This window comes from Maribacter arenosus, assembly GCF_014610845.1.
Taxonomy (GTDB): domain Bacteria; phylum Bacteroidota; class Bacteroidia; order Flavobacteriales; family Flavobacteriaceae; genus Maribacter_A; species Maribacter_A arenosus.
Genome location: NZ_JABTCG010000003.1, coordinates 288,358 through 346,028, shown reverse-complemented (window position 1 = coordinate 346,028; position 57,671 = coordinate 288,358). Strand labels below are relative to the sequence as shown.

Here is a 57,671-nt window from a genome sequence, read left to right as displayed (position 1 = left end):
ATCGGGTATGCACGCCAATTTCTCAAACTCTGTATTAAGAACTTGTGGTTCCAAGGAAACATACGAAAAAATTTGTGAGGCCTTTAGACCTGTTACCGATGAACATATGGCGGTTTATGGCGCTTTCAACGATGAGCGTCTGACTGGTTTACATGAGACAGCTCATGTTTCCGACTTTAGTTATGGCGTATCTGATAGGGGGGCATCGATTAGGATACCGATTATTACTGTAGAAAAAGGTTGGAAAGGTTGGTTGGAAGACAGACGACCAGCTTCTAATGGTGATCCTTATAAGATTGCAGGAAGAATTGTTAAAACGGTTAAGAATGCCAAGATTTAAGTAGCGAGAATTAAATTAGTTGTTTTTATACAAAAGACCCTGACAATACTGTCAGGGTCTTTTTTAATTAGAATATCATAAGATAAATAAAAACCGCGTAGACCAAGAGTAGCACTATTCCGTCTCTCCACCCTAACCGAAGTCCTTTAGGAAAGAATACCAAGGGGAAAATCAGGAAAGAAATCCCCAACATCCAAAAAATATCATTGCTTAACAATCCTTGATCCATGACCCGAATTGGCGTAATAATGGAAGTTATGCCCAATACGGCCATAATGTTAAAGATATTCGATCCGAGCAAATTACCGACAGAAATGGCTTTTTCTTTCTTAATGATGGCTATTATAGAGGCAGCGAGTTCCGGAATGCTCGTGCCTATAGAAACGACGGTTATACCGATAATTCGTTCACTGACACCATAATAATCGGCAAGCCCCACTGCACCATTCACCAATAATTCGGAACCACCCCAAAGTGCGGTCCCTCCAAGTCCCAAATACAATACGGCCTGATATAGGGGTAAAGGAATATCATCTTCATGGGCCTCTTCAACAACCGCTATTTTCTGGTATTTCAAAAGGTAAACCAAAAATAGAAATAGGCCAACGACCATAATGATCCCCTCGTACCTCTGCAATGTCCCGTCAAAGAAAATAAACCCGAAAAAAAGCAAGGTGGCCAGCATCATCATGGGCCAATCGGTAGTATAAAAACTCTTTCGAATTTCAATACTTCCTAATAGCAATATTACGGCCAATACCAACCCTAGATTGGCAATATTCGAACCGACTACATTGCCCAAGGCCAAATCTGGAAAACCATCTGTGGCAGCTTTTATACTTACTATGAGCTCAGGTGCAGAAGTAGCGAAGGACACGACCGTCATACCAATCACTATTTTCGGAATGTTCAATCGTAGGGAAAGTGCCACTGCTGATTTTAGGAGCCAACTACCCCCCGAAATTAAGAGGATGAGTCCAAGAACAATAAAAACAAGGTTCTGCACTGATTTACTTTTAACAAATATAGACCAAGATTTTTGTTTTATGGGTCTTGGGAAAACATTTGAACCAAAGATTAACTACATATTTAGTTAAATAACTATTAATTTAGTTTTTCAACTAAATTAATAGTTTATCTTTGAAAGAACTAAAGATATATCATGATGTTTATTTTCAAGAACACTATTCACTATATAAAAATATCAAGGCAAAAAATGAGGCTCGCTTTGGTCGCAGTATTATGCCTGTTTTTAGCACAATGCAGTAATAAGCAGAAAAACAAACCACAAGACGATCACCGGCACGTTCAATTTATCGACAAGGTTGATGACGTAATCCGATCCTATATTGATCTGGATATATTTTCAGGTGTTGTTCTTATCGCACAAAAAGGAGAGGTTCTCTATCATAAGGCTTTTGGGCTTGCAGATCGGCAAAAAGGTATAAAGAATGAGTTAAATACCTTGTTCGATATTGGTTCAATGAACAAAACGTTCACTTCGATTGTCATCCATCAATTGGCGGCAGAAGGTAAATTGAAATTAACAGATAAACTAACCTCCTATATCAGTGGATTTTCTGATTCGAAAACAGAAAGCATAACCCTGAATCATTTACTTGAGCATAGCTCAGGTTTCGGTGATTACCACTCACAGGACTATTTCAACCTCAACGCTAGTGAGCAAGCCCTTCATGCCATCGTCGAACGAGCTAAATCCGTTACGCTAGATTTTGAACCTGGAACTGATGAACAATACTCAAATTTAGGGTATGTAATTTTAGGAGCGGTAATCGAAAAAGTCTCGGGCAAATCATATTTTGACAATGTACAAATGAGAATTGTAGATCCCTTACAACTGAATGACACATTTCTTAATGATTTTTCAGGCTTGGAACACCGTATTGCAAAAGGATATTACCAAACACCACTGGGTATATTGGAAGAAAATACAGGGCTTCAAGACACTCCTAATCCAGATGGCGGTTTTCTATCAACTACTCTTGATGTTATGAAATTTTACCGATCCTATTATTACGATGAACATTTACTATCCAAAGAAGCCAAAGAAGAACATTCATTTTTTCAATATCTCGCCAGTCTACCAGAAGGTAAGGCTACTGTTGCCGCTGGTGGTTTCGAAGGTTTCAATACAGCTTTGTTTCAAGTGTTAAGTGATGATTTAACGATTATAGTTTTCGCAAATATGGATGAACCGGTAGCTGAACGAATAGGGATGGATATACTAACCTTGTATCGAAATGATACCCCTGCAAAACCACAATTACCCGCAATTCAAAATATAAGGAAGAACTATGAAGAGCATGGTCTTTTATATCTTAAGGAGAATTTTGAGAAATTAACGACCAACTTCCATCCAACAGATCCAAAAGATATTATTTTAAATGATTTGGGTTACGCCTATCTTTATGGCGCGGGTGACAAGGTTAAGGCACTGGAAATTTTAAAGTTAAACACCGAACTTTTTCCCGACGTCGCCAATTGTTGGGATAGTTATGGGGAGGCCTTAGCTGCAAATGGAAATATCTTGGATGCTATAAAGGCATATAATAAGGCCTTAGAAATACAACCCAACTTGGCATCTGCCAAAAAAGCAATAGATGAATTGAGCAAATAAAATTTCTTATGCAAAAACTTACGAACAAAGAAGAACTGGTAATGAAAATTCTATGGAAGTTGGAAAAAGCCTTTGTAAAGGATATTCTTGCTAAAATGAAGGGTGTCAAGCCTCATTACAACACCATGTCGACCATAATAAGGAATTTAGAGGAAAAGAACTATGTTGGACATGAGGCATTTGGAAATACCCACCGTTATTATCCACTAATATCGAAAGAAGACTATCGCAAAAAATATATTAATTCTACTCTTGCAGCGTATTATGACAACTCCTACAAAAGCATGGTCTCATTTTTTGCCAAGGAAGAGAAAATCTCTGCTGATGAATTGAGGGAAATAATCGACCTAATAGAAAAGAAAAAATAATGGATGCACTTTTAATTTATTTATTGAAGGCTTCTGGGGTTCTTGCCATATTTTATTTGGCCTATCAATTATTTCTAAAAAAGGAAACCTTTTACTACGTAAACCGCCATTTTCTAATGGTAGGTATTGTGACTGCATTGACATTGCCTTTTGTTACTATTACCAATTATGTTGAAATCGCGGCTTTGCCTTTGAATTACACCCTTAGCGAATCGTCATTGGTTGGTGTACCGGTTACGACTCCCGATTGGAATATGATTGATATGATCTTTACCATTTATATCTTGGGACTGGGCATTTTCACAACGAAGTTCATTATCCAAATACTATCGCTTTATAAATTGATAAAAAGTAATAAAACAAAAAAGCAAGGTAGGTTTTACCATGTGGAAACCCATAAGAACATTGCCCCGTTTTCTTTTTTCAATTATATTTTTTACAACCCCAACCTTTATTCCCGAAGTGAATTAACGGCCATTCTAAAACATGAAAAAGCCCATAGTTCACAATGGCATTCCTTGGATGTATTACTGTCACATCTCACGGCCATATTCACTTGGATAAATCCGTTTAGTTGGTTGTACCAATCCAACATAAAACAAAACCTCGAATTTTTAGCCGATGCAAAGGCCACCGAAGAAGTGCCATCGATTAAAAATTACCAATATGCCCTATTAAAAGTATCGGCGAATCAATTCTACACCCCAATTGTCAATAATTTTTATAATTCATTAATCAAAAAGCGAATAGTCATGCTAAACAAATCAAAATCGAACAAACGGAATATTTTAAAGGTGGCTTTCATTCTGCCGGCTTTAGCCATTTTTTTAGTCAGTTTTAACACCAAGGAAGTTTATGTTCCTATGAAACCCACATTGGCGACACCATCCAATTCGGTTCAAAATCCACAGCTCATCGAAATTAGGATAGATAAGAACACCACCGACAAGGAATTAATTGACCTAAAAAAAGACCTTGCTAAAAAGGGAATCGATTTCTCTTATACCGTGGTCCATAATTCCAAAAAAGAAATCATTGAGATTTCCGTGGATTTCGCCACAACCAATGATGATGGAAAAATAATTCGTAGCTCCTCTAGTTTCAGTAATGGGGATGAAGGTATTGATCCAGTTCATATTATTTACGATAAAGAAACCAATAGTATATCAATGGGAAGCAAAGTCAACATGCCGAGCAAAAAACGCAAGAAGGTGCTTATAGAGGTTGATGAAGATGATGATAGGATGATATGGGTAGAAGCTGATGGTGATGGCGTCGATGACGTCGAACATAGGAGAATTGAAATAATAGATGAAAACGGAAAGGAAACTATAAAAGTCAATGGTAAAGAAATCAGCCGCAAGGAATTCGACAAAATGAAAAAGGAAGATGGACTTCATGAAAAACACATCAAAATAAAGAAATCGAAAGGGGACAAAGATGAAAATATATTCATAATGAAAATGTCAACCGATGATGAAGATGAAGATATGGATATTATGGAAATAGAGGATGGAGAGAACAAAAAGGTGTTCATAATGAAAAGTGAAGGGGACGAAAAGCCCCTTTTCATAATCAATGATAAAGAAGTGGAAGAAAATGAGATAGAAAAACTCGATCCTTCGAATATCGAGTCGATGAACGTACTTAAAGGCGAGATGGCCGCTAAGAAATATGGTGATAAAGGTAAAAACGGAGTAGTGGAAATTACCATCAAAAAAGAATAATCATATACTAACAAAGTATTTATAAGACCCTGATAATTTCGTTGGGGTTTTTTAATACATTTGAAATAATCGCGATGCCATGGGAACATCATTTTTTAAACTTCTTGCGAAGATCAATAAAGCAATTTTACCCTCATTCACAAAACAAGGATTGGACCTAGCAAAAGCTTCGAAGATCCAATTGGCCCTTATCGGGTGGCGCTATTATGTGACAACGAGGGCACTCAATCAATAATGCAGTAAAGACTTCACCTGATAGTTTAAGAGCTTCTCTTTTCCACCAAGAAAATCCAGTTCCAAAAGAAAATTGCATTGCACAATTTCACCACCCATTTTTTCAATTAACCTACAAGTTGCTTGGGCAGTACCCCCTGTTGCCAAAACATCATCGTGAACCAAGACCTTATCCCCTTTTATAATACTATCAAAATGTATCTCCAAGGCATCTGTACCATATTCCAAGTCATAATATTGTTGAATAGTTTTGCCAGGCAGCTTTCCTGATTTACGAACCGGCACAAAGCCGGCATTTAATTTAGCAGCTAACATAGGTGCGAAAAAGAACCCCCTACTCTCCATACCCACTACTTTATCAATTTTGACATTGCCCAAAAGTTCCAAAAGAGCATTTTCGGTAAATCGCAATGCCTTAGAATTTTTCAAAAGAGGGGTAATATCCCGAAATATGACACCCTTTGTTGGAAAGTCGGGAACATCAAGTATGAAGGTTTTTAAATTCATTTGAATCGGTTTATTCGGAACAACCTAACATAATTATTATTGTTGCCAGCAACCACATACTGTTCCTCATTAATAGTTATGATTTGTAATACTTTTACATCAGTAGGCAAAAATAATCCACTATCATTGGCATTAATGGGTTCTAACTTAAAATCACCATTATTGGATAAGACCATACCATAACCAGCATCATTCCTAGGTGTTTCAATTTCTGAAGCAAATAAGTTACCTGCCAAAATCAAATCTTGGGTTCCATTTTGATCTAAATCTTTGAATAGTATCGCATTAATAGATGACAATTGCGATTCTTGGGGCAAAGGGATAAATTCAAAATCGGCATTTCGATTATTCTTTAGGATCCCACTTTTAAAATTAAAGGCCTTCAAATGTAATGCCCTTTCCAAATTGCGATTACCGTATATATCCAAAAGTGTCGATTTTCCAAATTCATCATAAGTAGGTGTTATTTTCTTAATACTTGGCATTTGTTGTGAGGAACATTCCCTACCGCGTACTGGATATAATTCACCAAAATTATAATATCCCAATACCAAGTCGCGCTTGCCATTTTCGTCAAAATCACCATAATACACCTCAAATGGTTCTGATGAATTGGCCTTATATTTATAATTATCGCCAAGATTTCCTAACACATAATCATCATCCCCGTCCGAATCAAAATCAAAGGATTCAACTGTAAAATACCATCCTGAAAGACTATCCAATATTTTAGGATTTAATTTCTCAAAGAAACCATTTGTATTTTTGAAAAAAGTAGGTTTCATCCATTCCCCAACCAGACATAAATCCATATCCCCATCTACATCAAAATCGGTCCATATTGCATCGGTGACCAAACCTATCTCATTGAGTTCTGGTGCTATTTCATTAGTAACATCCTTGAAAAAACCCTTCTTATTCTGAAGAATATGACTATTGGCAGGAGCAGGATAGTCATGAGGCATATGTCTGCCACCAATAAAAACATCCATAAAACCATCATTATTATAATCCTGGATTTTCACCCTTGAACTGCTACCATTTAACCCTGATGGAAGCAGATCTGGTCTTTTTATGAACTTTCCTTTTCTGTTTTCATATAATCTATCGGTATAATTTGGTGAATTAGATTCAAATTCATTACCTCCGCTTGCAACATATAAATCCAAATCACCATCATTGTCAAAATCAAAAAAACTTGCATCTACATCTTCGAAAATAGCGTCATTCCCAAAAGAAAAATATTCCTTAAATGTGCCATTGTCTTGCTGGGTATAAATAACAGAAGTCTCGCCTGAACTTTGACCAAAGTAAAGATCTTCTTTACCATCAGCATTTACATCCCCTACAGCCAGTGCTGGGCCAAAATGTGACATTTTATGGGGCAACAAAACTTGTTCTAAATAATCATTATAATCATTTTCCTTATGAATAATTGTATTCAATAAAGTACTTTGTATGAATATTTTCTTTTTAATAGTCCTATGACATTCTTCAAGTTCATTGACCACATAGGATATGGTATGCTTTTTATTTGCAGATAAATTCAATTCCTTATGAAAACCACCTTCTGGCCAAAAAACCAACACAGAATCTAATATAGTCTGCTTACCTAAACCTATGTGTATTTCAGGAGGTACTGAGGATTGATAACCTCTTACACTGAAATTCTCAAATACTTGTTTACCATTTTTGCTGAATGCAATTATTTTAACCCCTACACCTTTCGTGTTTTTCGTATTTCCATTAAAAGCTAATTGAATGAAATTTTGATCGTTTACGTTGGTATTGTTTTTTAATATGGACGCTTTTTCGTCAATATTGTTAATTACGAGATCCAAATCCCCATCGTTATCCAAATCTGCGTAGGCAGCCCCATTCGAATAGGTTTTTCGAGGATTTTCTAACCAATTATCAGATTCGTTGGAAAAATTTAATAAACCATTATTTTTATAAAAATAATTTTTGTGTGGCCTTTTAGGTGTTCTTTCAATAAGTGAATTTATCTTTTTTGGATTTGACATTGCATCAGCATTTTCCCTTCTAAAAGCCTGCATACTAGCAAAGAAATCCTTATTTCTGAAATCCCTTTTTATACCATTGGTAATAAACAAATCCTTGAGGCCATCATTGTCAAAATCGGCTAATAAAGGAGCCCAGCTCCAATCAGTATTTGACACCCCTGTGATTTGTGCTACATCAGAAAAAAAAGGAATGCCAACAGAATCTATATAGGTACTATGCTTCAGAAAAGTGTTGTACATATACTGATAATGCTTGCCTGCCATAACATTGTTATTGAATTTTTCCGGATTCATGCTAGCCATACTCGTTTTCATACCATAATTATCTTCCGAAACCATATCTAAAGTCATAATATCGACAAAACCGTCATTATCAAAATCCGCAATATCATTCCCCATTGAAAAATTTGGAATGTGGTTAGTTGCTTTTTTGATTACTTCTTTAAATGTACCGTCCTGTTGATTGATATACATATAATCAGGTTCGTCATAATCATTGGAAATATAAACATCTGGCCAACCATCTTGATTCAAATCACTAACGCCGACACCTAGACCATAAGAAATAGAATTGGAAAAAATACCAACTTGTTTCGTAATATTCTCGTATTTACCGTTGTTATTAATAAAAAACTTATCGCCGAGCGGGGAAAAGGTTTCCGTCGTACCATTACTAAATGTCTGGGGATTATGATTCATTAGAAACATATCCAAATCACCATCACGATCAAAATCCAAAAAGGCAGATTGAATAGAATTACTTGGATCATCCAATCCAAATTCGCGAGCAGACTCCTTAAATGTAGGGATTCCGTTATTATCTTCCCCTTGATTCACATATAGTTCATTTACTAGTAGTTCCCGCTTTTCATAAGGTCCAGATTTACAAACGTATATATCCAATAAGCCATCATTATTGATATCAACCATATTGGTTCCCGTTGTCCAACCATGTTTTCCTTTAGTTCCTGATTCTTTGGTTATATTTTCAAATTGGAGATTACCTTGGTTCAAATACAATGCATTATCGCCTAGGTTTGAAGTAAAATAAATATCGTTAAGACCATCATTATTAACATCTCCGATAGCAACACCACCGCCATTATAAACATATTCATAAACAAAAGAATTCGTCAACTCATTTTCAGGAATAATGTTTTGAAAATCTATATTGGTATGATCGCTATTCAATTCCTCAAAAAGAAAATTGGATTCATTCACTTTGTTTCCACATGATGAAAAGAATAAAATTGAGACTATTATTACTATTGCTCTTTGCATTTGATTACTATTCTAAATTGATCCAATATTAAATAAATGAACCCCTCTGCTTTTTAACTTTATAAGGTCACCTTTATTTTGTGGTAAAGTTAAAAAGAAATATATTTGCAGCCCTATAAAAAGCCTCGTAGCATGATAGAAAATGTATATGATTACGGCTTAGAAGCCTGCCAGTCGGCAGACAGGGTTTCAGGATTCGCCGAGACATCGGTGCTGTAGAAACCTGAACACTTTGTTTTAGTATAAGGTCCTGTGGCGCAACTGGATAGCGCATCTGACTACGAATCAGAAGGTTACAAGTTCGAATCTTGTCAGGATCACAACACTCGGAAAACCACGTCTTCGTTCAGACGTGGTTCTTTATTTTGTGGAAAGGCCAAGCGAATGCTTGAAGCCCTGTAACAACATGAAGAACCAGGACGACAGTCCGTGGATTGCCAATTTCAATTTAGAGGCCGAAAAGAAAACCAAATGTAATCTTGTCAGGGTCTCATAAAAATCAATATTCAAGCTATATCAATTAGCTTGTATTTTTGTTTTGTAACAATATATTATTGCCAATTTGCTAAATATGTAATTGCCACAAATCGTCTCAAATAAATTAATAAAGGAAGGTGACTAACCTTCCTTTACTAACTAAATCAGATTTACAACGTTCTTAGAATATTGTAAAAATGAAAATTATTATTGGGCAAACCATAGTGTAGTACCCTGAACATCTGGTCCTTGCGCATCTAACGCAGCATTGAAATTAGGATTCTCTTGGGCTCCAGATCCATAACGCAAGCGCTGTGGATATAAACCGTTAAGCGTACCAAGTGCAAAAATAGTCTGATTTGAAACGCCAGCAGCCAATTCAGAAGGGTAGCCTGTATCCCGTACCACGGCCCATGCCTCAAACCCATCGGTGTAACTTGCCAACCATCTTTGAATTGCGATTTTTTCCAATTTTTCGTCCATAGTTCCTGTTGAAATGTCAGCAATTGCCTGACTTGTGATATAAGCATCGGCGTCTCCGCCAGAAATTCCCCATATTGCCATTGCTTCCTTTATTCCAGCAGCGAACAGCGTTTGGGCATCTCCTCCGGACATTCCTCTAACCGCAACTTCTGCCTGCAAGAAATATGATTCAGCACTTGTAAGAATTATTTCAGGGTACGTATCTACTTGCTGACCTCTTTTTTTGGTAACAAATTCAGAAGGTAGACTAAACAGGTCATATCGAACATATGGATATGTATCCCCATTTATTCTTGATGGTTGTCCAACATATTGCCCAGCGCCCATCTCAATGGTTGTGTCGGCACCAGATGTGGATATTGTATATTCTGCATTCGCTCTGTCCAAGGCGGCGACTATGAAGTCGAGTCTTTCTTGAAAGTTTACATCAGAACCATCGTCGGTAAAAACGAATGTACCACCTTTTGCCGGTATGGTATAAGCCGTCAGTCGGGGGTCATTATTGTCTTTTAAAATATTCATTAGAGTTGCTCCTATTGTCCAGTTAGCGGCCCCACCAGTCCCGAAATCATGCCAAATATCACCATAAGCGGCAGAACTCCACTCACTAATCACTAAATCTTTCTTCATTACAACACTACCTGAAGCATTGTCCAATAATGGGGCTGCCAAGGCTGCTGCTATGGTACTAGCCGCAAAATCATCACCAGGAGCGTTAAGGGCCCTCATTCCAATTCGGAGTTTCAAAGTGTTGGCCAATCTTTTCCATTGTTGCATGTCACCTCCACAATAAATATCATTCGAGCCAGCATCATCTACACCTACACCGCTGGTTTCAGCGGAGCCTATCAAGGCCATTGCTTCATCCAAATCAGCAATGATACCCTTATAAATATCCTTCTGGGTATCATATTTAGGAGTTAGAATCCCATCTACCCCTGCTTCACTATAGGGTACCATACCAAAAGTTTCAGTATACATTTGATAATACAATCCTTTCATAATCAATGACATGGCATACATATATTGATTTTCAAACTCTCCCCCAGGTTTAGTTAGATCTCCGAAAGATTTAATACTGCCAAATCGCCCAGCTAACCAACCATAAGCTGCATCAGTATAGCCGGCATTATAATCATAACCAAGATTATCTCCCCACCAAGAGGCATTATGGCCGAAAGTAAAATGACCAGCAAACCTATCAGTATGAATTAAATGTGCTCTCCAATATTCAAAACGACCTGGTGCATATAGACCTACTTGTGTACTTGTCAAAAAGAACTTAGCACTTACTTCATCAGCCGTAAAACCTGTTTGACTGGTGTTTATTTCATCAAAATCCTCCGTACAAGAAATGACCAAGAACAAACTAAATAGGCCATATAGCATTAAATTAATTTTTTTCATAATTTCTTTTTTTTTAAAAGTTAACATTTAAACTCAACCCATAACTTTTCGTTGTTGGCAAGGCATAAAATAGAACACCTTGTCCAAAATTGGAAGTAGAGTAACTAGACTCCGGATCAAAGTTATCAACGTTTTTGTATAAAAATAATAAATTCCTTCCTATAGCACTAAAGGATACTCTTCGAACAAATGTGTCCTTCAAGAATTTTTGTGGCAAATTGTATGTTAAACTCAACTCTCTTAATCTAACATTGGTCTGATCATAAACATACTCTGATCCAATATTGCTGACAGCTCCCCAGTAATCCTGTGCACTGATTGTCACAGTATTCGCAGAGAAATTACCACTACCATCATCAATAACACCATCTACCAAAACTCCACCTTCGCGAAATTCCAATGACCTCTTTGAAACACCAGTTGCATCTAGACCAGAATCCGTAAATGAAAATACCTCCCCACCAATTCTACAATCTATCAATGTATTTAACGAAAAGTCCTTATATCTAAAAGTATTGGTCAATCCTCCGGAAAAATCAGGTTGATAATTCCCGAATTTTTCGCGTTCCGATGTGGCCTGTGGGCGACCTTCTGCCGTTAAAATCAATTGCCCAGCATCATTCCGCTTCCATGTGGTGGTGTAGATATCTCCATAACCTCCACCTACTTGTGCGCGTACATCCACGATTCCACCATTACTTGAGCTAAAGTTGAAGTTCTCCTGACCTTCAATTAGACTAACAAGCTTGTTTTCATTTTTAGAAATATTCGCCGAAATGTCCCAAGTGAAGTTATCCGTTTTTACTGGAGTTCCTCCAAGCAACACCTCATAACCTTTGTTCGTAATTTCACCAATGTTCTCCCTAAAATTACTATAACCAGTTCCAGGATCGACAGGCACATCAAAGATTAAATCTTTAGTAGATATATCATAATAAGAGAAGTCCCCGTACAATCTGTTTCCGAATAATTTGAATTCCAAACCAAATTCAGTGGTGTTGATATCCTCAGGACGAAGACTCTCACTAAACTTGATATTTGGCCTACTAACGGATACATTACCTAAGTAACCATTAGCCGCAACACTGAAAAGATTTACAATCTGAAGTGGATCGGTATCATTACCCACGTTTGCTGTGCTACCCCTTAATTTTAACAAGTTTACATTAGGGCCCATATCGAATATATTATTCAACAATACACTTAAGCCTACTGAACTATAAAAATAAGATCTGTTTTCGGCAGCTAATGCAGACGACCAGTCATTTCTACCTGTAACATCCAAGAACAACATGTCATTATAGCCAAAAGAGGCAGAACCATATAACGAGTTTACTCTCTTTTCTATTAAGTCTGATTGACTGGCTTCTATTTGTGTTCCATCTGTATTATTTAAAAAGTATTTTCCTGGAATCTTAAAATCCCTTCCATTTGCTCCAGAACTAATATTAGTCGAATGCCTCATGTTACCACCTACGTTGACACCTACACTAAACTTTTCGCCCAAGTACTTATTGAACATCAATAAAGCATCGTAGTTTGTTTCAGTTCTATCATTTTGGCCAAACCCTATTCTTCCGCCACTAAAAAAGTGATATCCAGTAGCAATAACACTCTTTGTATCTTGACTAATCGCGTCTGTACCAACACGAACAAAAGCTGATAACCAGTCAGTAAATTTATAGTCGAGTTTCGCAAAACCAGAAATACGTTTTCTAGAATCACTATTGCTATTATTATATAGCATCCAATATGGATTTCCCCCAGATGCGGTCGGGGCAATCTCTTTATAGATATTATTTGGATCGATAGGGTTTTCAATATTTTGGTAAACCTTTAAATCGTTTATATCAACATTTCTAGCCAATGGCCATAAATACGCCATAAGACCCTCAGTTCCTTGGTTAGGACGATTGGTTGCATCCTGTAAGAAGTACGTTATTTTTGCATCCAATGTCATCCTGTCGCTTAGATTTGCAAAACCCCTTAAGTTAAAGTTATTTCTTTTAACCTCTGAATTAGGCAGAATAGAACCTATGTCAGTATTGGTATATGAAAAAAGTACTGATGCGTTTTCTGAACCACTATTCAATGAAATGGTATTGACCAAACTAGTACCTGTTTCAAAAAAATCGCTTACGTTATTAGGTTGTGCATTATAAGCCCTTTGCTGTCCATTAAACTCAAGATGTGATGAACCATCAAACTTTGGCCCCCAAGATGAAGTACTTGTAACCGCATTAACCTGAGTTGCTAGGTCATCGCTTGCATTGACTTGAGGAAAATTACCATCGGTACCTCTGCCATATTGGTTTTGATATTCAGGTAAAGCCAAAGGTGTCTCAAAAGTCACACTGGAATTAAAACTAATTCCCAAACCTTTATCAAGTTTTCCTTTTTTGGTTGTGATGATAATCACCCCATTTGCAGCCCTTGAACCATATAAAGCAGCAGCATTAGGCCCCTTAAGAACAGAGATAGATTCAATGTCGTCTGAGTTAATATCCGATATACCATTACCCAAATCAGGAACACTGAATTCACCAGCACCAGCTGTTGCCAAAGTAGTGTTATCAATGGGCACACCATCAACTACATATAAAGGCTGGTTGTTACCATTTAATGAGTTATTACCACGAATAACAACCCTAGTACCACCACCGGCTCCTGAAGTTGATTTGGTAACCACAACTCCAGCCACTTTACCTGCAAGTGAACTGGCCACGTTAGATTCTTTTACCAATGAAACAGATTCCCCTGAGAGCTCAGTAACCGAATATCCTAGCGATTTTTTTTCTCTAGTCAAACCCAAAGAAGTTACCACCACCTCTCCAAGCTGTTCAGCGTCCTCTTCCAAGGAAACATTGATGCTAGATTGACCTGCTATCCCTACTTCTTTTGTTGCGAAGCCTAAGGATGAAAACACCAACGTTGCCGTAGAACTGGAAACGTTTAATTCAAAATTACCGTCAAAGTCACTGGAAGTACCATTAGTAGTACCTTTCTCCACCACGTTGACACTAGGCAACGGCACTCCGGAATTATCGGTTACCGTACCTGAAATGGTTTGTGCTATGGCTCCTTGAATAAAGAGCAAGGCAACAAACAACAATACATACTTAAATTTTTGATTCATGCTAGTTTAGTTTTGTTAGTTTATTGTTTGAATCCATTAAATATTAAAATTACCTTAAAGTTATTAAAATAATGTTAATATACTAAAGTTGGCATTTGCCCCTTGATTTTGAAATGTTTTCGACCAATAACGAAGTTGAAAAGCTAAAGAACAATTCTACCGAAACTTAATTATTTGAAAATTTTAGGAAAGACAGCTTCGATATAGAGAATATTTGCTGGTCTGATTCCTGATTGCTTGTAAATTCCTTATACACCTATTTAATTTTGATTACAAATGCCGTTTTACCTAATAACCTTGATTTTAAATCTTCTGGAAGGTTGATGGTAATTCCGTCATCTCTTCTTGTCCATTTTAATTGGGCGTGCATACCTAAAATCGAAGCTTTTACTTTTTTTCCGACAACGATAGGAACTTCAATTTCGGACGGTAATGCTTTTTGATTCTCCTCTATTAAATAAATAAGGTAAATTGATCCATCGGATTTTGAAGTAATGCAGATATTACCGTATTTATAGGGGGCTATAGATTTAGTACCGTAAATTGCTTCATCGTTTACCTTCATCCAATCACCGATTTCCTCTAAGAGTGCATACGCGCCATCGTCCCAATCCCCTTCAGGACTTGGGGCAATGTTAAGCAATAGGTTCCCCCCTTTGGCCACAATATCGACTAAGGTATGAATGGCTTCCCTCCCGGTCATATAATTCGCATTAAACGAATAAGACCAACCGCCTCCTGCAATAATACAGGATTCCCAAGGGTAAGGCAGTGGCTTCTCAGGAACTCGATTCTCTGGGGTTAGGTAATTTTGGTTCTTTCCATGTACGGCCCTATCCACCACAATGAGCCCTGGTTGCTTGTCCCGTGCCTTTTCTACCAATTCATCCATTCTAATATCCTGGCTCACGTCCCGATGCTTAATAAAGCCATTTCCCGATGTATTTTCCTTAAATTTTTCAGCATAATTCTGTTCTATATTTTCATCCGATCTTTTTTTGACCCAACCCCCATCCAGCCACAAAATATCGACTTTCCCATAATCAGTAAGCAGTTCCAAGATCTGATTGTGTGTAAACTGCACATATTTCTCCCATTTATCAGGATAGTGCATGGGGTCATAGTTCACATTTCGATCAAAAGGCGGAAAGTATGGATCCCAATAATTTTGATGATGCCAATCCGGTTTTGAGAAATACGCCCCAGCCCATAAACCCTGCCCTCTAAAGGCATTGAATATCTCTTTGGTAATATTTGCTTTGGGGTGCGTTGAAAAAGGGGTTTCCGAATCTGTTATTTTATAATCGGTATACTTCGAATCGAACATAGAGAATCCATCGTGGTGCTTTGTAGTAAAAACAACATACTTCATGCCCGCCTTTTTTGCGGCTTTTGCCCATTTTTCGGGATTGAACCCAATAGGATTGAAGGTCTTTCTTAAATCTTCATATTCTTTTTTATAGCTGAAATAATCTTGGGGATTGCTTCCTTTCTTTCTTTCGCACCACCCATAATCCTCCGGGCAGATCGACCAAGACTCCACAATGCCCCATTGACTATAAGGACCCCAGTGCATCAACAATCCGAATTTAAGGTCTTGCCATTCCGCCAATTTGATATTGGTCAAGGAATCTGTCTCGGGAACGTAGCGCTCGTCCTCGTAAATGGCCTGTGCGTTCATATTTTGAACCCATAGAAGGGTACAGACTACCACTGAAAATATAACTTTAATGAATGTGAAGATTTTCATTTATGCATTTTCTAATTAATTAAAATCTCATCGGCAAATATCCAGGATGGTGTACCTGCGGCATGATGCCAATACGGTGGTGTACCCAAATTCCTGGCTATGATTTTTAAGTACCTGAATTCCTGATCTATGCCATTCAGGTTAAAGTATTGAATATCGTTTACCTTGCTGTTCTTGTTCAAAGGATATTTGTTTTCCACAGTGCCTAGTTTCGTGAAATTCAGACTATCCTTTGACCCATAATAAGTGACTTGGGTTGGAAAGAAAACCACATGATTCGTAACTTGTAGAAAAGCAGTATTTACCTCATTGATCTTTTGTAGGTGACCTAAGTCTACGATAGCCTCCAGGTCATTGCCCTCAAAACCCAACCAATTGGCATAAAACCCATTACCCCCGAGTGCGCCATCAGTTAAAACTTGTGGATCCTCATTGGCATATTTCTTAGGCTTGGTCAAAAGCGTTACACTTTTTCTCAAAGCCTTATTCGGTTGCATGGCCACTTGCAAAGCCTTCCTGTACGAATCAAGATACTCTTCGACCGTAAATCCCATTTCATTCATCAATGTAATTTTGTTGGCTTTTGTGGTTTCTTCAAACTTTTTCAATATCCCATTTACTATAGGATTTATCCGCACTTCCTCATCGGCCGACTTTACGACCAAGGTCAGATCTTCTGCGATTCCTTTTCGACAGGCTTCCAAAACGGCATAGTCTATACCTAACCTTGCGGTTTTGACCCGCTGTAGTATTTCTGGTGTGTCGGCCACAGCATTTTCGGCATTATCAAATAACCTGCTATACTCATTTAGTAAGTCTGCCGACAAATAGGAATCAAAGGCCTGCGAAGGGTCACCATATAAAAACAGGAAAAATTCGGGGTCTTGCATTAATTCAGCATGTATTTTGTCAACGTATTGTTTTATATAGGTACCGGCCGCCTTATAATACCCATTCGTGAACTCGGTTAAAAGGGCATCCAGCTCCAAATTGGGATCCCAAAGCAGCTTGGCGGTAATGTAGGATCGCAACTCGAACAGTTCACTAGGGTTATTGCTATGCTGCTCAAAAATCCATTTAGCACCATTATTCTTGAACAGTTCAATATTCGGTTTTAGGGTATGGATATTAGGAAAAGGCGCCAAAAAGTTGGTGAATTGGGTCGTATAGTCCCATATTCTAATATTATTGGTCAATTTTCCCCATCCTTTTAAATCATCGGCAAAATCGGTACATTTTTCATCTATGGGGCCACTTCTGTCACATTCGATAGAGCATAATGTTATGAGTACATTAGCAGCCGGTTTCGTCTTACAGGGTTTTCTGGTATGCTGATAGGCCAAGGTTGAGATGGTCTTGTCGGGAAAAGCCTCGGCTACTTGGTTCACAAATCGAATCATTGTCCCTGAATTACTATCTTCTTCCTGATCGATTCTCGAACAATTTTCACATTGGCAAAATTGTTGGTTATCATCCTGACTGACCGAAATCACTGATGCTTCAGGATATCTATTAAACAAGGCCCTAACAGAATCCTTGACGATTTGTAAAACAGTAGCATTGGTAAGGCACAATTGGGTGGGTAATCGCTTGTCGCCCCGCCAGGCATAATATTCCGGATGTGTTTTATAGTACGTTTCCTCAGGAACAAATCGATGGAAAGTATGCACCCTAGCTATGGGCACATAGTTTGGAAAGGCTTCATAGGTCACTTTATGTTGGTCCGCATAGTCCTTATTTTCATAAAACAGTCTGGAATGTACCGTACGTGTGGTTACCTCGGGAATATATGAATAGTCAAGGGTAAGAGGCAGTGAGATGGAAGTGTTTTGTGGCAATTCCTCAATATGCGGGGCGTACCATTTACAATTCAAATACCGCTCTAAAAACTCATAAACAGCATTTTTCAATGCCTCATCGGATCCCCCATTGATAAAAAGATGGTCATTGGATACACTTATCTTGATCTGATTTTGATCAAGGTCTTCATTATTAATATTTCCAATATAGATCTTTCCTTTCCCCGCACTTTGCGAACTTTCATCTACAATGCTTATTTGGGCCCCACTTATACCTTTTATATAGGATTGCAAGATTCCAGCGGATTCAAATGCACTGTCAGTGGCATCCCCCTTTACAACAATTTCAAAATCAGATTGCCCTTGATGAACGAGTTGGAGCTTTTTATCCCCACAGGAAGCTAATACTAATGAGATACAGAGTAATGTTAAAAATTTTGATTTCATAGGTTACGCTTTTATAAACCCATTATTCTTTATGGGATGCATCGTAGATTGATTTCAAGAGACTATCTTCATCTTTGGTATCGTTGCCCAATTCCCAGAACATAATACCCCCTAATTTCTTTTTAATGGCATAGTTGGTTTTTAACCGAACGGAAACAGTATCGTCATAACTGATAAAAACACTATCCGTTGCACTGTACAAATACGGCGCTTCCGCGATGGGATCCCAGTATCTCTTATAATTCCCATTTGATTCGAATTCCCTACGAATCTGATGATAGGCGCTCCAGCCAATATAGGAACCACCATTTGCCTGATAAAGACCATTATTATCCGGAGGAACCCCTTTCCAAGCCCGACCATAAAAAGCGGCCCCAATGACGATCTGTTGCGGTGAAACCCCATTGTCGATACAAAATTCCACGATACGTTCTACAGACCTAGGTTCATAGGTATATCCTCTTTTTTTCATTTCTTCCCTCCTACTTTCTATAAATACTGCGGCAGGTGTATCCTTAATATCTTCGAGTTCGATCAGACCCAAAGCGGTATGGTGACCGGTATAGGGCGAAGTTGCCCCAATCTGATCATAGGTCATCACATTCATATAATCAACATGTTTCATTACTTCGTTGATCTCAACATGGTCGTAATATCGCTTCCATCCGGCAGAGGCAAAGGTCAAGGTCTGTTCCCTTTCCAGAGTATTCAAGCCTTCGCGTAGTTCTTTCATCAATAAGGTGAAGTTTTGCTTGTCTTCTGGGCGGGCACCCGTGTTGGCTGCAGGTATTCCGGGATATTCCCAATCGATATCCAGACCATCAAGTTGATATTCCGCATTGAAATCCAGAACGCTTTGAACAAATTTCTTACGATTTTCAGCAGTATGTGCCATATCGGAAAACCCATCGGCTCCCCATCCACCACAGGCGATCATCACCTTAAGACCTGGATGATTTTTGCGCTGCGCAACCAGACTTTTAAGTTTCTCCCCATTTTCGGCATCCCTGAATTTCATCTCTCCATCGATGACATTAGTGAACGAATAAATAATATGGGTCAATTGGTGCAAGGGCAGTTTCTCGGGCTGATAATCCTTCTCCGGCACATAATACGCCATTACGACCGGTGCCTTCTTTTGGTTCTTTGTATCATTGTTTTCCTGAAGGATGAAAGAAGAGGCCAAAATCACACCGAGTGAAAGCAAAATGTAAATTCCTAGTTTTTTCATTAGAACGTATTTTAAATTTAAAAACTACTTAAATTATATGAAGCCCCAATATGTATTAGACGTAGAGCGTTTGCCAAAGCATAAACAACGGACTTTGAACACTATAGGTATGCATGAGGCCATCCGATCAACTTCGTAAAAAAGTAGGCCCTTAATCACATGATCATATTTATACCCCCTAATCATAGTTGGTTTTTGCATCAAAATCCGATTTTTAATCGATTTGGATACTCGAAGCATGCACTAATTTCTTATGGGTAATAAAATATCCCATTTGGGGCTTGCCATCAACACTAATGCTATGGATCGGCCTCTTGTTGCCTGCAGAATTTGAAGTTATCACAAGCTTATGGCCCCTATAATATTCCAGATCCAAATGAATCGTTATTTTGTCAAACTTAGGTTTTGTCAAAGCATACAGGGGTTCGGCTGGGTTTACAGGATACAACCCCATCATTGAAAAAACAGCCCAGGCCGACATGGTTCCCGTATCATCATTGCCTGGAATACCATCCGGACTGTTTTTGAAATGTTTATCCAATAGTCCGGAAACCATTTCTTGGGTCCTATACTCTTCTCCCTGTACATAATTAAACAGATAAGGATACGCGATATCCGGTTCATTGGCCATATCAAATTGATTCTTATCAAAGACATCCTGCAACCTTTGTACAAAGGGTTTAGGCCCACCCATCAATTTCATCAAACCCTCAATATCATGGGGCACCATAAAGGTATACTGCCAAGCATTGCCTTCGATAAACCCAAGATTTTTTTCGAAATTTGCACCGGATTCAGGATTGTAAGGGGTTAACCAACTTCCATCATCGTTCCTAGGTCGTAAAAGGTTGAATTCTTTATCGAATAAGTGACGATACGAAATTGAACGTTTACGAAATCGCTTATAATCACTCTGTTCGCCCATTTCCTTTGCCAATTGGGCGATGGCATAATCCGCAATATTATACTCCTGGGTTGTCGAAACAGAACCACTATTGGTCGTTTTAGTCGTGAGATACCCTTTATGTATATAATCCTTTAAACCAGGGCGCAATGGATTGTCTTCTATTTGATCGGCGCTTTTAAGCATGGCCTGATAGGCTTTCTCTACATCAAAATCCCGTATCCCCTTTAAATAAGTATCCGTGATAATTATTCCTGCTGGATCACCTACCATTGTGGTCGTTTCGGTGGCATTCAACTCCCATTTCGGAAGCCATCCGCTTTCCTCATAAATCTGAAGCATGCTTTTTACCATGTTCGATTGTTGCTTGGGATAGACCAAACTCATCAACTGGTGCAAATTGCGATAGGTATCCCATAAGGAAAACACGGTGTACCGAGTGCCTTTGGTCTTCAAGGTCTCCCTGGTTTTCATCTTGGGATAGTCCCCATTTACATCGTTCAGGGTGCTAGGATGAATCAAAGTATGGTACAAGGCCGTATAAAATATGGTCTTGTCTTCTTCGGTACCGCCTTCCACTTCAATTCTGGAGAGATATTGATTCCATTCTTCCTGTGCATCACCTAATATTTCATCGAACGTTTTATCCGATGTTTCCTTTTCCAGATTTTCCCTAGCATTATCCAAACTCACATAAGAAATACCTATTTTCATTTCCACGTGTGTTGGACTTTCAAATTTATACCGCATATAAGCCCCGATACTATCCCCTACAACTTCTTTGGTAAAACCTTCCATAACCCTGGTCTTTCCATTATATCCCATCCATTGGGATTCCGCTCCCATATATTTTGTAGGCTTTTTCCATACCCCAAATTCATCTGCCGGTCTTGAAAACCGAGCTACAAAATAGACAGGATAGGCCTCTTCGGGTTTGTAATAACAAAAAGAACCCACCGAACGCACTCCCTCGATTTCAGTGGCTGATACGACTTTGACCGTGGCACCTTGTTCGTTGGTAAGGCCCAATCCCAAATTCAATAAAATATTGGCGTCCCCTGCGGGAAACGAATACTTACTGACCCCGACCCTAGTCGTGGCCGTTGCTTCGACCTTTATCTTGTACTTATCCAAGGTATTGGAGTAATACCCTACCTTACTTTTTTCATCGGAATACGTACTGCCATACTCCAAGTGATCCGTGTTGATTTCGCCTATGGTAGGCATCGCTAAAATGACCCCTAGTTCAGGGCAACCCACACCACTGAGGTTTACATGGCTAAAACCGGTCAGAAAAGTATTTTCATGTACATAAGGGGTAGACAGCCATCGACTGTCTTTCTCCAACGGTAAATTTTGGGGACCCGCAACATTAAAAGGGGACACATTCGCCATGCCGCGAACGGCAATAGGTCCAGGATTGGTCGTACCGAAATTGGAGGTACCTATTAAAGGATTCACATATTCAACAGGGGCCTTTTGGGCAAAACAAATACTAAAAATCAAAAAAAATACTATTGTTAGTCTATTCTGCATGTTACCTGATTTTTAATCTCTTAAACCCTAAATGAATTTTCGTATTAGGTTACTCTGTGTATGTTATATATGCTGAAACAAGCCAATGATTGAATTGGTCCTTTTTATTCGCAGTCCCAGGTATTTTTACTTGTAGTTTATGTAAACCCTCTTTGAGTTCTCCCAAGGGAATCACAAAGGGCAGCACAAAGGAACCGGGACACCAATTTGACCTTGATAGGTCAGAAGAAGCTAAACGTTCTTCAATTTCCTTAAATTCCCGTTCAAAATTTTCATTGTAAGCATAAGCAGAATCTTTTTTTGTCCATACCCCGGAAGACGGGTTAAACCTTCTGAATGAGGCACAATCATCCCGCCATGGGATTTTGCTTAACACCAATTTTGAATCAAAAAACACCTCGTTTTTCAATTTTATAAATTCATCGCCTCCACTATGACCTCCATGTCCAGTTGTTGTATAATACAACTTCACATTCCTCAATTCCCGTATTGTCGTAAAATCCAAGTCAAGTGCAGTGGTGGCGAAGAAATCTGGTATTTTTTGACCTTCAACATAATACACCGTATTCAGTAAAGGCATAACTTTCAATTTAGGTCTTGGCCTTCCTGAATATTTCAACGATACATCCACGGAATATCCTTCGGGGGTCCAGGTATCTATCCATATTCCTATATAGAAATCTCCTGTTACCACAGATTCCAGTTCAGAGATATCCTTCTCCCAAACTACTTCTTCTTCCCAATTGGGGATATAGACAGGTCTATTGTATTCAATGTTGGGATACTTAATTTCATCACTATAATGCCCTACACCGAATGGGGACATAAAGCGCATTAATTCTACAGCCGGCACGTAATTACCCGTATTCAAAATCCCTCCAAAACCCTTATTCACAATGGAATTCTCAGGAAACTTTTCCTTACTTAAAGATACATCGATAATATCTATGAGTTCTGGATTCGTAATTACAAAACAGGAGCCGGATTTATCCCATTTATCCCCATTGGACCTAAGTTTGACCTTAACCGAAACATCGGTTCCCTTTTTATAAATAGGGACTTTTATTTTTCTATAAATAACACGTCCATTTTGCAACCTTTTTATGGTGGTGGTATCACCTGTTACACCCCCAAAATTTACTGGCTGATTTTTAAAAACCTCGACGCTGAATTCCTTAGGTTCCTGAAAAGGCAAATTATATTTTATAGGGGCTGTCCCCATACTACTATTATGTTGACCTTCAATAAACCTTACGCCATAGAGGTCTTCAGAGGTGTTTTGGCTAACATAATCAACCGAAGGTTTTTGAGCCATAACCGATGTACAAAGAATCCCAAAAATTAATATGAAAATTACCAGTAATACTCTGTTTTTCATAATATTATAACTTATAATTTCTTAAACACCAAAGTCCTTTAAACCCAAAACCTAATTTGAATTACTTAGGGAATAGGGCACTGAAGATTCATCACTTGCCCACTCTTTATTTGGTTGATCATCCATTGTGAACTGCAATTTCCCTCCATTCTGAATATCGGCATACTTTACAAAGGATTTGTCATACTCAGCTCCGTTTAATCTTGCCGATTTTATATAAACATTTTTCTTATTGTTATCTAAAGCAGTGATTTCAAATCGATTGCCGTTTTCTAAATAAATACTTGCTTTCTTGAACAAAGGACTTCCAATAACATATTCATCTACCCCAGGGGTGACCGGATAAAAACCAAGAGAACTGAACACATACCAGGCCGATGTTTGACCATTATCTTCATCGCCACAATATCCATCAGGAGTAGCGGAATACAATTTGGTCAATACCGTTCTTATTTTTTCCTGTGTTTTGTATGAGGCATTGGCATAGTTGTACAAATAAATCATATGCTGTATGGGCTGATTACCATGTGCATAATTACCCATATTCATGATCTGCATTTCTCTAATTTCATGAATAGTAAACCCATAATAAGAATCATCAAAATCAGGTGGCATATCGAACACGGCATCCAATTGGTTTTCAAAGTCCTTCTTTCCTCCCATTAATTCCATTAAGCCATTAATGTCATGAAATACGGACCATGTATAGTGAATACTATTTCCTTCCGTAAATGCATCTCCCCATTTTAAAGGATTGAACGGACTTTGAAAAGTTCCGTCCTCATTTTTACCCCTCATCCATTTTGTCGAAGAATCAAATAGGTTCTTATAATTCATAGAACGTTTGTAAAAGGTATTCGCCAATTCGGTCTTACCCAATTTCGTGGCCATTTGCCCAATGGTAAAATCGGCATAGGCATATTCCAAGGTTCTGGCTGCATTTTCGTTGATCCCTACATCATATGGTACATAGCCCAATTTATTATAATAATCTATACCTTCCCTACCTACGGAACGAATCACATTCCCATTTGATAATGGTCTGTTATCCGATGTTGTTGCGTTTTTAACCATGGCCTCAAGCAATACCTCCGTATCACCCATATCGATTCCCTTTAAAAAGGCATCTGCTATAATCGGTGATGAGTTTGAACCGATCATACAATCCCTATGCCCTGGACTCGCCCATTCTGGCAGCCAACCCGATTCTTTATACGTGTTTACCAAACCTTCCATGATATGGCCATTTTGTTCAGGATACATCAAATTAAAAAATGGGAATACCGCTCTAAAGGTGTCCCAAAATCCGTTATCGGTGAACATATATCCCGGTAAAACCTTACCATTATAGGGGCTATAGTGTACAATTTCGTTGGACTCATCCAATTCGTACATTTTTCTTGGAAATAACAATACGCGATAAAGACAAGAATAAAAAGTTCTTATATTATCTATGTTATCATCTTCGATCTGAATTTTACTGAGCTCTTTTTCCCAGGCCTTTGTGGCCTTCTCCTTGGTAACCTTAAAACTATCAGCTCCGATTTCACGGTCCAAATTCAACTGGGCCTGTTCTGGGCTAATAAATGAGGAGGCCACTTTTACATGTACTTCCTGACCTCTTTTTGTTTTAAAACCAACAATCGCCCCAACATGGTCACCTTGATTTTCTTTTGAATTTTCACTCAATTTCCACTTGTCGCCCCATGTATGTGTCAATTCAAAATCAGTATCGAATTCAGCTACAAAGTAGTTATGGAAATTCTCAGGAACTCCCCCACTATTATTTCTACAATACCCGATTATCTTTCTTTCTTCTGGAATTATCTTGATCATAGAACCTTTAAAAAAGCCATCTAAAAGAATATAAGATTGGTCTTCTGGAAAGGTGAATTTAAAATGTGCGGCCCGCTCTGTTGGCGTCACCTCGGCGACTACGTCATAATCTGCCAAATACACACTGTAATAATCCGGCCTTACGGTTTCTGCCTTATGTGAAAAATAAGACTCCCGCTCATCTTCCTGATATTTTAAATCCCCTGTGACCGCCATTAAGGAAAACGCCGCATAATCATTGATCCAAGGGCTAGGTTGATGGGTTTGTTTTATTCCCCTGATTTTTTTATCATGGTATTTATACGTCCAACCATCTCCCATTTTCGAAGTCATGGGTGTCCAGAAATTCATGCCCCACGGGGTAGCGATTGCAGGGTACGTATTTCCGTTCGATAGGCTAAAATCGGAATCAGTTCCCATTAACGGATTAACATAGCCCAACACATCTTGTGCTTCACTGTTTCTATCCGAATCTTCTATTACTTTCTTTTCGCCACATGAAGAAAAAAGAAATACGGTTAAAATACCAGCAATACTTATTTTTAGTTGTTTTCCTATTCCCATAATTAATTATATATCTTATTTCTTTCCGGGGATTTCAATTTTTTTCCATCAGCTTTTTTCGGGTCATTGGCCATCACATAAACCAATTCCCCACCAGCAGTAACCTCTTTGTGCGTTATAAAATTCCTGTCCAGCGTTTCTCCATTTAAAGTTACGTATTCCACGAATATGTTTTCTTCTGAAAAATTCTTCTGGACAATCCTTAGCATTTTTCCATTTCCTACAGAAACTTCAGCTTCTTCAAACAAGGGTATCCCCAAATCATATACTCCCTGAGCTGGATTCACAGGATAAAAGCCCAGTGCCCCGAAAATATACCATGATGACATTTGACCGCAATCCTCATTGCCGCAATGGCCATTGGGAGCGTTGGCGTATTGTTCTTCCAGTATTTGCCGCACTAAGGTCTGCGTTTTTGATGGCTGATCCAAATAATTGTACAAATAAGCCACATGGTGGCTCGGTTCGTTTCCATGGGCATACTGCCCGATCATTCCCGTACTGAAAATCGGTAATTTATCACCCGCCTGTGGCGCATAGGTGAACATGGAATCGAGTTTTTGGCCAAAACGTTCCTTACCCCCTGTTTTCGCTATGAGTCCTTCAATATCCTGGGGTACGAACCAGTAGTATTGCCATGCATTACTTTCACAGAAATAGGTTGAATATTCCTTAGGAACAAATGGTGTTATAAAACTACCCCTAGTGCCTTTTGGTTGTAACCATGAGTTTTTTTCATTGTAGAGGTTTTTCCAGTTTTTAGAACGACCTAAGAATTCCTTATAATCTTTTTCGTAGCCCAACTCTTTAGCGAACATGGCAATACACCAATCATCATAGGCATACTCCATGGTCTTCGACACTGACCAATTCTCATGTGTATCATCTACGGGAATAAATCCTTTTTCCCTATAAACATCTATTTGACGTTCATTGACCATCGCACTAGCCTTACAGGCCTTATACGCCAACTCCTTATCAAAGGGGAACCCTTTAAAATAGGCATCGACAATCACGGGTACGGCATGATACCCGATCATCATATTGGTCTCATTGCCTTGCATGGACCAAACAGGCAAGATTCCGGTCTCCTTATAATGTGCCAACATAGATTGCACCATATCGGGTACTTTTTCTTGCTGGATGATGGTGTATAAGGGATGTGCTGCCCTAAACGTATCCCAAAGGGAAAAAGTATCGTACCGATCAAAACCCTTTGAGATGCCAATTGTATCATTGGCCGCTTTATATTTTCCATCCAAGTCGCTCAACAGTGTGGGTGCCAACATAGATTGGTACATCATCGTATAGAAAACACTTTTTTTACCCACATCATTAGATATTATCTTGATTTTGGACAATTCATTTTCCCAAACCTCTGCTGCTTTGCCTTTATAAAAATCAAAATTAAAGCCTGGTGTCTCCATGGCGACTGCTTGCTCGGCACCGTCGATGCCTGCTGTTGAAAGCCCGGTTTTAATGACCAATTGCCCCCCTTCATCCATGGTATAATCCAATTGGATTTTCGTATCCACCCCTTTTACAGGAGACACAACCTCTTGGTCATCCTTGTAAATACTATAGCTGTTAAATGGTTTTGAAAAATGCATGGAAAAATAGATACGTTGGTCTTTGGCCCAACCAGTTGACATTCTATAGCCCTTTATTAGGGAATCGTTGACCACTTCCAAATAGGTATCGGTTGGCCTATCCCAATTCAAGGCATAGCCCAAATCGACGTGTATTTTGGTACTATCATCCTTGGGGAAGGTATATCTGTGGATGCCTACACGTTTGGTTGCTGTCATTTCCGCTTTAATACCATAATCCAACAAATCGACGGTATAGTACCCAGGGGATGCCATTTCCTTATCATGACTGAATGTGGAATAGGGCCTAAAGCCATTCTCCTTGATTTTTTTTGAAGATTTACTATTAGAGGGCATGACCAAAATATCATATAGGTCACCTGCCCCGGTGCCGGTCAAATGGGTATGGGAAAAACCGCTGATGATGGTATCCTGATAATAATAACCGGCAATCCTATCCCACCCAGGGATACCGATATCCGGACTCAATTGTACCATTCCGAAAGGCGTGGTTGCCCCTGGATAGGTATTGCCAGGACCATCTGTGCCGATAAACGGATTCACAAACTGGCTAAGATTTTCCTGGGCTATGATAGGTGTCTCCTGCTTACATGAAGAAATGGGCAAAAGGGCTACTAAAATTGCACAACATAACTTCCTAATGCCAAAGAAAAACGTTTTATATTTAAGAATAGCAGACTCAATCAACACTTAAAAATTTGCCGTCATCCTCAATCAACAACGTCTTACCCGTGAATGGACTTTTCGTCCACAGAACGAAACCGACTTTTTGATGTTCCAATACTGGGATTATCTTTTTTCCTAATATCATTTTAGATTCACCATATAACTGTCCCTTCATCTTTTTCCATTTTGCTTGTCGTTTGTTTTCATCGATCTGATCTCGATATAATTCATAGAGATACCATTTTATATGCTCATCCTCCGGTATTGTGAAGGTATCCTTTGATCCAACTTCCTTTTCAGAAAAATACACATAGCCCCATTTTTCTGGCTCATGCATGTTTATGACATATTGGGGAGACCATACCCAATTGTATTCTGGCAAATAATTGCCATCAGCATCCTTCTTTCTTGAGTATCGATCATCCTTTAAATCGAATTCCCAATTGACCCTTGAAAAACCGAATCGCCAGAATTCCTTTACCGGTACTTTGTTATGTGTATTGGCCTCTGACAATACTTCCCATGGAATGGCTATCTCAACGCTCCATCCTTTATCCAGATCGCTTGGATCATTTAAAGTCCCATCAACATGAACCGCCGTTTTTATACCTTGGATATCCCAACTATCGAGGACTATTCCATGATTCCTGTAGGGTTTGGTCAGGAGTAAATCCCAAATGGTATTCAAGGCATTCATCTCGAATTCCATGTAATTGTGGGTATCCCCATCAGGGTCGATAAAAATCTCGAAATCATTATTATAAAAAATGACCGTATCCCTTTCTTTCAATGTTGCCCAAATGTGTGGTTCCTCCAATTTGGTATAGACATATAGACAGGTTTCATCCCACAACATTTTCATTTGTGTCTTATAGGTAGGTTCCTTTTTACCCTCTATATCGATAAAAGTATCGCTCCATGGTGCCTTCTGCCATGAAGGCTCATCGCCTTTGCCATCAATACTCAGTTCATCAATAGTTTTATAGGTGATATAGTGTCGTGGGGACTCCTGTGCTGCTAACCAAACACATCCGACATAGAGTAGAAAAAGGACCAGACTTACAATTTTCTTATTATCTAAGTACCTATTCATATCTTCACTATTAGAGACTATTCTTCTTGGTGAATTCGATGATGGCCGAAATATGCCCAAAGGCCATTGCCGTAACCGTATCGGCTGCGCCATAATAAATGGCCATTTTATCCTCTTCGATTGAATGCAAGGCCGCACAAGGAAATACCACATTGGGTACATCGCCGACCTGTTCATACAATTCGGTAGGCGCCAAAAGATAAGGTTGAGATCTATATTTCACTTTATCAGGTTCATTCTCATCTAAAATAGCCGAACCCACCGAATAACGGAATCCGTTACAGGTGTTGATCACGCCATGATAGAAAATCAACCAGCCCTCTTTGGTCAATATAGGCACGGTACCTGCACCGATTTTACAACTTTGCCAAGCACTATCCTCGAAAGGGGCTACTTTCATAACACATCTGTGTTCTCCCCAGTATTTCATATCGGGGCTAAAACTCATATAAATATCGCCAAATGGTGTATGGCCATTATCACTCGGGCGGCTCAACATGGCGTAGCGACCATTAAATTTAGTCGGAAACAACACCCCATTTCTATTGAACGGTAAAAAGGCATTCTCGCATTGAAAGAATTCCTTGAAATCAAAGGTATAGCCGATACCTATAGTTGGTCCGTGATATCCATTGCACCATGTCACCCAATATCTATCTTCGATAAATACCACCCTGGGATCGTATTTATAATCGGAGTCGATCATTTTGGTATTTCCCGCTTTCATGGTAATGGGTTGGTGATCGATCTCCCAATGTATCCCATCTGTGCTAAAACCAGCAAAAATGTTCATTTGTACCGCTTTATTGTCGCACCTAAAAACCCCTGCATAACCATCCTTAAAGGGTACAACGGCACTATTGAAAATACTGTTCGATGAAGGGATATCGTTTCTCTTAATAATAGGATTTTCGCTGTAACGCCAAAGAACATCATCACAGTTTTTAGGTCTTTCTTGCCAAGGTATCTTACTCATACTATACATTTTTATCCACTAATTCGCTATTTTCAAGTTTGTCGTACCAGGTTTTCTTGAGTACTACAGAAGTAATCGCCATTACTAATACCACAAAAGCCAAATTATAATATTCTTTGATGATCAAGTAGATCGGTGCCAGGACAAAGGTCATTTGCCAAATTATACCGATAGAACAATTGAAAGCATCTCTCCAAAAGTTCCTGTTGGGTTGAAAATTTGGATCTTCTTTTTGAATTTCGCGAATTACAGGTTTCCAAAATCCCCAAGGTTTTGTTGTCTTATAAAAATGCTTTAAAACTTCCATGTCATCGGCTTTGGCAAAAATTACGCCCATAAAACATCCAATAAAGGAAATCAATAAGATAAACGGAAAGAGATATATGGCCGCGGTATTGGGATATAACTGTGGAACTATGGTCGCAGCAATGAGCCCAGCCAACATTCCCCAAAAATAGCCATAGGAATTGAACCGCCACCATACCCATTTCAACGCATTTGCCGCAGCATATCCCCCATATAGGGCAGAAGTTAACCATAGGGTCAGGGTATTGATAGAGGAGGCGAAAAATCCCCCGATTAGACCAACCACCACAATAATTATGGAGGCTAAATAACTATACCGGACATAGGTTCTGTCAGATGCATTTGGATTTATATATTTCTTATAGATATCATTAACAATATAGGCTGGTGCAGAATTTATAAAGGCCGCAAAAGTTCCCATAAAGGCTGCCAAGAGTCCGGCTAACAAAAGGCCTTTGAATCCAATGGGAACAAATCTTTGAATAGCTACCGGCAAGAGGGTTTCGAAATCAACCCCCGCACCCATACTTTGTAATTCGGGTCCGAGGTATACAATCCCTAAAACTGCAAAACCAGCTATCATCAAATATCTAGGTACGGAAAGGACAACAATGGTCAAAGCACTCATTTTCGATGCTTCCACCTCATTTCTGGTCGACAGTACCCGCTGCATATCATAACTTGGCACAGGACCAGCCAAACTTGCAAAAATACCCTTGAAAATCATCATAATGATCAAAAACCCAAAAAGGGAAAAACCATCCTCATCTATTTTTGTATTCACACTATCGATATACCCAGTCCAATCTATATCCAATTCCCATCCGAAGAATAATTCGTTCCAATTGGCAGGTACTGCAGCGGTAACTTGTTCCGCAGTTATCGAATTGAAAGCGATATATCCGATGACAAAACATGAGATGGTCATGATTATAAACTGAAGCACTTCAGTACCCACCACACTATACATACCCCCTTTAAGGGTATATATAGTAGTAACTCCAATTATGATCAAGGCATAAGCCTGTTCGGAATTTACCAGAAGCGGACCAATTTCAAATGCCAAATCCCACGGAAAGAATATAGTGGCAAACTTCCCTATTCCTTCAAAAAAGTAGGAAATAAATCCAAGGGTACTGATAATAGCAAAAACGGTAACGATAATGTGTGATAATTTGGCCCCAAAGTCCTTCCCAAATCTGTAAGTTATCCATTGCGCGCCGGTCATCACATTAGATCGCCGTAACCATGCCGCTAAAAACACCATCACAAATACTTGGTTCCAAACTGGCCATAACCACGGTAACCATGCGCTTTTAAGTCCATATACGAACATAATGGTTACCGACCACATGGTTCCGGAAATATCGAACATTCCCGAGGCATTGGACAAGCCTAGGTAATACCACGGAATCTCATTACCCCCTAAAAAGTAAGAATCAATATCCTTGGAGGCCCTTTTTGAAACCCAAAGCCCAAAAAGGACAGTCAGGACCACATAGCCAATTACAATTCCAATATCAATTGTCGAGAGTTCCATGGTGGCCATTATTTTGTTATTCCCCATTCCTTATTGGGCGTCGGTCCCATGTCGAATTCAAGTATGCCACCCGCCATGATATCCTCATGGAGAATGTACGTCGTATTTAAGATCGTACCATTCAACGTCACGGATTGTACATATAAGTTTTCCCTGGAGGTGTTGGGGGCTGAAATCACAAAAGTCTTATCATTGGGCAGCTTTATGGTCGTTTTTTCGAACAATGGACTTCCGATTTCATATTCACCTGAAGCAGGATTCATCGGATAAATGCCCATAGCACTCATGATATACCAAGCCGACATTTGCCCACAATCCTCATTACCGCTCAAGCCGTCGGGTTGGGTAGTATATTGTGTGTTCAGAATTTCCCTTACCCAATATTGGGTGCGCCAAGGGGCATCTGACTTATTCAACATGTAGGCGATATGGTGACTGGGTTCATTGCCATGGGCATATTGCCCTATTAGGCCAGAAATATCAGGGGATACATTATGACCACTTAGGTCGGAATCTTCGGTAAAAAGTTGTTCTACCATAAGCGCGAAAGACTCTTTTCTACCATGTAGTGCTATAAGTCCTTCGACATCATGCAGCACATACCAGCTGTGCTGCCATGCATTGCCCTCTGTATAATCGGTATCCTCTATATGATTGGAAGATTTGGGGTCAAAAGGTTCATGAAATTCCTTGCCATTTTTTGATTTACCCCTTAAAAATCCTGTACGTACATCGTAAAAGTTCTGATACGCCTTGGAGCGATCCATAAAATATTCGTAGTCGTTTTCCTTGCCTAACTTTTTGGCCACTTGGGCCACACACCAATCATTATAGGCATATTCAAGACTTATGGAAACGGATTGATCCATGACCTCAAACGGAATATACCCAAATTCTTTATAGGCTTCCAACCCACGTTCATCACCCATCATGGTCTTCTTCATGGCGTTATAAGCTTTCTCCACATCAAAGGCATTATGCCCTTTTAGTATCGCTTCGGCGATTATGGAGACTGAATGATAACCAGGCATGGTTCCTGTTTCATTGCCCGACAACACCCATACAGGCAAGACCCCACTTTGGTCATAATACACTAACATGGATTTTACCATATCATCAAGCCTGCTAGGATCTATGATACTTAGTAGCGGGGTTTCAGCTCGAAAAACATCCCATAGCGACAAAGATGAATACACCTTAAAATCTGTTTTGGCAATACTATCGTTCTGCATTCTGAACTCCCCATTCAAATCATTAAAAAGGGTTGGTGCCACTTGGGTATGATAGAGTGACGTATAGAAGATTGTTTTGAGGGAGTCGATCGGGGTTTCTATAGTAATATTGGACAGGACATCGCTCCATGCGCCCTTAGTAGTTTCCCTTGTTTCTTCAAAACTCGGGCTACCTTGAAGGCGTAGATTTTCCTTCGCATTATCAATACTGACCGATGAAACCGCGATTTTGATTTCAACGTTGTCCATATCCCCATTAAAAAAGAACTGACCGCCGGCCTTAATCCCGGAAACCTGAGTGGAGGTACTATCTGCCAGTGAATCGCCAATCATTCGCTGCCCGACCATTGGACTCGAGGTTTCAATAGCAAAGAACACCTTTTGGTTTTTTGCCCAACCCGTACTAAAGCGATACCCTACAATACGTTGATCGGTTTCCAAATTTAAATGGCAATCCAAGGGCTTGTCCCAATTGACTGCATAGCCCAAATCAATAATAAAGGAAGGAGTGCCCGATGTATTGTAGGTGTATTTATGGTAGGCAACATAATCATTCGCAGTAAGTTCAACCTCAATATCAGGGTCTTGTAAAAGCACCTTATAATATCCTGGAGAAGCCTCTTCTTGATCATGTGAAAATTTTGAAGTATAGGGTAAGGAATCCCTTGTCTTTCCGAAAAGACCAAGGTCTACCTCAGAATTTGTCGGCATTAAAAGTACATCGGCGAGATCACCAATACCGGTGCCGCTTAAATGTAATTGCGCAAAACCGGAAATGATCGAATCACTGATGTGGTATCCCGAACACCAGTCCCACCCAGCAGTGCCATTGTCCGGACTGGGTTGCACACGCCCAAAAGGGGAGGTCGCCCCTGGGTAGGTATGGCCGTGACCGCCAGTTCCTATGAAGGGGTCAACATATTGAATAGATTCTTTTGCATCTAAAGTGTTCCCCTTTTTAGCACATGAGGAAACCATGCCTATCAAAACAATAGCTAAAACAAAGTGAATTTTCATTTTTCCGGTTGGTTTTGTTAATATGTGCGTATTACATAGTGTGCTCATTTTTTACACCCGTAATCCAAAAAATAAGTAACTTACCACGCAATTCAACCTAATAAATGTTGCCACTTTTATTTAAAATCGGAACATTTTTAGACCAACAACTATGCACCAATGCCCAACGCCATTAAAAAGGAATTAAATCCTGAACAATATCAGCGCAACTTAAACCAACGACTTGATGGTTTTTTTAGCAGGAGTGTGTCGAAAGATTATGATATCACCTATGTTCACCATATCATATTTTGGGCTATCTATTTTGTTTTCAATACGTTACGATGGGGAAGTATTCATGATGATCTGGTTTATTCCCTTAAAACAAACCTTATTGGCTTTCCGATCCATATAGCGCTTTCCTATTTCAATGTGTATTACCTCATGCCCAAATTCGTTTACAATAAAAAGTACGTCTCTTATGCCCTTTTGGTACTGGGTTCACTTTTATTAATGCTTTTGGTCAAATTCAATCTTACCTATTATCTGGTAAGCACCGATGTAATGCCCGAAGCCACTGAGGTGGTCGATACATTGACCCTGAATTATGCGATTACCACCATGCTTGGGGAGTTGTATGTGGTATCTTTTGTAACTGCCATAAAAATAACGGCCGATTGGCTTCGTGAAAATAATAAGTTGCATAACTTGGAGAAAAGACAGCTGACCACAGAATTAAAATTTCTAAGATCCCAGGTTTCTCCCCATTTCTTTTTTAATACCTTGAACAATATTTACTCGCTGACCTTGGAAAAATCGGATAAAGCCCCTGAAGTGGTGCTAAAACTTTCCGATTTGATGCGGTATCTTTTATATGCCACCAAAAAACCCAAACAGGATCTGACCAACGAAATCGAATGCATACAGAATTACATCGATTTGGAACGAATTCGTTTTGACGATTCCCTTGAAGTGAATATGCAGCTTTCAGGTAGTCTCGAGAATAAAAAAATATCGCCTATGTTGCTCATTCCGCTTATCGAAAACTGTTTTAAACATGGAGCCAGTCAAAATATAGGGAAAATGTATATTGACATCGAGATCAAGGTGGAAGGGGACGATTTGTTTTTCAGGGTATCGAATACCATCCCGAAAAAAAGAAATGCCGGGAATTCTTATCCCCGTGGAGGTGGTATCGGGTTATCAAATGTTAAAAAAAGGCTAGAACTGGGTTATGAGCCAGATGATTACGACCTTAGAATATATGAGAAAGACGATAGATTTAATGTTGAACTAAATTTAAAGGTATAATGGAACTTAAAGCGATTGTAATCGATGACGAGCCATTGGCTATCAATGTACTCAAGAACTACGTTGATCAGGTGAAGGAACTACAACTTGTGAGTACATTCTCTAACGCCGTAGACGCATCTACCTATTTACAAAGCCATGAAGTAGACATTGTTTTCTTGGATATCCATATGCCTATCTTAGACGGTCTTGAGTTTCTCAAAACACTACATGAAGCACCGATGGTAGTCATAACAACGGCCCATGAAGAATTCGCATTAGAGAGTTTTGAACTGGAAGTGATCGATTATCTGGTCAAACCCATTCCATTTCCCAGGTTTCTCAAATCGGTGAATCGCATTATAAAGCTCAAACAGAATCATGGCGTCTCCGATCGGAATGGCAACAAGGAACATCCTAGTATCTTTGTCAAGGTCGATAAAAAGAAATTACAGAAGATATACTTGGATGAAATAGTGGTTGTCGAAAGTTTAAAGGATTATATTCGGATCAAAACAACAACCGGTAAATATATCGTACATAAGACATTAAGCAGTTTTACAGATGAACTGCCCGCTGATCAATTTATACGCATACACCGATCATTTACTATTTCGATTGACAAGGTCCAGGTGGTGGAAGGCAACAGCCTCGAAATAGATAATACCCGATATACTATTGGCAGAAGCTACTTAAATGATGTTAAGGCAAAAATATTGAACAATTCCATTACATAAGCCTACCAAAATACCATTGATTTTGTACCACGATTTACCTGAATGACCCGTATTCAACCTTTAGCAGCCGTCATTAGTCGAATTTAATTGTCATATCGTTATTAAGTTCCGATTTTGATTGTAGCCTAGCTTAGCTTAGGCTAATTTTAAGTTAGTCGAACCGTAGTAGTAGAGACCCTTAAATCATTACAATCGTAACCCTAATTATGAGCAGAAGCATGGCATCCAACCTTAGGTTTTTGGAAAAAATATATCTGTCCTGTTTTACAGTACTCCTTGTTCTTTGTTCCAGCTGTAAAAATGAAAATCCCCAAATTACGGCAATGGACAAGACCTTTGGGAAAACCAAAATCCCGGATAAAGTGGACTTTACCTTTCATGTAAAACCTATTATTTCCGATCGTTGTTTTAAATGCCATGGGCCCGACAAAAATGCCATTGAGGCCGGACTTTCACTCAATACCGCCGAAGATGCCTATAAGGCCCTTGGCGACAAAAAGGACCACTTCGCCATTGTACCCGGGGATATTGAGAGTAGCGAACTCATTAAACGTATTTATTCCAAAGACCCCAATGTCTTAATGCCCCCACCCGAATCCAATTTGGAATTGACCGATTATGAAAAGAAAATATTGACCAAATGGATTGAAGACGGAGCGGAGTATAAGGAGCATTGGGCATTTATCGCTCCCAATAAACCAACCCTTCCCAAGGTTGAAAATTCCTCATGGGGTGCTAATGAAATAGATACTTTCATTCTGGCCAAACTTAGTGAAAATGGGCTATCCCCGAGTGAACCCGCGCGAAAAGAAAAATTACTAAGACGATTGTCCTTTGACCTAACTGGCCTACCACCAAGTATCGAAGAACTCGAACAGTTCAAAAACGATGCTTCCCCAAAAGCCTTTGAAAAAATGATAGACCACTACTTAGGCTCAAAGGATTATGCGGAACACATGGCTGCGGAATGGATGGATATTGCACGATATGCGGATACCCATGGGTATCAAGATGATTTTGAACGGATCATGTGGCCATGGCGCGATTGGGTCATTCATGCTTTCGATAAGAATATGCCCTACGACCGTTTTGTCACTTATCAATTGGCCGGGGACCTTTTGCCAAATGCCACCAAAGAACAGATTTTAGCCACTGGTTTTAATAGAAACCATAAAATTACCTACGAAGGAGGGGTCATTCCCGAAGAATATCGGGTGGAATATGTTGAAGACCGCACCATAACCTTTGGCACTGCCTTTTTAGGGCTTACCTTGGAATGTGCCCGTTGCCATGACCATAAATATGATCCTATTAGCCAACAAGACCATTTTGAACTCTTTAGCTTTTTTAATAACATCAACGAAAAAGGGTTGATATCCAATCAGACAGAAACCCCGGAGCCCTACATGATCATTTCCGAGAAGGAACAGCAGGGGGTGTATGACTTTATCAACTTTCAGAAGAGTGAAAAAAAGGAGATTCCACTCATGGTGATGAAAGAAATGGAAGAATCGCGGCCCACTTTTATATTGAATCGTGGTGCCTATGACCAACCTTCCCAACAAGTGTATCCCAATACACCTGAATCATTGCTGCCGTTTTCAGAAGCCCTGCCAAAAAACCGGTTGGGACTAACAAAATGGTTGTTCCATAAAGACAATCCTCTAACGGCAAGGGTGGCCGTAAACAGACTTTGGCAACGTATGTTCGGTTCGGGCTTGGTCAGTACTTCCTTCGATTTTGGGAATCAGGGTGCCTTACCGACCCATCCGGAATTATTGGACTTCCTAGCCCTCAAATTGCAAGATGAAGGTTGGGATCTAAAAAAGATGTTGAAATATATGGCCTTATCCGCCACCTATCAACAAAGCACCAAGATGTCAGAGGAAGGTTTACAACAAGATCCTGAAAACAAGTGGTTGGCCCACGCCCCAAGATTACGACTACCGGCAGAAACCATTAGAGACCAAGCGCTGCATTTAAGCGGACTGTTAAGCAAAGAAATCGGTGGCCCGAGTGTAAAACCCTACCAACCCGAAGGAATTTGGGAAGAAACCACCGGCGGTGGTGGGGGCACTACGGCAACCTATGTTCAGGGCAAAGGTGCCGACCTTTATCGAAAAAGCCTTTATACCTTTTGGAAACGCACGGTTCCTCCCCCGAGTATGATGACCTTCGATGCCTCATCCCGTGACCTATGTTCCGTACAGCGGCAGCAAACCAACACCCCCTTACAAGCTTTGGTGCTCTTGAACGACCCCCAGCTCATTGAAGCGGCCAGGGTTATGGCATACAATGAAATACTTGTGAACCAAAACGACATAAATAAGCAAATTGCCACTTTGTTTCAAAAAGCAACCTCAAGATTGCCTGAAGCAGATGAGATAACCATGTTACAAGACTATTATGACCAAACACTCTTAAAGATAAAGTCCCAAGAAATCAATGCGGATGAATATCTGTCCATTGGGGCTTTTAGAACGGAGGAGCAAATTCCAAAAGAGGAATGGGCTGCGCTAGCATTAACCGCACACACCATCCTGAATTTGGATGAAACCATAACCAGAGGATAACTATGAGCGAGAAAAAAATTTTAGAAGAAAGATCCTTGATCCTTAATAGACGGTCATTTTTAGGAAAAACGGCCTTAGGGGTCGGAGGTGTGGCTTTAGCTTCCCTTCTAGGTAATAGTTTCTTTAGAAAAAGTCCTAAAGGTCTTTTGACCGCAGACGAAGGCCCGGCCGGTGTTAAAGGTATACTGGATTCATTACACCACCCTGCAAAGATAAAAAGGGTAATCTATTTATTTCAGAGTGGAGGCCCTTCCCAATTGGAACTCTTCGATTATAAACCCCTATTGAACCAACGACGAGGGGAAGATCTGCCGGAATCCATTCGAAATGGGCAGCGTTTGACCGGAATGACTTCCGGACAGGACAAATTCCCTTTGGTAGGCTCTCAATTCGGTTTTCAACAACACGGCAAAAACGGGACATGGATCAGTGACCTCTTACCCTATACCGCTAAAATGGCGGATGATATCTGTATCATTAAATCGATGTATACCGAGGCCATTAACCATGATCCCGCGGTAACCTTTTTTCAAACCGGTTCACAACAACCCGGTAGACCGAGTATTGGTTCCTGGCTGAGTTATGGGTTGGGCAGCGAAAATGAAAACCTACCTGCATTCACCGTTTTATTATCCAGGGGATCTGGTCGGCCTAATGGTCAACCTTTGTATACCCGCCTTTGGGGGAATGGTTTTCTCCATTCCTTGCACCAAGGGGTACAATTCAGGGCGGCCAAAGATCCGGTCTTGTATCTTAACGACCCTAAGGGGATGACCAAGGAAGGAAAAAGGGCCATGTTGGATCAGATTGCGGCTTTGAACGATAGGCATTTCCAAGAGAGTGGCGATCCAGAGATCCAGAGTAGAATTGCCCAATACGAAATGGCCTATCGCATGCAAACTTCTGTTCCCGAAGTCATCAATACGGATAACGAACCTGATTATATTTATAAAATGTACGGTGCCGATGCTAAAATTCCGGGAACGTATGCGGCAAATTGTTTGCTTGCAAGAAGGTTGGCGGAACAAGACGTACGCTTTATCCAATTATACCATATGGGTTGGGACCAACACGATAATCTCCCTGGGGCCATTGCCAAACAGGCCAAGGATGTGGATCAGGCCTCCGCAGCCCTTGTGGCCGATTTAAAACAACGTGGAATGCTCGAGGACACCTTGGTCATTTGGGGCGGTGAATTCGGAAGAACCAACTATTCACAGGGGGTATTGACCGATACGAACTACGGGCGTGACCACCACCCAAGGTCTTTCAGTATCTGGATGGCGGGTGGAGGCATTAAACCCGGTATCGTCTATGGGCAGACCGATGATTTTGGCTATAATATTACCCAGAATCCGGTGCATGTACATGATTTTCAGGCCACGCTATTGCATCAATTGGGTATCGACCATGAAAAGTTGGTGTATAAATACCAGGGAAGACGGTTTAGGTTGACCGATGTCGATGGCCATGTGGTAAAAGATATTTTGACCTAGCCCAAAACGAGTCCTGAATACATGAAACGAAGAAACTTTATACAGCATACAGCCTTGGCCACAACCGGAATCTTAGCGGGAATGCCCGTATTGAATGCGATGGCACCGTATAAAGACTTGATTATTGGTCATGGTTCGCATCAATATAAGATCGATATGAATTGGGGGGCGCTGAATTCCAACTTCTATCCGGTCAACGACTGCCACGAAATGGTACAGGATTCAAAAGGACGCATCATACTGTTGACCAACCATACCAAGAACAATGCAATCGTTTATGATAAATCAGGAAAGTTGATCGAAGTTTGGGGTACCGACTATCCCGGGGCACATGGGCTTACCCTTCATGTTGAAAACGGGGAGGATATATTGTATATCTCCGACAATGCACGGCATGAGGTCATCAAAACCACCATCGATGGTAAGGTGATCCAGGTGTTCGACTATCCCAAGGAATCCGGAAAATACAATACCAAAGAATCGTACATCCCTACAGAGACCGCCATTGCCGAAAATGGGGATGTCTATATCGCCGATGGGTATGGGGAACAGTATATTATGCATTACAATGCCCAAGGGCAATTACTCAATACCTTTGGTGGCAAAGGGGAGGAAGATGGTAAGTTCAATAATGCCCATGGCATCTGTATCGACACCAGAAATGTGACTGACCCTACCCTATTGATTACCGCCAGACAACAGAATAAATTGAAACGATTTTCGATGGATGGGGAATACATTGAAAGTTCTGATTTACCGGGTGCCTACATTTGCCGACCGGTCATCCATGGCACGCATGTGTATTTGGCCACCATTTGGTCCGGGGATGGTAGCGAGGGCACAGGGTTTATTTCTATTTTGGACCAGGACAACCGACTTATTTCTGCCCCAGGGGGTAGCATTCCCACATATCAGGGAGATGTATTGGAACGCATGCATCAGACTGTTAAGGTGTTTCACCATCCCCATGATGTTTGTGTGGACGAAGATGAAAACCTGTATGTGGCCCAATGGAATTCCGGAAAAACTTATCCGATAAAATTATTCAGGGTTTAGGTATGAGAACTATAATGATCTTATTGTTTTTGGCTGTCCTTGGTTCCTGTACTACGGAAAACAATACCTATGAAACAACTGGTACATTTCAGTTGGCACCACCTATACTTACTGTTGATTCCGCCCTTTTTAAAAATGCCACCACCTTCACCCTTCAATTTGGTTTTCCCGAAAGCCGAATCCGATACACCTTGGATGGAAATGACGTAGACGGCCATAGCCCCATTTATGAGGGGCCCGTACACGTAAAGCATTCCACGATCATAAACGCCAAGGCCTTTCATCCCGATTTTAAAGCCAGTGACCAAATCAGCTTACAGGTTGAAAAACTGATCCATGATATTTCCGACGCTGCGGTTACCCTCACCCCTTCTCCCCATGACAGCTATAAAGGTTCGGGTACCCAAGGGTTGGTCGATATGAAAAAAGGCAGATTACAGTTCAGGGGAAGCGATCCATGGTTGGGCTTCCAAGCCAATCCGGTTACCATCGATATCGATCTGAAAAACGAAATGGAACTTTCGATGCTCAAGGTAAGTACACTGCAAAATCAGGGTGGGTGGATTTTTGGTCCACAGAAAATCGAAGTATTCTCGGGCTCCCAGGCCTTAGGGGAAACGATCTTTGAAAACGTAGGGGAACAACAGCGCAATCGACTGGTAATGACTGCTGTCCCCCTTAAAAAAGGAACCTATTCCCAATTGACGGTAAAAGTGTATCCCTTGGATGAAATACCCCAATGGCACCAGGGCAAAGGCACGGTACCCTGGCTTTTTATGGATGAAATCTTAGTTGAATAAATGATCGCACAAACCCTGCAAATAGGAAATTTACACCCCTTGGTGATACATCTGCCCATCGGGATTTTGATTATTGGTTTTGTTTTGGAAATCGGGTTTCGAAAAAAACCCTCCGATGCGGTCAGGGATATACTCTTGATGGTTTTAGGGTTTGGGGCCCTAACCGCAATCATTTCCTTAGGTACGGGATGGTTATTGGCCGACAATGGCGGGTATGACGAAACATTGCTCTTTCGCCATCGCTGGTTGGCGGTAGCCTTTACGGTTCTGACTGCCGGACTATATTTTCTTAAAAGGTCGGCCACGGCAATCGCGAAAAAACTCTATATGCCCCTCTATATTGTGGTGCTCATACTCATTGGCATTACGGGGCATTACGGGGGCAGCATGACCCATGGGGAGGATTTCCTTTTTGCGGACAAGACAACCCAAAAAGTGGTCATTGAGGATGTGGACAAAGCCCTTGTCTACAACGATATCATACAACCCATTTTCGACAACAAATGTGTAAGTTGTCACAATACCTCCAAGATAAAGGGAGGCTTGTTGATGGATACGAAGGAAAACCTCTTGGCGGGTGGTGATTCGGGGAGTATTCTCGATTCGGTGGCCCCCGATAAACCTTCCCTGTTTCTACACCACCTGCAATTACCTTTGGAAGATGAGGACCATATGCCCCCAAAGGGCAAGGTACAGCCCACAGCGGACGAATTGGCGCTATTGGAGTGGTGGATGGCCCACGGCCATTGCTTCGATTGTGTGGTCGGTACTATGGAGAAAACGGAGCAACTGCAAAAGATTTTAAAGAACTTGGAAGAAGACACCTCCACCCGGGCCATGATTGCCAAGGAGGTCAGTGTAGTGCCCAATGCCTGGTTGGCCGATCTGAACAGTTCCAATATTTCGGCTTCCCGATTGGCGATAAAGAGCCCGTTGATCTTAATCAATCTATATGGGCGGACCGATTTGACCCCTGGGGATTTTAAGGCCCTAAAAAAATATGCCAAGAATATCGTGGAATTGAATCTGGGGCACACCAATTTCAACGATACATTGGCCCCATCCCTGAAAGCTTTTAAAAACCTGACCAAACTGCAACTACAAAAAACGGCCATTGCGGAGAAATCCATTGACGTCATCACGGAATTTGAACATTTGGAATCCTTAAACCTGTATGGTACCGAAGTCGACAATAAGGCGTTCGAAAAACTAGAAAACTTACCCAAACTAACCCATCTCTATCTTTGGCAAACCAATATTACAAAAGAGGCTATGGATGCCTTCGCGAACGCCCATCCCGAAGTGAACGTACAGGGACAGATCGATAGTGACATTTTCAAGGCCACAAAGTTGGAACCCCCCACGATAATCGCAGATACCGATTTCTTTAAGGATTCGTTACAAATAGCGATGGAGTATGTTTTTAATGATGCCCAGATTTTTTATACCCTAGATGGTTCCATACCCGATTCCACGTCATTACCATATTCAAAACCACTTACGATCCACCGATCTACGGAGGTAAAAGCGGTGACCCATGCCCCGGGATGGAATTTGAGCGAGGTAACCGCCTCCAGTTTTAAGAAAATATCCTTCGATGTAAACGCCATTACCTTGAATAAAAATCCTAATGAACGTTATAAAGGGCATGGGGCCCAAACGCTGATCGACCAGAAAAGGGGAACCGTCAATTTTGTGGATGGCAATTGGATCGGCTTTGAAGGCAGTAATTTTACCGCCACGATCCAACTCGGAAAAGAAGAACAGGTATCCTCGGTCTCGGTGGGGGCGTTTTCATCCCCTGAAAAATGGATCTTTTATCCTACGGGGTTTAAGGTCTGGACCTCCATGAACGGTACGGATTTTAAACTCGCAAAAACCCTGAATGTGGGGCCGGAGGAGATCAATACGAATACGAAATTCCGGTTCTTCGATATGGACATTGCCCCAACGTCTGCAAAATATGTACGGGTACAGGTAAACAGTCAATTGAAAAACCCCGAATGGCATCCGAACCCTGGGGGCAATAGCTGGTTGTTCGTTGATGAGATCGTCCTTAACTAAGACGCGATTCTAAATGCAACGCACTTTGTGTATACGTTCAAAGTATAACCGATCAACCGGTATTTATAACATAGGCCTTTGTAGACTTGTTTACCACCATATTTTATAGGAAATTTATAGTACCTAAAATAAAAATATAGATCCTAGTAACTATATACAATTGTTACCTACAATTTCAAATAATACCTTTGAACGACCAAACAAAAGAATATAAAATAAACGATTCGGCTAATCGCATTACAGAAATAATTCATTCTGAAATAGGACGGAATAATATTGCTGGAGGATTTTCTGACTACGGCGGAATAGAAATCTATGGAAATTTATCATTCTTCGCTTTTACACCGAACCTAGGGCCGTTAGTGAAACTTAATGTAAGTACGGCAAATACAAATGAAAACGGAATCGAAAGTAAACTAATTCTAAAAAGAATTAACGGAATCACTTATAAGATGCATTTTTGGTTTACAATCATTTTTGTCGGACTGGCATTAATAATTGCGGTATATCAATTAACTGAATACGGATTTGACAAAGCCGAGTTTTTAATTATGCCTGCTTTCGGAATGATTTACTTGCTTATAGTCGAATTAATTGCGGGACTTAAAGTATCATCATTGATTAAAACGGTGGAGAAAGTAATGATGACCGAAAAAATTAAGTACAAAAAACTGTAGGTAACAACACCTATAATCCATTACGGCGGATTTTCCATACCGAAAATCCTTAACTTTAAGTTATGGCTCGGATCTGGGCGGAAAAATCCAGACGGATTTACCACTCCGACATCATTGCCCACCCGTTATAGGCCAGCCGATAAAAACAACTAGAATTAATGGAACTACAATTTATTGAAGACATAAAATTTGAAAGAAAAGATTTCTCAAAAAATAAATTAGACAAAGGCGATTATGAATCGTGTACTTTTTCAAATTGTAACTTCTCTAATTCCGACGTATCAAAAATTCGATTTTTGGAATGCCAATTTATTGATTGCGATTTAAGTTTGGTTAATCTTCACGAAACAGGGCTTCAAGAAGTAACATTTAAAGATTGTAAGATGTTAGGTATGCGTTTCGATACCTGTAGTGATTTTGCTTTTTCGATTAAAGTTGATCATTGCCAACTAAATCACTCCTCATTTTTCAAAAAGAAACTTTCAAAAACCGTGTTTACTAAATCAAAATTACATGAAGTGGATTTTACCGAATGTAATCTGAATACGTCTGTTTTTGAAAATTGCGATTTACTGAATGCTGTATTTAAAAACACGGATTTGCAAAATGCCGATTTAAGAAGTTCCGATAATTTTATTATTGATCCCGAACAGAATAAAATTAAAGGTGCAAAATTTTCCTTAGAATCCGTCAAGGGGCTTTTAACAAAATACAACCTCATAATTGAATAAAACCAATACGGACTAGAATAGAACAACACAATAATGCCAGCATACAACCCCATGTATAAAACAGAGATCGGACAAAATGAAATATAAGGTAATACTATTCTTATCATTAGTGCTGTTCAACTGTCAATCCAAAAACGACCGATCAGAAGCATATTCCATAGACATCGAAACTACGGCAAAAGGTTTGACCTTGTTTGGGGAGCATGTAATATCCACATCTTTGTATGAAAGGGATTTGGCAATTTCCCCCCAAGGCGATCAACTTATCTATACCTTGGGCGATTACAAACAAAATAAAAGATGTTTGGTGGTATTAAACCAAGAAAATGGAAATTGGTCGAATGCCGAGATATTGAATATCTCCGGAAAATATCAGGATATAGAACCATTTTATAGCCCTAATGGGGACAGGTTGTATTTTGCATCCAATAGACCCATTTACAATGATAAAACAAGAGACGATTACAATATTTGGTATAGTGATCGCATCAATGGTACTTGGTCAGAACCCGTTGCTTTAGATTCGATCATCAATACCAGAGGTGATGAGTTTTATCCTTCCTTAAGTAACAAGGGAAATTTATTTTTCACAGCAACAAGGGATAATGGTATGGGCAGGGAAGACATTTTTAGGTCCGAATTTGTCGATAGTAAATTTCAATCGCCAATACCATTGCCTATTGAGATAAACTCCGCATCATTTGAGTTTAATGCCTATATAAATCCCGAAGAGGATCTGATTATTTTTAGTTCATTCGGAAGGGAAGATGGTTTTGGGGGAGGAGACTTATATATAAGTCGCAAGGACGATTCAGGCAAATGGACAAAATCGAAAAACCTAGGCGAATCGGTAAATTCCGATAAATTGGATTATTGTCCGTTTGTAGATTGGAAGTCCCGTAATTTCTATTTTACAAGTGAGCGAATAACCCTTGACAACAAGAAATTGGAAAGTATTAGTGAATTAAAAGAACTATCGAATAGTACCTTAAACGGTTTTGGTAATATTTATAAAATCGGATTTGACCAATTAGACTGAATACTTCGCAAAAACGTGTTACAACAATATGTCCTTTGAAACACCCCAACCCCGGTGGTAACCGCTGACTGTTTGTGGATGAGATCGTACTTAACTAAGGTACCGAAAAAAGCAATCCTTAAAACTACCTTATTAACCATCCAATTCTTAATAAACCGTTTATAAAGTTTATGGGTCTTAGCTTGTTTACCGCTATTTTTTATAGGAAATTTAGGGTAATCATATAAAGAAATATAGTTACTGGCAACTATATTCACTTGTTATGCACAATTAAAATATTGAAACGAATTAATAATTATAGACGCATCAAGCCACGAAATGATTAATTATTTACAAAAATATAGCCTTCTCCTTTTTACATTCGTAATGCTTTATGGCTGCCAAAAAGAGACTAAAAATCAGTTGTTAAAAAACAGGATTGAAGCAGCAGTAAATTCAAGGCAAATGCCAGACACTACCAAACAATTGGTAAGTTTTGAATCTCCAGATTGGATTACTTTGATAAGTCCAGATATTGCCGAACTAAACAGACATTTTGAATATTATTTACCTACCGTTACCATAAGTAAGAGAGATACAAAAATCAAGCGACTAGAAGAAAATCTGTCAGAAACATTAGGGCAGGAATTGTTAACGAGTACCTTTTTCAAAAAAGAAACTACTTTGGATGACATTTGCGCTCGTAAGGCTATAAATGGGGTGATTGTTCTTCACAAAGGAAAAATCAAATACGAACAATACCCAGACATGAATCCGGATGACAGACATATTACCGCATCGATTGCCAAATCATTTGTGGGTACGGTAACAGCAATTCTCGCAGACCAGAGACTATTACATGAACAGGATTCCATTACCAAATATTTACCAGAGCTAAGAGGTGCAGGTTTTGAGGATATTACAATTGAACATTTATTGAGAATGGCCTCTGGAATTAATTGCAAGGAGCATTTACCCAACATGGAGTCATTTACCAATCCTGAATCTTGTTTTTATCAGCTTCTTGAACAAACGGGCTTATTTCCAGAACCTAAGGCTGGAATCAAAAAAGACTTTCTTCAAGTCATAAAGGAGTCTGGTATTGCCGAACCACCTGGTATTACATATGATTATAGCGGAGTAAATTCAGTACTGCTTGCTATGATTGCAGAGCGAATAACAGCTACCCCTTACCACGAATTGGTGTCTTCATTTATATGGTCTAAAATTGGAGCGGAGCAAGATGCACTAATCTCTATGGCTAGTAGTGGTATAACAGGAAGTTATGGTCCTATGATGATGACTTTGAGAGACATGGCAAGGTATGGTTTGGCATTTACTGAGGATGCCGACATCAAAATTGCTTCTGATAGATATTTAGAGGAAATTAGGAAAGGTAATCATGAATTATTTCTGTCTAAGGGCGGTTTTGGAGATTTAGTATGGTCGCGAAAATATGAGGACCAAGGAGCAATGTTTCAGAGCTATCATTGGGATGTTGTATTTGAAGATGGGGATTTCATAAAACATGGTGTTGGAGGTCAGGCGCTATACATCTCACCAAGTAAAAGGTTAATCATTGCCTTTAATAGCTCTCCTAAAACATCATATGATGAAAATCACAGTATGCAACATTTAGTAAGAAGTTTGGCTCTTTTAGACCTATTTAATTGAAAACATGTGAATAAAAATGGCTAAAATTCATTGCGGCGGATTTCCTAGACGGAAATCCTTAACTTTATTCAATGGCCTGGTATTAGGCGTAAAAGTCTAAATGCCAGCGGGCCAATTCGCCCACTGCTTCGCAGACGGCGTCCACAATGCATCGTAGTTGAACCGTTATCAATAATTGGAATAAAAGTGAACCAACTGAAATATGTTTTTTTTCTTGTAATAAGTATAGTAGGAAACCCTATTTATCAGATGGTGTCGTATATAATTTGCAACGAATTGGATCTTGGTGCATCAAAAGGAACCAACGTATATCAAGTCAATCCATTAGCTTTTATCCTCTTTTTAGTAGTTATTTTTTTTGTGCGCCTACTTATCTACAGCTTTATCTTTACTTCCAAAGATCATCCATTCCGTGTAAAAGGAATTAATAGTTTCTTGTACATTTTTTCCGAAAGACATTTATTTCAGGTAATAGGTCTATTGTCCTTTTTCATTTGGCTTTCACCACTTGAAGGAAACATTATTGGATTTTTTATTTTTCCCTTAACTTTAATTCTAGGCGGGTTTGTCTCATTAATTACTTTCGTTAGACTTTTGAAAACAAGAAAAATATGGATAACAAAAAATAAACAGCATTAAAATGACTCTTTATTCCATACGTTAGAGCACAATTAAGGACAAAATGAAATTAGATATTTGGATAAAGAAACATTCTACTAAAAATTCCCCTGGTAGCGAACATGATCAAAGATGGGAAAACTGTAAACCCTTTTACCGTGAATTACCGGCTTTGTAGCATGTTATGCCTACTTCATTTTAAAAAACAGAAAACAATGTGAAAATGGATAAAAACCTACTCTGGCAACCTTCCGAGTCAACAAAGACAGGCTCGAAGATGTACGAATTTCTACATCGTATTGCCGAGAAATATAGCCTTCCCGATCGCGAGTATACCACCCTTCACCAGTGGAGCGTTAAGAATATCGGCGATTTCTGGTCAGAAATATGGGACTTTTGCGGTATCAAATCATCAAAAAAATCGGATACCATACTAGACGATATTCATAAAATGCTGGGTGCCAAATGGTTTGAAGGCGCCCGCCTGAATTTTGCCGAAAATCTGCTGGCCCGAAAAGACGATCACACGGCCCTAATCTTTAAAGGGGAAACTTCCGTGCATCGCGAACTTACCTATGCCGAATTGTACGAACAGGTCCGCCGGGTGGCAGCAGCCATGAAAAATAGGGGTGTTGTAAAAGGGGATCGCATAGCTGCATTTATGCCCAATATGCCAGAAACAATTATCGGTATGCTCGCTGCTTCGTCTATCGGTGCCATCTGGTCTTCCACCTCTCCCGATTTTGGGACCCAAGGCGTACTGGATCGTTTTTCCCAAATAAAACCCAAACTCATTTTCGCTGCGGATGGCTATTACTACAAAGGCAAAGTTTTTGATTCGCAGCAAAAGTTGGCCCATATCCTTCAAGGCCTACCTTCGGTGGAAAAGACCATTCTAGTGGATTATACGGGCAACGCAGACGTGAAAAAGGTTCCAAATGCCATCTTGTTTGACGATTTTGCCGCTTTGACCGAAGAACCGCTGTTATTTGAACAGTTGCCTTTTGATCATCCGCTCTATATCATGTACTCATCGGGTACAACGGGTTTGCCTAAAAGCATTGTACACTCGGCCGGAGGTACGCTCATTCAGCATTTAAAAGAACTGATCCTGCACAACAACATCCAAAGTGACCAAAGTGTATTTTATTATACCACCTGTGGTTGGATGATGTGGAACTGGTTTGTTAGTTCGCTGGCCATTGGGGCTACGCTTGTGTTATACGATGGTAACCCGTTTTATCCCGGACCTGATGCCTTGCTGAAAATGGCCGATGAATTGGATATTGCCTTTTTTGGAACCAGTGCGAAATACATTGCCTCCCTTGAACAAGCCGGGGTCAAACCCCGTAAGATCTCCGATTTCACAAAATTGAAGGTTATCGCCTCTACAGGGTCACCCCTTTCGAAAGAAAGCTTTGAATATGTGTACCGCGATTGGAAAGCGGATATTCAATTAGCCTCCATCGCCGGGGGTACCGATATTATTTCCTGTTTTGTTTTGGGTAATCCTATCCTACCGGTTTACAAGGAGGAAATACAATGCAAAGGTCTCGGTATGAATGTCGATTGCTTTGATGCTGCCGGAAATTCGGTGGTAGGCGGACAAGGGGAACTGGTCTGTAAATCACCTTTCCCTTCCATGCCCATTTACTTCTTTAATGATAAGGATGGCAAAAAATACCAGGCTGCCTATTTTGAGGAATATCCCGGTATCTGGCACCATGGGGATTTCATCGAAATAACGGAACATGGCGGAATTATTATGCATGGCCGGTCAGATGCCACTTTGAATCCCCAGGGAGTGCGTATTGGCACTGCTGAAATCTACAACGTTGTTGAAAATATGGATGAAATTGTCGACGCCGTAGTGGTAGGTAAAAAGGTGGATGGCGATGAGCAGGTGGTGCTTTTTGTAAAACTGAACGAAGGGGTTGTCTTGGATGAGGCCCTTGTCAAAAAAATAAATAAAACCATAAAGACCAACTGTAGCCCACGGCATGTTCCGGCCGTATTGAAAGCGGTACCCGATATACCCTATACCCTTAATGGTAAAAAGGTGGAGATAGCCGTAAAAAAGATCATTCACGGGCAGGAGGTAAAAAACAAGGCCGCTTTGGCAAATCCTGAGTGCCTGGATTTTTTTGTAGGGATATTGGATTAATAAGGATGTATTGCGCTTAGCTGCCTGCAGGTAGGCCTGTCGAGATTACACATAGAAATAAGTCAATTAAGTCCCCCTGCCATCCTCAGTCAATAAATAGTTGGTTTTTCATATATGGTTTTATCCCTAACTAAGACCCGATTAAAAACGCCACGCACTTTGTTTAAACGTTCAAAGTATAACCGATCAACGGTTATTATTTACATTGGTCTTTTTATTCTTGCTTATCATCTTATTTTGTAGGAAATTTATAGTGCCTTTAACAGTATTATAGATAGAAGTAACTGTATCCGTACGTTGGCGGTAATTCTTTTTATGAATAAGACTCTCAAAAATACCCTCATTACAGTAACTATTTTATTTGGCGTAATCATCGTATTTAAATCATTTGCAGTGGCTATTTCAAGTGGATTAAGTTCTGCTGCAAAAAAAGTTGGAAAGGCGTATGGAACTAATTGCGATAAATCTCAAAATTGGCAAGTTGGTGATTACATGATCCAGGAATATACTTGTATTGGTTTTGCCGGACCTCATTTCAACCGACTGGACATATTTAAAAATAATCAATTAATAGCTGAAAATATCTACAAATCTGATTCCTGTAAAATTGACTTTCAACTAAAAAATAATTTATATATAAAAATCAATGTTTGTAATAATCAAGCGATAGAATTACAACCTGACAAATTAAAATTACTGCCCTCAGCTATTGATTCAATAATTATCTTCTCCAAAAGTACCGGGAAAAGCAAAAAATTGACAAATAAACAGTTTAAAAAGCTTCTCAATGATTGGGAACAATGTAAAGTACTTGATTATCGTGATAAAGAATTAGATTCTTTGTTTTATCCAACCTATCATTATAAAATCAATTTTTACAATAAAGGAAAATCACATAATTTTTTGACTTTCAATCATTTAATAGCTGATAAATCCAAGTGGGTTTATGAAATCTCTAAATATCCTGACACGCTTTATTTTAAAAGATTATGGAATAATAAATAAAAACTACCGCCAACAAAACCTCCTATAAAAAGCCCTAGTCCTCCCGATACCTCGGGACTTTAATGTTAATATTAAAAATAATTATGAAAAACCAACTAATAATTCTATTAACCATAGTTTTAAGCCTCAATTCCTATTCACAAATTTCTTATGAAAAAGGATATTTTATAGATAATGCCAACCAAAAAATCAACTGTCTGATCAAGAATAGCGATTGGAAGAACAATCCTACTGAATTTGAATATAAATTATCAGAAAAAAGTGATTCTAAAAATGCAACTATAAGATCAATAAAAGAATTTGGTATTGATAATAATTCAAAATACATCAGAAGTACTGTGGAAATTGACAGGTCAAGTGAGATTGTCAATTTTTTAAGTAATGACATGAACCCTAATTTTAATAAAGAAACGCTTTTTTTAAGGGTATTGGTTGAAGGTAAGGCAAACCTGTTTGAATATGTTGATAGTAATTTAAAAAGATACTTTTACAGTAAAGAAAACTCCAATATTGAGCAACTGGTATTTAAAAGCTATACTACCATTAATAATACCGTTGGTAAAAACAATAGATTTAGGCAACAGCTATGGAATGATTTGAAATGTCCATATTTCAAAATGGGTAAATTCGAAAGTTTAAACTATAAAAAAAAGGAATTAGTACGATTATTTAATGATTACAGTGAATGCCATAACATCGACTTAGTTCATTTTGAACCAAAACAAAAACGGGATTTATTCAATTTGACTATCAGACCTCGTTTAAACAGTTCTTCATTAGAAATACAAAACTCAATATCTAGTTCCAGGAATATAGATTTCGGGAGCAAGATAGGATTTGGATTTGGATTGGAAACTGAATTCATTTTACCTTTTAATAAAAATAAATGGGCATTTGCAATTGAACCAACGTATCAGACCTTTAAATCCAAAAAAACGACTAATGTAAGTTTTGTGTCAGGGGGTGAAATATTGGCCGAAGTCGAATACAGTTCTGTTGAAGTTCCAGTAAGTTTGAGACATTATTTCTTTCTTGATAACAATTCAAAAATTTTCGTGGATGCCTCATTCATATTTGATTTAAGTTCAAAATCTTTACTTACGTTTAAAAGAGCAGATGGCTCAAGTTTAGATAATGATTTGGAAATTGATAGTCGAAACAATTTGGCGTTCGGCATTGGCTATAAACTCCAAGACAAATACAGTCTGGAAATGAGATATCAAGCGAGTAGGGAACTTTTAGGAGACTATTCGTTTTGGGATGCGGATTTTAAGACATTATCAATAATACTAGGGTATTCATTATTCTAAAAAACGCCCATAAAATGGTTATCCCTAATTGGTTGTTTTCGCCACTTCTGAAAATCCACGGACGTAAACCCCAAATTACTCCTAACCGAGACCTTTTTAACAAAAAAATGAAAAAAATAGTACCTTTTATTATACTGATTTCAATCTCTGTTTCTTGTGATAAAAAAGAAATAACATGTTGTACTACGATTGATTTCGGATTGGATATCCTAATTGTTAATGCTGATGGAGTCAATATTCTCGACAAAGTTGATGGAATTGCATCAAAAGATATAAGGCTATTCTATAGAACGGATTCTGAATGGATCGAACATTTCGGCTATGACCAGAGAAATGCAAAGGGAATGACCGTTGAAGAAATAAATGGAGAAAATCGTCTAAGGGTATTATTGACACCGGATTATAACAATCCTGACTATGATACTAGGGGTTTTACCGAGATCAAAATTCAGTTTTCAGAAAGTGATTTTGATATTATCAAAGGTGAAATTGATTTTAGTAATGGACATGTAATCTGTACCAAGATTTGGTGCAACGATGTTTTAAAATGGGAAGCCTATACTTCGGACAGGTTAATAACATTGATAAAATAAAAACTGCTTAATAAAATCCCCCATGAAAAGAAAGCTAGTACCTGTTCTACTATTCTTGCTAATCCCGATCTTGACGAATTGCGAAAAGGATGATGATACCCAGAATACACTTACGGTAACAGATGTTGATGGAAATACGTATACAACAGTTCAAATTGGAGATCAGATTTGGATGGCAGAGAATCTCAAAACTTCGCATTATGCCAACGGAACGGAGATCGAATTGGTTACCGACGAAAGTGCTTGGAGCAACCTCACATTTTCTGATAAAACGATTTCTTACTATGAAAATTCAATAGCGAACAAAGAAGTCTATGGTGCATTATATACGTGGGCAGCGACAATGAATGGCAGTACTAGCAGTGACTCCAACCCGAGTAATGTTCAGGGAGTTTGCCCCGATGGATGGCATTTGCCAAGTGATAATGAATGGAAAGAGCTGGAAATGCATCTGGGAATGAGCCAAAACGAAACAGAAATGTATACTTTTCGAGGCACGAATGAAGGTAGTAAAATTGCAGGGGATTCAAGGCTTTGGAATGAAGGCATTCTAGTTACCGATATAGCCTTTGGCAGTTCGGGTTTTTGGGCGATTCCTTCGGGTTATCGAAACGCTGATAATGGAGGTGCGTATCAATTACATGAGATAGCCGCATTTTGGAGTACTACGGAGTCGGGCGATACCTTAAGTTTATCCAGATTGCTTAATACCCATTGGACACAAATTCACAGATTCACCGATAGTAAAAAAACCGGATTTTCAGTGCGCTGCATAAAAGACTGAACCATTTCAGCTCTTATTACCACTGTTTAATTACGTTACTAAAAATTCATGAATCTGGTGAAAGATCCCTTTTACCCCATAAGGAACTGCATTTCCAGGATTCAAAATTCTCGAAATCGAAACACAGAACTAAACTTGGGCATACCTCAGGGATCTTTAGTGCCAACAGCAGGTACTGCTACCTTATCACCAATACGCCCATCCAAAAATTATTACATCGGAATAGCCAATGCCATTGTTAGTACCAGGATTATTCTCGGCCGCAGTATAGAGTAGGGCAATTTCCCAACCTCTAACGTCTGAAAAAATACCTTGACTTTTGTCTGGGTTATATTTGCCTATTCGTCGAAAGCTGCTATTGCCCTCTTCATCATAATAAAAGGGACCGTTTTTGGCTTCTACCCACAACATTCCATTTTCCAATTGGTAAAAACCTTCCCCATATCCGGCATAATCGGGAAAACAAAAGACAGGAAAATACATGGAATGCACAGGTTTTGAAAACAAATATCCATCCGCGACCGTTACTCCGGTAGCTCCTTTGAAATTAGCAGGATCGTCACATCCCTCCGCTCCAGTAGGTCCATTTTCATCAAAACAAGGGACCGGAGTTTCACAAGATTCTCCAACAAATGGGCCAATTTGTAGATTGTAGCCCAATTTCATCAATATGGGATGCCATCTTCCGTGTTTCCCGCGTGTACCTTTACTCATCTCGTTGCTAAGATATTCTTTACCTGGACCTGCTTCAAACAAGGCTAAATCTTCGGTACTCATCATAGATTTAATGTCTGCCGGAATTTCAGGCACGTCAAATTGCTCAAGGGACTCCTCTTGGGAGACTACCTCAGTGTCGATGCTTTCATTCTCACAAGATATCAACAGCATACCTAGAAGTAAAATCAAATAAGAAATTTTGAACCGTTTCATAATACTATTTTTTTAGATTGATACATTTACAATTAGGTTGAAAATTTTGTCTAAGGATTAAGATAGAAACCGGATCATACTTCGCAAATGATCCAGATCAGTTTATTTTCATATTGAGTTTTTCTTATTGAAAAAGTAAAAATGATATTCCAAATAACACCGTAGCCTGAATGTGCTGCCATCTTCTTTTTTATGTATTTTACGCTAATTATTTTAGTTTTAATGTCCATATTAATATTGGCAAAAGTCTGATTGAAGCACCTAATCCAAGTGATTACCCCACTAATTTCGTAATCCCAATCCCATTCCATTATATTTGCATAAAATACATGGGATGGAATATATATTGCAACCTTGGCCTTGGTATGTTTCCGGGCCACTGATTACATCGATTATGTTACTGCTTTTCTATTTTGGAAAGTCGTTCGGCATGTCATCGAACCTGCGAACACTTTGCAGTATGGGTGGTGCTGGCAAATACTCCGATTTTTTTAGGTACGACTGGAAATCGCAACGATGGAACTTGGTTGTTGTCATTGGTGCCATTACAGGAGGTTTCATCGCGGTATATTTATTATCCGATGGTTCGGCCATCGCGCTTTCCCCCAATACCATTGATGATTTAAATGCCTTGGGGTTTAATGGTGCTGGGGAAACGCTTTTACCCCCTGAAATTTTCAGCTGGGATTCCGTTTTGACGTTTAAAGGGCTGGCCATCTTGATCATCGCCGGTTTTTTGGTCGGCTTTGGTACCCGCTATGCCGGGGGATGCACCTCGGGCCATGCGATTTCCGGATTGAGCAATCTTCAAAAGCCCTCCTTGGTGGCCGTAATCGGCTTTTTTATTGGTGGCCTGATCATGACCCATTTTATTCTACCCTTAATCTTTAGTGCATGAATTTTATAAAATATCTATTGGTCGGTATGTTCTTTGGGATTGTTTTGGTGAAATCCGAAGCCGTTTCCTGGTACCGCATATTTGAAATGTTCAAATTCCAGTCCTTTCATATGTATGGGATTATCGGTTCTGCCGTGCTACTGGGCATCCTAGCGGTCGCGTTTATTAAACGTACCGGTCTTAAAAGTTTTACAGGCCAAACCATTAATATCGCCCCCAAAGAGAGGGGATTTACCCGCTATCTTTTGGGTGGTTCCATTTTCGGATTGGGCTGGGCCCTGGCAGGTGCTTGTCCGGGACCCATGTATATTTTGGTGGGTACAGGGGTTTTTAGCATGCTGATCGTCATCGCCGCGGCTATACTTGGCACCTTTGTTTATGGTGTCATCAAGGACAAATTACCCCACTAGATCATCCCATGATCACTTGTACCGAATGTGCCTTTCCTTTCTCTAAAATAGGGACGGTATTCGAGGGGATTTCCTTTCCGTTGACCAAAATGCGCTTCACTCCTTTACTTACGTGGTCGGGATTTTGAACCTCTATTTTATAGGTCGCACCCCTGAATTCCCTGCTCATTTTAAATCCGTCCCATTTAGAGGGTATGCAAGGATCGATAACCAGTCCGTCGTAATCCGTTTTTACGCCCAAAATATATTGGGTGATCGCAAAGAAATTCCAAGAAGCGGTACCCGATAACCAGGAGTTTTTGGCCTCACCCGGTTTAAAAGCTTCCTTGCCCGCGATCATTTGGCAATATACATAAG

Annotated in this window: 41 protein-coding genes and 1 tRNA gene (2 of these 42 only partly in view); 24 read left to right on the top strand and 18 right to left on the bottom strand. The window is 39.6% G+C overall.

Going from position 1 to position 57,671, the window contains the following annotated elements:
• Positions 1–340, top strand: the end of a protein-coding gene (locus tag HPE63_RS09560; protein ID WP_188314043.1) for a glutamine synthetase beta-grasp domain-containing protein. Its footprint begins 671 nt before the window's first position; only the last 340 of its 1,011 coding nucleotides appear in the window; its start codon lies beyond the left edge, outside the window; the stop codon is at positions 338–340.
• Between the two features lie 67 nt (positions 341–407).
• On the opposite strand, the gene HPE63_RS09555 is transcribed toward HPE63_RS09560, so the two are convergent.
• Positions 408–1,346, bottom strand: coding sequence for a calcium/sodium antiporter (locus tag HPE63_RS09555; protein WP_188314042.1), 939 nt, complete (start codon positions 1,344–1,346; stop codon positions 408–410).
• A gap of 210 nt (positions 1,347–1,556) precedes the next feature.
• On the opposite strand from HPE63_RS09555, the gene HPE63_RS09550 reads away from it, so the two are divergent.
• The 4 genes from HPE63_RS09550 (at position 1,557) to HPE63_RS09535 (ending at position 5,308) form a co-directional block, all read left to right on the top strand.
• Positions 1,557–2,978, top strand: coding sequence for a serine hydrolase domain-containing protein (locus HPE63_RS09550; protein WP_188314041.1), 1,422 nt, complete (start codon positions 1,557–1,559; stop codon positions 2,976–2,978).
• Between the two features lie 8 nt (positions 2,979–2,986).
• Positions 2,987–3,346: a BlaI/MecI/CopY family transcriptional regulator gene (locus HPE63_RS09545; RefSeq protein ID WP_188314040.1), complete on the top strand. Its 360-nt coding sequence runs from the start codon at positions 2,987–2,989 to the stop codon at positions 3,344–3,346.
• A complete protein-coding gene (locus HPE63_RS09540; RefSeq protein WP_188314039.1) occupies positions 3,346–5,073 on the top strand; it encodes a M56 family metallopeptidase in 1,728 nt (575 codons plus the stop codon). Before HPE63_RS09545 ends, HPE63_RS09540 begins: the two co-directional genes overlap by 1 nt.
• Positions 5,074–5,152: 79 nt before the next feature.
• A complete protein-coding gene (locus tag HPE63_RS09535) occupies positions 5,153–5,308 on the top strand; it encodes an SsrA-binding protein (protein WP_188314038.1) in 156 nt (51 codons plus the stop codon).
• Here the strand turns inward: HPE63_RS09535 and HPE63_RS09530 are convergent.
• Together HPE63_RS09530 and HPE63_RS09525 are read right to left on the bottom strand one after the other, a co-directional pair.
• On the bottom strand, positions 5,302–5,814 hold the full coding sequence (locus HPE63_RS09530) for an adenine phosphoribosyltransferase (protein WP_188314037.1): 513 nt from the start codon (positions 5,812–5,814) through the stop codon (positions 5,302–5,304). The two genes, HPE63_RS09535 and HPE63_RS09530, sit on opposite strands and share 7 nt — an antisense overlap.
• Positions 5,811–9,119: a VCBS repeat-containing protein gene (locus tag HPE63_RS09525; protein ID WP_188314036.1), complete on the bottom strand. Its 3,309-nt coding sequence runs from the start codon at positions 9,117–9,119 to the stop codon at positions 5,811–5,813. The genes HPE63_RS09530 and HPE63_RS09525 overlap by 4 nt, the downstream gene beginning before the upstream one ends.
• 246 nt (positions 9,120–9,365) lie before the next feature.
• Here HPE63_RS09525 and HPE63_RS09520 point away from each other — a divergent pair.
• A tRNA-Arg gene (locus tag HPE63_RS09520) sits at positions 9,366–9,439 on the top strand.
• Between the two features lie 364 nt (positions 9,440–9,803).
• Here the strand turns inward: HPE63_RS09520 and HPE63_RS09515 are convergent.
• The 13 genes from HPE63_RS09515 to HPE63_RS09455 all read right to left on the bottom strand — a co-directional run bounded on the left by HPE63_RS09515 (position 9,804) and on the right by HPE63_RS09455 (position 34,507).
• Positions 9,804–11,486, bottom strand: a complete 1,683-nt coding sequence (locus HPE63_RS09515) for a SusD/RagB family nutrient-binding outer membrane lipoprotein (protein ID WP_188314035.1) — start codon at positions 11,484–11,486, stop codon at positions 9,804–9,806.
• A gap of 13 nt (positions 11,487–11,499) precedes the next feature.
• Entirely contained in the window at positions 11,500–14,622 is a 3,123-nt protein-coding gene (locus HPE63_RS09510; protein WP_188314034.1) for a SusC/RagA family TonB-linked outer membrane protein, read from the bottom strand.
• A gap of 256 nt (positions 14,623–14,878) precedes the next feature.
• The gene (locus tag HPE63_RS09505) at positions 14,879–16,372 is read right to left on the bottom strand and encodes an alpha-L-fucosidase (protein ID WP_188314033.1); all 1,494 of its coding nucleotides are present in this window, start codon (positions 16,370–16,372) and stop codon (positions 14,879–14,881) included.
• Positions 16,373–16,383: 11 nt separating this feature from the next.
• Entirely contained in the window at positions 16,384–18,618 is a 2,235-nt protein-coding gene (locus HPE63_RS09500; protein WP_188314032.1) for a DUF4838 domain-containing protein, read from the bottom strand.
• Positions 18,619–18,640: 22 nt separating this feature from the next.
• Positions 18,641–19,849 carry a glycoside hydrolase family 18 protein gene (locus tag HPE63_RS09495; RefSeq protein WP_188314031.1) on the bottom strand — a complete coding sequence of 403 codons (1,209 nt, stop codon included), beginning with the start codon at positions 19,847–19,849 and terminating at the stop codon, positions 18,641–18,643.
• Positions 19,850–20,063: 214 nt separating this feature from the next.
• Complete coding sequence (locus tag HPE63_RS09490) at positions 20,064–22,289, bottom strand: GH92 family glycosyl hydrolase (RefSeq protein WP_188314030.1); 2,226 nt, start codon at positions 22,287–22,289, stop codon at positions 20,064–20,066.
• A 49-nt stretch (positions 22,290–22,338) separates the two neighbouring features.
• Positions 22,339–23,667 carry a PNGase F N-terminal domain-containing protein gene (locus tag HPE63_RS09485; protein WP_223198107.1) on the bottom strand — a complete coding sequence of 443 codons (1,329 nt, stop codon included), beginning with the start codon at positions 23,665–23,667 and terminating at the stop codon, positions 22,339–22,341.
• Positions 23,668–23,718: 51 nt separating this feature from the next.
• Positions 23,719–26,067, bottom strand: a complete 2,349-nt coding sequence (locus HPE63_RS09480) for a GH92 family glycosyl hydrolase (RefSeq protein WP_188314029.1) — start codon at positions 26,065–26,067, stop codon at positions 23,719–23,721.
• Between the two features lie 2 nt (positions 26,068–26,069).
• Entirely contained in the window at positions 26,070–28,367 is a 2,298-nt protein-coding gene (locus HPE63_RS09475; protein WP_394355018.1) for a GH92 family glycosyl hydrolase, read from the bottom strand.
• Positions 28,357–29,436, bottom strand: coding sequence for a carbohydrate-binding family 9-like protein (locus tag HPE63_RS09470; RefSeq protein WP_188314028.1), 1,080 nt, complete (start codon positions 29,434–29,436; stop codon positions 28,357–28,359). The genes HPE63_RS09475 and HPE63_RS09470 overlap by 11 nt, the downstream gene beginning before the upstream one ends.
• 10 nt (positions 29,437–29,446) lie before the next feature.
• A complete protein-coding gene (locus tag HPE63_RS09465) occupies positions 29,447–30,412 on the bottom strand; it encodes a glycoside hydrolase family 130 protein (protein ID WP_188314027.1) in 966 nt (321 codons plus the stop codon).
• A gap of 1 nt (position 30,413) precedes the next feature.
• Positions 30,414–32,258 carry a sodium:solute symporter family protein gene (locus tag HPE63_RS09460; protein WP_188314026.1) on the bottom strand — a complete coding sequence of 615 codons (1,845 nt, stop codon included), beginning with the start codon at positions 32,256–32,258 and terminating at the stop codon, positions 30,414–30,416.
• A gap of 8 nt (positions 32,259–32,266) precedes the next feature.
• Positions 32,267–34,507: a GH92 family glycosyl hydrolase gene (locus HPE63_RS09455; protein WP_188314025.1), complete on the bottom strand. Its 2,241-nt coding sequence runs from the start codon at positions 34,505–34,507 to the stop codon at positions 32,267–32,269.
• A gap of 159 nt (positions 34,508–34,666) precedes the next feature.
• On the opposite strand from HPE63_RS09455, the gene HPE63_RS09450 reads away from it, so the two are divergent.
• The 16 genes from HPE63_RS09450 to HPE63_RS09375 all read left to right on the top strand — a co-directional run bounded on the left by HPE63_RS09450 (position 34,667) and on the right by HPE63_RS09375 (position 55,076).
• Complete coding sequence (locus tag HPE63_RS09450) at positions 34,667–35,797, top strand: sensor histidine kinase (protein WP_188314024.1); 1,131 nt, start codon at positions 34,667–34,669, stop codon at positions 35,795–35,797.
• Positions 35,797–36,513, top strand: coding sequence for a LytR/AlgR family response regulator transcription factor (locus tag HPE63_RS09445; RefSeq protein WP_188314023.1), 717 nt, complete (start codon positions 35,797–35,799; stop codon positions 36,511–36,513). The genes HPE63_RS09450 and HPE63_RS09445 overlap by 1 nt, the downstream gene beginning before the upstream one ends.
• Before the next feature lie 323 nt (positions 36,514–36,836).
• Positions 36,837–39,086, top strand: a complete 2,250-nt coding sequence (locus HPE63_RS09440; RefSeq protein ID WP_223198105.1) for a PSD1 and planctomycete cytochrome C domain-containing protein — start codon at positions 36,837–36,839, stop codon at positions 39,084–39,086.
• A gap of 2 nt (positions 39,087–39,088) precedes the next feature.
• Positions 39,089–40,582, top strand: coding sequence for a DUF1501 domain-containing protein (locus tag HPE63_RS09435; protein WP_188314022.1), 1,494 nt, complete (start codon positions 39,089–39,091; stop codon positions 40,580–40,582).
• Positions 40,583–40,603: 21 nt separating this feature from the next.
• The gene (locus HPE63_RS09430; RefSeq protein WP_188314021.1) at positions 40,604–41,638 is read left to right on the top strand and encodes an NHL repeat-containing protein; all 1,035 of its coding nucleotides are present in this window, start codon (positions 40,604–40,606) and stop codon (positions 41,636–41,638) included.
• A 2-nt stretch (positions 41,639–41,640) separates the two neighbouring features.
• Positions 41,641–42,438 (top strand): chitobiase/beta-hexosaminidase C-terminal domain-containing protein, encoded by a 798-nt coding sequence (locus HPE63_RS09425; protein WP_188314020.1) that lies wholly within the window; start codon positions 41,641–41,643, stop codon positions 42,436–42,438.
• A complete protein-coding gene (locus HPE63_RS09420) occupies positions 42,439–44,502 on the top strand; it encodes a chitobiase/beta-hexosaminidase C-terminal domain-containing protein (RefSeq protein ID WP_188314019.1) in 2,064 nt (687 codons plus the stop codon).
• Positions 44,503–44,690: 188 nt separating this feature from the next.
• The gene (locus HPE63_RS09415; RefSeq protein ID WP_188314018.1) at positions 44,691–45,179 is read left to right on the top strand and encodes a hypothetical protein; all 489 of its coding nucleotides are present in this window, start codon (positions 44,691–44,693) and stop codon (positions 45,177–45,179) included.
• A gap of 158 nt (positions 45,180–45,337) precedes the next feature.
• Complete coding sequence (locus HPE63_RS09410) at positions 45,338–45,910, top strand: pentapeptide repeat-containing protein (protein WP_188314017.1); 573 nt, start codon at positions 45,338–45,340, stop codon at positions 45,908–45,910.
• 76 nt (positions 45,911–45,986) lie between these two features.
• On the top strand, positions 45,987–46,949 hold the full coding sequence (locus HPE63_RS09405; protein WP_188314016.1) for a TolB family protein: 963 nt from the start codon (positions 45,987–45,989) through the stop codon (positions 46,947–46,949).
• 318 nt (positions 46,950–47,267) lie between these two features.
• Positions 47,268–48,602 carry a serine hydrolase domain-containing protein gene (locus tag HPE63_RS09400; RefSeq protein ID WP_188314015.1) on the top strand — a complete coding sequence of 445 codons (1,335 nt, stop codon included), beginning with the start codon at positions 47,268–47,270 and terminating at the stop codon, positions 48,600–48,602.
• A gap of 841 nt (positions 48,603–49,443) precedes the next feature.
• Positions 49,444–51,384, top strand: coding sequence for an acetoacetate--CoA ligase (locus tag HPE63_RS09395; protein ID WP_188314014.1), 1,941 nt, complete (start codon positions 49,444–49,446; stop codon positions 51,382–51,384).
• A gap of 315 nt (positions 51,385–51,699) precedes the next feature.
• A complete protein-coding gene (locus tag HPE63_RS09390) occupies positions 51,700–52,389 on the top strand; it encodes a hypothetical protein (RefSeq protein WP_188314013.1) in 690 nt (229 codons plus the stop codon).
• Between the two features lie 83 nt (positions 52,390–52,472).
• Positions 52,473–53,699, top strand: coding sequence for a porin family protein (locus tag HPE63_RS09385; RefSeq protein ID WP_188314012.1), 1,227 nt, complete (start codon positions 52,473–52,475; stop codon positions 53,697–53,699).
• A 107-nt stretch (positions 53,700–53,806) separates the two neighbouring features.
• A complete protein-coding gene (locus HPE63_RS09380) occupies positions 53,807–54,292 on the top strand; it encodes a hypothetical protein (protein ID WP_188314011.1) in 486 nt (161 codons plus the stop codon).
• A gap of 22 nt (positions 54,293–54,314) precedes the next feature.
• Entirely contained in the window at positions 54,315–55,076 is a 762-nt protein-coding gene (locus HPE63_RS09375; RefSeq protein WP_188314010.1) for a fibrobacter succinogenes major paralogous domain-containing protein, read from the top strand.
• 186 nt (positions 55,077–55,262) lie between these two features.
• Here HPE63_RS09375 and HPE63_RS09370 read toward each other — a convergent pair whose 3' ends face one another.
• The gene (locus HPE63_RS09370) at positions 55,263–56,006 is read right to left on the bottom strand and encodes a hypothetical protein (RefSeq protein ID WP_188314009.1); all 744 of its coding nucleotides are present in this window, start codon (positions 56,004–56,006) and stop codon (positions 55,263–55,265) included.
• Between the two features lie 334 nt (positions 56,007–56,340).
• Here HPE63_RS09370 and HPE63_RS09365 point away from each other — a divergent pair, with 334 nt between their 5' ends.
• Positions 56,341–56,904, top strand: a complete 564-nt coding sequence (locus tag HPE63_RS09365) for a YeeE/YedE family protein (RefSeq protein ID WP_188314008.1) — start codon at positions 56,341–56,343, stop codon at positions 56,902–56,904.
• Positions 56,901–57,314 (top strand): DUF6691 family protein, encoded by a 414-nt coding sequence (locus tag HPE63_RS09360; RefSeq protein WP_188314007.1) that lies wholly within the window; start codon positions 56,901–56,903, stop codon positions 57,312–57,314. Before HPE63_RS09365 ends, HPE63_RS09360 begins: the two co-directional genes overlap by 4 nt.
• A gap of 1 nt (position 57,315) precedes the next feature.
• Here HPE63_RS09360 and HPE63_RS09355 read toward each other — a convergent pair whose 3' ends face one another.
• A protein-coding gene (locus HPE63_RS09355) for a GH36-type glycosyl hydrolase domain-containing protein (protein ID WP_188314006.1) crosses the window boundary here: on the bottom strand, positions 57,316–57,671 show its final stretch. It continues 2,080 nt past the right edge of the window; 356 of the gene's 2,436 nt are visible here — the last part of the coding sequence; its start codon lies off the right edge, out of view — the gene reads right to left on this strand; it ends in the stop codon at positions 57,316–57,318.

What these genes read in the sequence shown, in the direction of transcription:
- HPE63_RS09400 (WP_188314015.1), top strand. Translation starts at nt 47,268, where the DNA reads ATGATTAATTATTTACAAAAATATAGCCTTCTCCTTTTTACATTCGTA.
- HPE63_RS09450 (WP_188314024.1), top strand. Translation starts at nt 34,667, where the DNA reads ATGCCCAACGCCATTAAAAAGGAATTAAATCCTGAACAATATCAGCGC.
- HPE63_RS09465 (WP_188314027.1), bottom strand. Translation starts at nt 30,412, where the DNA reads ATGAGTAAGATACCTTGGCAAGAAAGACCTAAAAACTGTGATGATGTT.
- HPE63_RS09405 (WP_188314016.1), top strand. Translation starts at nt 45,987, where the DNA reads ATGAAATATAAGGTAATACTATTCTTATCATTAGTGCTGTTCAACTGT.
- HPE63_RS09375 (WP_188314010.1), top strand. Translation starts at nt 54,315, where the DNA reads ATGAAAAGAAAGCTAGTACCTGTTCTACTATTCTTGCTAATCCCGATC.
- HPE63_RS09490 (WP_188314030.1), bottom strand. Translation starts at nt 22,289, where the DNA reads ATGCAGAATAGACTAACAATAGTATTTTTTTTGATTTTTAGTATTTGT.
- HPE63_RS09395 (WP_188314014.1), top strand. Translation starts at nt 49,444, where the DNA reads ATGGATAAAAACCTACTCTGGCAACCTTCCGAGTCAACAAAGACAGGC.
- HPE63_RS09360 (WP_188314007.1), top strand. Translation starts at nt 56,901, where the DNA reads ATGAATTTTATAAAATATCTATTGGTCGGTATGTTCTTTGGGATTGTT.
- HPE63_RS09500 (WP_188314032.1), bottom strand. Translation starts at nt 18,618, where the DNA reads ATGAAATCAAAATTTTTAACATTACTCTGTATCTCATTAGTATTAGCT.
- HPE63_RS09380 (WP_188314011.1), top strand. Translation starts at nt 53,807, where the DNA reads ATGAAAAAAATAGTACCTTTTATTATACTGATTTCAATCTCTGTTTCT.
- HPE63_RS09425 (WP_188314020.1), top strand. Translation starts at nt 41,641, where the DNA reads ATGAGAACTATAATGATCTTATTGTTTTTGGCTGTCCTTGGTTCCTGT.
- HPE63_RS09460 (WP_188314026.1), bottom strand. Translation starts at nt 32,258, where the DNA reads ATGGAACTCTCGACAATTGATATTGGAATTGTAATTGGCTATGTGGTC.
- HPE63_RS09495 (WP_188314031.1), bottom strand. Translation starts at nt 19,849, where the DNA reads ATGAAAAAACTAGGAATTTACATTTTGCTTTCACTCGGTGTGATTTTG.
- HPE63_RS09455 (WP_188314025.1), bottom strand. Translation starts at nt 34,507, where the DNA reads ATGAAAATTCACTTTGTTTTAGCTATTGTTTTGATAGGCATGGTTTCC.
- HPE63_RS09390 (WP_188314013.1), top strand. Translation starts at nt 51,700, where the DNA reads ATGAATAAGACTCTCAAAAATACCCTCATTACAGTAACTATTTTATTT.
- HPE63_RS09485 (WP_223198107.1), bottom strand. Translation starts at nt 23,667, where the DNA reads ATGAAAAACAGAGTATTACTGGTAATTTTCATATTAATTTTTGGGATT.
- HPE63_RS09505 (WP_188314033.1), bottom strand. Translation starts at nt 16,372, where the DNA reads ATGAAAATCTTCACATTCATTAAAGTTATATTTTCAGTGGTAGTCTGT.
- HPE63_RS09365 (WP_188314008.1), top strand. Translation starts at nt 56,341, where the DNA reads ATGGAATATATATTGCAACCTTGGCCTTGGTATGTTTCCGGGCCACTG.
- HPE63_RS09435 (WP_188314022.1), top strand. Translation starts at nt 39,089, where the DNA reads ATGAGCGAGAAAAAAATTTTAGAAGAAAGATCCTTGATCCTTAATAGA.
- HPE63_RS09540 (WP_188314039.1), top strand. Translation starts at nt 3,346, where the DNA reads ATGGATGCACTTTTAATTTATTTATTGAAGGCTTCTGGGGTTCTTGCC.
- HPE63_RS09470 (WP_188314028.1), bottom strand. Translation starts at nt 29,436, where the DNA reads ATGAATAGGTACTTAGATAATAAGAAAATTGTAAGTCTGGTCCTTTTT.
- HPE63_RS09385 (WP_188314012.1), top strand. Translation starts at nt 52,473, where the DNA reads ATGAAAAACCAACTAATAATTCTATTAACCATAGTTTTAAGCCTCAAT.
- HPE63_RS09440 (WP_223198105.1), top strand. Translation starts at nt 36,837, where the DNA reads ATGGACAAGACCTTTGGGAAAACCAAAATCCCGGATAAAGTGGACTTT.
- HPE63_RS09445 (WP_188314023.1), top strand. Translation starts at nt 35,797, where the DNA reads ATGGAACTTAAAGCGATTGTAATCGATGACGAGCCATTGGCTATCAAT.
- HPE63_RS09530 (WP_188314037.1), bottom strand. Translation starts at nt 5,814, where the DNA reads ATGAATTTAAAAACCTTCATACTTGATGTTCCCGACTTTCCAACAAAG.
- HPE63_RS09480 (WP_188314029.1), bottom strand. Translation starts at nt 26,067, where the DNA reads ATGGGAATAGGAAAACAACTAAAAATAAGTATTGCTGGTATTTTAACC.
- HPE63_RS09510 (WP_188314034.1), bottom strand. Translation starts at nt 14,622, where the DNA reads ATGAATCAAAAATTTAAGTATGTATTGTTGTTTGTTGCCTTGCTCTTT.
- HPE63_RS09535 (WP_188314038.1), top strand. Translation starts at nt 5,153, where the DNA reads ATGGGAACATCATTTTTTAAACTTCTTGCGAAGATCAATAAAGCAATT.
- HPE63_RS09550 (WP_188314041.1), top strand. Translation starts at nt 1,557, where the DNA reads ATGAGGCTCGCTTTGGTCGCAGTATTATGCCTGTTTTTAGCACAATGC.
- HPE63_RS09545 (WP_188314040.1), top strand. Translation starts at nt 2,987, where the DNA reads ATGCAAAAACTTACGAACAAAGAAGAACTGGTAATGAAAATTCTATGG.
- HPE63_RS09410 (WP_188314017.1), top strand. Translation starts at nt 45,338, where the DNA reads ATGGAACTACAATTTATTGAAGACATAAAATTTGAAAGAAAAGATTTC.
- HPE63_RS09420 (WP_188314019.1), top strand. Translation starts at nt 42,439, where the DNA reads ATGATCGCACAAACCCTGCAAATAGGAAATTTACACCCCTTGGTGATA.
- HPE63_RS09370 (WP_188314009.1), bottom strand. Translation starts at nt 56,006, where the DNA reads ATGAAACGGTTCAAAATTTCTTATTTGATTTTACTTCTAGGTATGCTG.
- HPE63_RS09525 (WP_188314036.1), bottom strand. Translation starts at nt 9,119, where the DNA reads ATGCAAAGAGCAATAGTAATAATAGTCTCAATTTTATTCTTTTCATCA.
- HPE63_RS09430 (WP_188314021.1), top strand. Translation starts at nt 40,604, where the DNA reads ATGAAACGAAGAAACTTTATACAGCATACAGCCTTGGCCACAACCGGA.
- HPE63_RS09515 (WP_188314035.1), bottom strand. Translation starts at nt 11,486, where the DNA reads ATGAAAAAAATTAATTTAATGCTATATGGCCTATTTAGTTTGTTCTTG.